The following is a 56,854-nucleotide window of genomic DNA, read 5'->3' as shown; positions in this document are numbered from 1 at the left end:
CGGCATCGAGGGTCTCCTGGACGGGAAGGGCCTCGAGCAGGGTGACCAGGTGGATGAGCGTCTGGTCCGAGTGCAGCAGCCGGGAGACACTTTCGGCCTGTCCGGCGATCGGGCCGCCCTTGGCGAGTTCGGCCATCGCCTTGGTGACATCGAGGAAGCTCGCGATCCGCCCGGTCGGCGGGGCGTCGACCACCACCTCGTCATAGGCCGGCGAACCCTGTTTACCGGCCCGGACCACGCATTCCTTGATCTTGCCGGTCAGGATGACATCCCGCAGACCCGGCGCGATGGTGGTCACGAAATCGATGGCACCCATCCGTCGCATGGCGCGCCCGGCGAACCCGAGGTTGTAGAACATGTCCAGGTATTCGAGGAACGCATGCTCGATATCGAGAGCCAGTGCCACCACCTCGCCGCCGCCGTCCGCGGTGGCGATCTTCGTTTCGGTGGGTGGCAGCGGCGGCAGGTCGAACAACTGCGCGATCGATTGCCGATTCTCGACCTCGACCAGCAGCACACGCCGCCCGCCTGCGGCCAGCGCCAGCGCCAGCGCACCGGCGACCGTGGACTTACCGGTGCCGCCCTTACCGGATACGTAGTGCAGGCGGGCATTCGCCGCACGTTCCGGCCACCCGGTTTTCAGATCCGGCTCGGCCGATTCCGGCATCGTCGTTCGTTCTGCCACGATCGCGAGCCTATAACCCGGACTGGACGGATGCCCGCATACTCCGGTTTGTACCTCTGTGGTGTACCAGACACCGGGATACGAACCCTGTTCCGGCGACACCGGTCCTGCGCCCGGCGTTCGGTCCGGGACCCAGTACGCTCGGTGCGCATGAGCGATATCACCCAGTGGGAATACGCGACCGTACCGCTGCTGACCCATGCGACCAAGCAGATCCTGGACCAGTGGGGCGCCGACGGCTGGGAACTGGTGACCGTGCTGCCCGGGCCCACCGGCGAACAGCACGTCGCATACCTGAAGCGCCCGAAGCAGTAAGCGCCATGGGGGAATCCACTGAGCGCGGGCCCGCCACCGAATGGCGGGCGAACCTCGACCGGCTGGGACTGACGGTGCCCGCGGTGGTGGCGCCGGTCGCCGCCTACCTACCCGCGGTGCGCAGCGGATCGCATGTGTACACCTCCGGGCAGTTGCCGTTCGTCTCGGGTGAACTGACGGCGGTCGGCAAAGTCGGGGCCGAAGTCTCCGTCGACGACGCCGTGCTCGCGGCCCGCTGGTGCGCGCTCAACGCGCTGGCCGCCGTGCACGATCTGGTGGGCCTCGACGAGGTCGTGCGGATCGTGAAAGTGGTCGGCTTCGTCGCCTCCGCACCCGGATTCGCCGATCAGCCGCTGGTGATCAACGGTGCCTCGGAATTCCTGGGTGAGGTGTTCGGGCCGGCCGGTGCGCACGCGCGTTCGGCGGTCGGGGTTTATGAGCTGCCCAAGAACACCCCGGTGGAGGTCGAACTGATCGCCGAGGTGCGATAAGCGAAATCGCGGCGCGGCACGTAGCTTCGACTGTGTCGCTTTCTGATCGGAGGTGTCGTCGATGACACTCACTCATCCCGCCTATGGGCAATTGCGTGCGGTAACGCCGTCGGCGGCGGTGCTGCTCGCGAACAATCCGGGTCCGATGACCCTGGACGGAACCAACACCTGGATTCTGCGCGCTCCCGGGCAGGCCGACTGTGTGGTGGTCGATCCGGGCCCGGATATGCCGGAACATATCGCCGCGATCGCCGAGGCGACCGGGGGTGCTGTCGCGCTCACCCTGATCACTCATCGCCATCCCGACCATACGGGCGGGATCGACGAACTGGTCCGGTTGACCGGGTCACCGGTGCGGGCGATGGACCCGGAGTTCCTGCGAGGAGATGTTTCGCCACTCACCGACGGTGAGGTCGTGGAAGTCGCCGGTCTGCGGATCACCGTGCTGCACACGCCGGGGCACACCGCCGATTCGGTGAGCTTCCTGCTCGCGGACGCGGTTCTGAGCGGCGACACCATCCTCGGCCGCGGTACCACTGTGCTGGACCGCGACGGCACCCTGCGTGATTATCTGCACTCGATGGACCGGCTGCTAGAGGCCGGTGCCGGGCTGGCCCTGCTGCCCGCCCACGGGCCGGACCACCCCGACCTCGAACCGGTGGCGCGGTATTACATCACCCATCGGCACGAGCGGCTCGCGCAAGTGCGTACCGCACTGGACGAACTGGGCGCGGACGCGGACGCGATGGACGTGGTGCGCAAGGTATACGCGGATGTGGACGAGAGTCTGTGGCCGGCGGCGCGCAGTTCGGTCGAATCGCAACTCACGTATCTGCGGTCGGAAACCGGCGCATAGCGTCGGGAATCCGGCACTACACGAGTAAGGCTCGGTCCGCTGTGCCCACCGCCGCCGAGCGGCGCGGGGGCGCAGGTCGGCGGCCCGAGTACCCACCGAATACCCTTCCGCTCCGTGCGGTCGAACGTGGTGTCCGGACGATGCCCGCCGTACCGAACCCGCGAGGCCGCGTGCGCACCCGGCGCCAGGCTGGGCCACCCGGCCCGGCGGACGGGCAGCATCGGCGTCCGGAATCCAGCGGAGAGCGAAGCCACGAGTGAACCCGGCGGGTGACGCCGGGCGTGTCTCAGCGGGCCCGGCGCGCCAGTCGCTCGGAATCGGAGATCAGCACGCTCTTCCCTTCGAGGCGCAACCAGCCGCGATGGGCGAAATCGGCGAGCGCCTTGTTGACCGTTTCCCGGGAGGCGCCCACCAGCTGGGCGATCTCCTCCTGGGTCAGATCATGGGTGACCCGCAGCGCGCCGGCTTCCTGCGTTCCGAAACGCTGGGCGAGCTGCAGCAGCGCCTTGGCGACCCGGCCGGGGACGTCGGTGAAGATCAGGTCCGCGAGGTTGTTGTTGGTGCGTCGCAGCCGGCGGGCCAGCACCCGCAGCAGTTGTTCGGCGATCTCCGGGCGCTGATCGATCCAGGACTTGAGCGCGTCACGGTCCATGGTGACGGCACGGACCTCGGTCACCGTGGTGGCGGTGGAGGTGCGCGGGCCCGGATCGAAGATGGAGAGCTCGCCGAACATATCCGACGGGCCCATGATGGTCAGCAGGTTCTCCCGGCCGTCCGGGGAACGCCGTCCCAGCTTCACTTTGCCGGACGTGATGATGTACAGCCGATCACCCGGTTCACCCTCGTTGAAGATGACGTGGCCGCGGGGGAAATCCACGGGCTGCAACTGTTTGGTGAGCGCAGCCACCGCGGTGGGCTCAACGCCTTGGAAGATGCCTGCTCTGGCGAGGGCCTCGTCCACGAATGTGCTCCTTATCGGGAATGGCTGTAGTCATCGGACCGAAGTGGTTCGGCCGACAGTGCAGTCTACGCGGCCTTATCGGCGCGCAGTGACAGACACCACGTAAGGAAGGTTAACCGGGACCGGGCCGGAGCACCGGAGCGGGCATACGGATCAGCTCGCACGAGCGATATCGAGGGACTCCTCGGCCTCCTCGCTGCGATTGCGGCGCTTGCGCATACGCGCCACCGCCGCCGGTAGGCCGAGCTTTGTCAGCTCGTTGACCTCGGCGTTGCTGGCTTTGTCCAGGTAGGCCTGGACTTCCTCGTCGGGCTCGACAAGTTTGCGAAGACGGTTCTCCACTCGTTCCATGCCGAGGGCGAACAGCATCAACACCACTGGGAAGAGCGCCACAGCGAGTCCTTGCATGCCGGGTAGTAAACACGGTCGAGGTCTCAGATGGAATACGGGACCAGAACTGGCAGGGCAACGTTGTCGGCGGGTTCCGTATGGTGGATGGGTGCGAATCACCCCCTCCGATACCGCCGGAAGCCCCCTTTCCCGTACTGCCGGGGAAAGCGCGGCGCGCTCGGTGTCCGGCGGGGCCGGAAATCGGAAAACCCGTTCCCGACCGGCGGAAACCCGTTTGGGTCTGGTGCGCCGGGCGCGCCGGATGAACCGGCAGTTGGCCCGGGCATTTCCGGACGCGCATTGCGAGCTGGATTTCGGGACGCCGCTGGAACTCGCGGTGGCCACGATCCTTTCCGCGCAGTGCACCGATGTCAGAGTGAATATGACCACTCCCGCGTTGTTCGCCGCTTATCCGGACGCGCGCGCCTACGCCGGGGCGAACCGTACGGAGCTGGAAGAACTCATCCGTCCGACCGGTTTCTACCGCAACAAGACCAATTCGCTGATCGGGCTCGGGCAGGCACTGGTCGAGCAATACGACGGTGAGTTACCTCACACGATGGCGGAGCTGGTGCGGTTACCGGGGATCGGCCGCAAGACTGCCAATGTCATCCTCGGTAACGCCTTCGGAATTCCGGGGATCACGGTCGACACCCATTTCGGGCGCCTGGTGCGTCGCTGGGGCTGGACGATCGAGGAGGATCCGGTCAAGGTCGAACACGCCGTCGGCGCCCTTGTCGAACGTAAGGAGTGGACACTGCTGTCCCATCGGGTGATCTTCCATGGGCGCCGCGTCTGTCATGCCCGCAAACCCGCCTGCGGTGTGTGCGTACTGGCCAAGGACTGTCCTTCGTTCGGCGCCGGTCCGACCGATCCGGATAGTGCCGCCGCATTGGTGAAGGGTCCGGAAGCAGCGCATCTGCTCGAACTGGTGGGCCGTTGATCCGGCTACCGGGCTACTGGAAATGGGCATTGACGGCGGTGATCGTGGCCTTGGCGGCCGCGGTGGCGTTGTGGCCGCGCGGCGGTTCGGATTCCGGTGGAACCGGTGCGAGCCCGGAACCCGCACGTCAGATCGATCCCGCGTTGCGCCAGGCTTCGGGTGTGGCGGATTGTCCCGCGGACTCGGCGTCTCCGCCGGTCGGCGGACCGTTGGCGGATCTCGTCCTCAGCTGTCTGTCCGACGGCGCACCGGCGGCACCCGGCCGGATGACCGGCGAGCCGATGGTGCTGAACCTGTGGGCCTACTGGTGTGAGCCCTGCCGCACGGAGTTGCCACTGTTCCAGGAGTACGCGGCCCGGGCCGGATCGGCTGTGCGGGTGCTGACCGTGCACAGCGATCCGGACGAGGCGAAGGCCCTCTCGATGCTCGCCGCGTTGAACCAGGAGCTCCGTGCACAGCATCGTCCGGAACTCCGGCTGGCAGGTCTGCAGGACCCGGATGCCCGGGTTCGAACCGCGGCGAACGCGCCGCGCGCCCTGCCGATCACCGTCCTGGTGCGGCCGGATGGTTCCATTGCCGAATACGTCGCGCGCCCGTTCCGCGATGTGACCGATATCGCCGACACTGTGGCCGGTGCTCTGGGAGTTGCCGCGTGATGCGATACCTCCGCCTTCGCTACGGCCTCCGCCGACCATATGCAACCGCTTCGAGGGAGTGTTCGTGATCGAGGGGCAGTTGCCGGGGTGGTTGAGTGGGGCGGCGGGGCCCGGGCAGCCCGATTTCTCCGACACTCTGGGCCGGGCGCGGGTACTGCGCCGGAGGATATCGGGGCATGTCCGGCAGGCCGCGGTACTGGTTCTGTTCTCCGGTGACCCGGACGGGAATCCGAGTGCGCCGGGCGGTCTGCCCGCGGACGCCGATGTACTGCTGACCCAGCGCGCGACCACCATGCGCAACCACAGCGGGCAGGTCGCTTTCCCCGGTGGCGCCGTGGATCCCGAGGACGATGGGCCGGTCGGTACCGCGCTGCGGGAAGCCTGGGAGGAGACCGGGCTCGACCGTACGGGGGTCCAGCCGATCACGACTCTGCCGAAGCTGTTCGTACCGCCCTCACGCTTCGAGGTGACACCGGTCGTGGCCTACTGGCGGACACCGAGCGAAGTGCGGGTGATGGACCGCGCGGAAACCGATCGGGTGGTCCGGGTGCCGATGTCGGACCTGCTGGACCCGGCCAACCGATTCCTGGTGCGCAGCGCACTCGGCTACCGGAGTCCGGCGTTTCAGGTGGACGGGATGTTGGTGTGGGGACTGACCGGCGGCATACTGGCCGGACTTGTGACTTCACTGGGCTGGGAATCGGAATGGGACCGAACCGACGTGCGTGATCTGGAGCAGGCGCTGGCCGCTGTGGGGATGGTGTTGTGAGCTCTTCGGCGTGGCTCGATATCGCTGTGGTCGTCTTGGCGCTGCTGGCTGCCTCCTCCGGCTGGCGGCAGGGGGCGGTGGGTTCGGCGCTGGCCTTCCTCGGCGTGGTGCTGGGCGCTGTCGCCGGCATCCTGATCGCCCCGCATATCCTCGTGCATATCGACGAGGGCCGCAGCCGGGTTCTGGCCGGAGTGCTGCTCATCGTGTTGCTGGTGATCGTCGGCGAGATCGCCGGGATGGTGCTCGGCCGGGCGGCGCGCAGCGGGATGCGGCATCCGTTCGCGCGCGGGGCCGACAGCTCGGTCGGCGCGGTGCTCATGGCCGGTGCGGTACTGGTTACCGCCTGGCTGCTGGCGCTACCGCTGGCGACCTCTTCGCAGCCGGCCATCGCCGCGGCGATCAACAGTTCCCGGGTCCTCGCCGACGTCAACCGGGTCGCGCCGGACTGGTTGCGGACTCTGCCCAACGAATTCTCGAAACTGCTGAACACCTCGGGTCTGCCGGATGTGATCGGACCGTTCGGGCGCGCACCCATCGCCGCGGTGGAACCACCGGATCCCGGTGTTCTGGCCAGCCCGGTCGCCGAATCGCTCCAGCAGAGTGTGCTGCGGATCCGTGGCGTCGCGCCGAGTTGCCAACGTGCACTGGAGGGCTCGGGATTCGTGGTGGCACCGGAACGGGTGATGACGAACGCGCACGTGGTAGCCGGAACCACCAGCGTGACGGTGGATTCGGCGGCCGGACCGCTGGACGCGACTGTGGTGGAGTTCGATCCGTCCATGGATATCGCGGTGCTGTCGGTCCCCGGGCTCCCGGCGCCGGTGATCCCACAGGCGCCGGACGCCGCCGTCTCGGGCGAAAGTGCGATCGTGCTGGGTTATCCGGGCGGTGGCCGTTACACCGCGAGCGCGGCCCGCGTCCGGGAAACCCTGGACCTGACCGGGCCCACCATCTACCGGGACGGGACAGTGGAACGCGAGGTCTACACGGTGCGCGGCCAAGTTCGGGCCGGCAATTCGGGTGGGCCGCTGGTCGATGCCGAGGGGAAAGTATTGGGCGTGGTGTTCGGTGCCGCGGTCACCGATGACGACACCGGATATGTGCTGACGCTGAACGAGGTCCGGGACCGGGTCACCGCGGCTCCCGCGTCGACGGCGCCGGTCGCTACGGGGCCCTGCGTCCTGAGCTGACAGCGGCCGTCTGTCCCGGGGGCCTGTCCGGTGTCGCCCCCGGACAGATCGCGCTGTGGGCTTCGCGAGCGCGCAGTGGTGCGTGGAGGGCCGGTCAGGCTGGGCTATCGCGTTTTCGGTGATTCCGCGCCGGCGAGCAGTTTGGCGATCTCCGCGGTGACCGCTTCCGGGTTCTCCTGATGCGCGAAATGCGCGGCGTCGCGTACCGTCACCACCCGGCGGCGCGGGGCCAGCTGTGGGCCGCGGTGCACGGTATGCGGCAGGATGTACCGATCGAATTCGCCCCGCAGCGACACCACCGGTATGTCTACGGGTTTGCGCATAACGGCGATGAAGCGCCGCCCGTCCGCTCGCCACTGGCTGCGGAACGCCCACCGCTTGTACTCCAGCGCGCAATGGGCCACACCGGGGATCTGGATGGCCGAACGCATCCGGTGCGCGGTATCGGCACACTCCGCGCTCCCGGCCCACCCGGGCGAACTGCGGCCGGTCAATAGATCGGCGGCACCGCGCCCGTCCTCGCGGGTCAGCAGGTGTTCGGGGTACCGGGGGAGCTGAGAGCGCAGGAATCCCGGCAGGAATGTGCGGCGCTGCGCGTTATCGCGCAGCACCGAACTCTTCAGCGCCGCCGGATGCGGCGAGGACACCACCGCGACCGCCCGCACCAGCCGCGGATGCAGGACCGCGGTCGCCCAGCAGACCAGGCCGCCGTCGGCGTGACCGACCAGGGTCGCGCTGCTGTAGCCGAGCGCGCGGATCAGTCCGGCGATATCGCCGGCCAGGGTCCAGCCGTCATAGCCGCGCGGGGGTTTATCGCTGTCGCCGTAGCCGCGCAGGTCCACCGCCACCGCGTGGTAGCCGAGTTCGGCCAGGGCGGTGAGCTGATGACGCCACGACCACCAGAAATCCGCGAACCCGTGCAGCAGCACCACCAGGGGTGCTTCGGGATCGCCCGGTCCGGCGGATGCGATATGCAGCCGTATCCCGTTCGCGTGCACGTCACGGTGCGTCCAGCCACCGTCGTAGCGCACGCTGGACGGGTCCGGTGGAAAGTTCGACGCCACGGCGTCCGAGCGTAGTAAACGCCCGGTACCGTCCCGTGTCTGCCCCGCTCAGCGGGTGGTCTTGTCCAGCGCGACCGGCTCGTCGTGGCTGCCGAAACCGGACGGCAGGACCGTGCGGGTCTGCTTGAGCGAGTCGAGCGTCTTCTCCGGTGCCCGCAGTCGCTTCACCTTGCGGTAGCCGAGGAAGGCCAGCACGACCGTGACCAAGATCATGAACGCGAAGACGATCCAGAACGCGGCCCAGCGGGTGAGCCAGATATCCAGGGTTTCGGCGACCGCGAAGAAGAAGAAGAAACTGCTGAACAGCAGCACGGTCAGCGCGCCGACGAAGAAGACGCTGCCCTGCAGGCCCTTCTTGATCTCACCGGTGACCTCGGCCTTGGCCAGGGCCACTTCGGCGCGGACCAGTGTCGAGACCTGCTCGGAGGCGTCGCGGACCAGACTGCCGAAACTGGCCGATGCGTGCGGGTCGAGCTCGGACAGCGGAATCGAGGTGACTGTGCCGCCTCGCGCGCCGTCGCCGTTACCGCCCTGTGTGACACTCACGTGGTCGACCCTCTCCCTGTCCCGATCCTGCTCGGTCTTACTGTTCTGGTTCTAGCGCATCCGCGTCCCGCCGTGCTTCGTGGACACGCCCACGCCGCAACAGTAGCGCCGAACCGGCCAGCGATGCGGCCATGGAGGTCACCAGGACCGCGGCCTTGGCCAATTCGGCGGATTCTGGATAGTCCGCCAGCGCCAGTTCCGCCACGAGCAGGCTAACGGTGAATCCGATCGCGCCCAGCACCGACAGGGCGAACATATCGCGATAGCCCAGGTGCGCGGGGCGTTTGGCGATCCCGGTGCGGATCGCCAGCCAGCTGATACCGAAGATTCCGACGGTCTTTCCCACCAGCAACCCCAGGATGATCGCCAGGGAGAGGCGTTCGGTGAACAGGTCGCCCAGGACTTCGCCGTTGATCGGCACGCCCGAGGCGAACAAGGCGAACAGTGGCACACACAAACCCGCCGAGATCGGCTGGAATTTGTGTTCCCACCGCGTGGCGGGCGCGGCGCGCTCTCCTTCGTCACGGCGGACCCGGGTGAGTAAACCGCACGCCACTCCGGCGAGAGTCGGATGAATATGGGCTTCGTGCAGCGCGTACCAGCACAGCAGCGCCAGCACGATATAGATGAGCGGTGACGACCAGCGCCGGTGCTGGGCGAACCACCAGCCCGCACAGCAGGCCAGCGCGACCAGTAACCAGGTGAACGCCAGACCGGTGGTGAACAGGACCGCGATGAGCACGATCGCCATCAGATCGTCGACGACTGCCAGACTCAGCAGAAAGACCCGGGCGCTGGCGGGAATCCGGGACCCGGTCATCGCCAGGACCGCGAGCGCGAAGGCGATATCGGTGGCGACGGGGATAGCCCAGCCGCGATCCATTCCGTCGACACCGAAACCGACTGTGTAGGCGATGATCGCGGGGGTGACAACTCCGCCCGTGGCCGCGATGATCGGCAGCGCGGCGCGTTTGGGGTCGGCGAGCTCGCCGACCACGAGTTCGCGTTTGAGCTCGAGCCCGGCCACGAAGAAGAATATGGCGAGCAGGCCGTCCTTGACCCAGTCCGCCAGGGTCAGGTCCAGATGGAGTCGCGGGATGGCCAGCTGGGTTTCGGTGAGGGTCAGATAGCTATCGCCCCACGGTGAGTTCACCCAGAGCAATGCCGCCGCCGCCGCGATGAGCAGCAGGGCGCCGCCGACGGTTTCGGTACGGAGATATCTGGCGAGTTCCGACCGGGGGCTGCTCAGCACGGGGAACCTTTCGGTCGTACGGACATCTGCTGTGTCTGTCCGCCCCGAGGAGTTTCCGGAGGGACACGACAACCTCGCCGACCAGACTTCCCGGCACACCGTAAGTAATCTTAACGGTCGGGTAATTCCCGACCGATCGGTATGCGATTTCCGCTGTGCGGTGTCGGTAAGGATCGGGTCCGGGCGGATGCGTCGCGCCCACCCGGACCCGGCCGCGACCTACTCGGAACGACCGGCGCGGATGTTCTCGAAGACCTGCGGATCCACCAGTGTGGAGGTGTCACCCAGTTCGCGTCCCTCGGCCACATCGCGCAGCAAGCGGCGCATGATCTTGCCGCTGCGGGTTTTGGGCAGTTCCGGTACCACGTGGATCTCCCGGGGCCGGGCGATCGGGCTGATCGCGCGGGCCACCTCGGCCTTGAGTTCGTCGACCATCGCCGCTCCGGTATCGGTAGCGTCCGCGGAGAGGATCACGAACGCCACGATGCCCTGACCGGTGGTCTCGTCGCTGGCGCCGACCACCGCCGCCTCCGCCACACCGGCATGGCCGACCAGCGCGGATTCGACTTCCGCGGTCGAGATGCGATGCCCGGAAATATTCATCACATCGTCCACCCGGCCGAGCACCCACAGATCGCCGTTCACATCGAGTTTCGCGCCGTCACCGGCGAAGTACCAGCCCTGTTCGGCGAATCGCTCCCAGTAGGTGGCCCGGTACCGGTCCATATCGCCCCAGATACCGCGCAGCATCGCCGGCCACGGCCGGTCCAGCACCAGATAACCGTTGGCCTCGGTCTCCCCGCGCCGGACCGTATTGCCTTCCTCGTCCACCACCGTGGCCGAGATACCGGGCAGCGGGGTCATCGCCGCGCCCGGTTTGGTGGCGGTGATCCCCGGCAGCGGGGAGATCATGATGGCGCCGGTCTCGGTCTGCCACCAGGTGTCGACGATCGGTGCGCTGCCGCCGCCGATGACATCGCGATACCAGCGCCAGGCTTCCGGGTTGATCGGTTCGCCGACCGAGCCGAGTACCCGGACGGACGACAGATCGTGCGCGTCCGGTATCTGGCGGCCCCACTTCATGAAGGTGCGCACCAGCGTGGGCGCGGTGTAGTAGATCGTGACCCCGTACTTCTCGATGATCTGCCAGTGCCGGTGCTCGTCGGGGAAGTTCGGGGTGCCCTCGTAGAGCACCTGGGTGGCGCCGTTGGCCAGCGGACCGTAGACGATATAGCTGTGCCCGGTCACCCAGCCGACATCGGCGGTGCACCAGTAGATATCGGTCTCCGGTTTGTGGTCGAACACCACGCGGTGGGTGTAGCTGGTCTGGGTCAGGTATCCGCCGCTGGTGTGCAGGATGCCCTTCGGCTTACCGGTGGTACCGGAGGTGTAGAGGATGAACAGCGGATGTTCGGAGTCGAAGGGCTGCGCCTCGTGCGCGGGGTCGGCGTTCGCGACCGTTTCGTGCCACCACAGGTCACGACCCTCGACCCAGGGCACCTCGGTTCCGACCCGGCGGACCACCAGTACATGCTCCACGCTGGAGGGCACATCGCCTTTCGCGAGGAGCGCTTCGTCGACGGCTTCCTTCAGCGGAGCCGGGTTACCGCGCCGCCACTGGCCGTCGGTGGTGATGACCAGACGGGCCTCGGCGTCGTCGATCCGCTGGCGCAGCGCGGTCGGCGAGAACCCGGCGAACACCAGTGAATGTGGCAGACCCAGCCGGGCGCAGGCCAGCATGGCGACGACGGTCTCGGGGATCATCGGCATATAGATGGCGACCCGGTCGCCCGCCGTCAACCCGAGTTCGGTCAGATAGTTGGCGGCCCGGCCGACCTCGGCGAGCAGATCCGAGTAGGTGATGGTCCGGGAATCGCCCGGTTCGCCCTCCCAGTACAGCGCGACCTTGTCACCGCGGCCTTCGAGGACATGGCGGTCCACACAGTTGTACGCGACGTTGAGCCGGCCGCCGACGAACCATTTCGCCACCGGAGCGTCGGTCCAGTCGAGTACCTGGTCCCACCGCTGGTGCCAGTGCAGCTGATCGGCCTGCTCCGCCCAGAACCCTTCGCGGTCCTGCGCGGCACGCTCGTAGATACCCGCATCCACATTCGCCGCGGCAGCGAACTCCGCGCTCGGCGGGTAGGCGTCCGGGTGATCGGCGGTTTCGGTCATCTGAGTCACTTCCTTCGCGTTACCTGCACCATGAGGGGCCACTTGTGACCCTAAACTCTCCTCTGTCCGGCCGAGGGAATCCCCGGTCGAATGGCCGCGGAGACCGGCTGAACGGCTGTCCGGACCGGACGAACGGTTACCCGGGGAGGTGCCGGCCTGACTCGCGCGGTGCGGGCGTGGGGTCCGCGAAGACGCGCGCATCACGCTGCGGGCCGTTATCCTCAGACAACTCTGCGGGGTAAGGGCCGAGGCCCGCGACGCATATGGGTGTCGGCGCCGCGCCGTCGATGAGCACGAGCCGGGGAGAGTGTGTGAGGGGAGCATCGTGGTCGCTCCGGGCCGTGGGCCTGGTGCTGATCTTGACCGCCGTATCGGTACTGCCCGCCTGTACGGTGACACCGGCACTCGGTGACTCCATCGCCGTCAACGGCTCGGAACCACAGAATCCGCTGGTGCCGTCGAATACGAACGAGAACGGCGGCGGGCGGATCGTCGATCGGTTGTTCTCGGGTCTGCGCCGGATCGCGGCCGACGGCAGCCTGCACGACGAGGTGGCCGAATCCATCGAGACCACCGATCAACAGCACTACCGGATCCGGTTGAAAACCGGCTGGACCTTCACCGACGGATCGCCCGTCACCGCACATTCTTTCGTCGACGCCTGGAACTACGGCGCCCTGGTCACCAACGCGCAGTTGCAGAGTTACACCTATGAGCCGATAGTCGGTTTCGACGATGTGCAAGCCGATCCGCCGCGCGCCCGGACGATGTCGGGTCTGCGGGTGGTCGACGATCGCACGTTCACCGTCACGTTGAAGGCGCCCACCATCGACTTCCGGACCCGGCTGGCTTCCGCGCCCTTCTACCCGCTGCCCGAATCGGCCTTCGCGGATATGGAGGAGTTCGGGCAACATCCGATCGGCAACGGCCCGTACCGTTTCGCGGGCCCGGACGCCTGGCAGCACGATGTGAAACTGGATGTGGTGCCGAACGAGTCGTACCGGGGTGGCCGTCCGGCCCGGAACAAGGGCCTGACCTTCGTCTTCTACTCCGATCTCGACGCCGCATACGCCGATCTGCTGTCCGGCAATCTGGACGTGCTCGATTCGGTCCCCACCAGTGCGCTGCCGGTGCTGCACGCCGATCTGGGGGAGCGCGCGGTCGCGGCGGCCACCGCGAAGGATCAATGGATCGGTATGCAGCCGGGGCTTCCGCATTTCGCGGGGGAGGAAGGCCGGCTGCGCCGGCACGCGATATCGATGGCGATCGACCGTCAGGCCATCGGCGACAAGATCTTCCGCGGCACCCGAGCTCCCGCCCGCGACTACACCTCCAGTGTGCTGCCCGGCTTCGACGGCAATCTTCCGGGCGCCGAAGCGCTCGTCTACAACCCGGACGAGGCGCGGCGTCTCTGGGCGAAGGCGGACGAGATCGCGCCGTGGAGCGGTCGTTTCGAGATCGCCTACAACGCCGACGGCGACCACCAGTCCTGGATCGACGCGGTCGCGAACAGTATCAAGAACACGCTCGGTATCGAGGCCGTCGGCGCTGCCTACCCGACCTTCAAGCAGCTACGCGATCAGATCGTCGCGCGGTCCGTCGGCAAAGCCTTCCGCTCGGGCTGGCAGGGTGACTATCCGACGATGCTGCAGTTCCTGGAGCCGAACTACCTGAGCCACTCCGAAACCAATGATTTCGACTACCGCAACCCCGAATTCGACGATCTCATCGCGGCCGCCGAAGCCGCGCCCACCGAAGCCGAGTCGTGGGCGCTGGTCGCGCGGGCCCAGGCGGTTCTGCTGCGCGATATGCCGGCCATTCCGATCTTCGACTATGTGAACTCGTCCGGTTACTCCGAGCGGGTCCGCGGTGTCGATTTCGGCTGGAACGGTATGGCGGACTTCGAGAACCTCGAACTGATATGACGCCCGAGCCCCGCGGCGTGAGGAGAGCGTATGGCCTGGTACGTAGTGCGGCGTCTGCTGCAGATGGTTCCGGTGTTCTTCGGCGCCACCCTGCTCATCTATTTCCTGATCTACAAGGTTTCCGGGGGTTCGGTCGCGGCGCTGGCCGGTGATCGCACCCTGACACCCGCTCTGGAGGAGCAGCTGCGCGCGCGGTATCACCTGGACCGTTCCTTCTTCGTGCAGTACTTCTACTATCTGAAAGGTATTTTCACCTTCGATCTGGGCACCTCGTTTTCCGGTCGTTCGGTGAAAGACGAACTGCTGCGGGCATTTCCGATAACCTTCCGCCTCGCGGTGCTCGCGCTGCTGTTCGAAGCGGTGTTCGGGATCCTGTTCGGCGCGCTGGCCGGGTTGCGCAAGGGCAAACCCTTCGACTCGGCCATGCTGGTGGTGAGCCTGGTGGTGATCGCGGTACCGGTTTTCGTCCTCGGGTTCCTCGCGCAATTCCTACTGGGCGTGAAATGGGGTATCGCACCCGTCACTGTCGGGGCGGACGCCAGCTGGGGTCGCCTGGTGGTGCCGGCGATGGTGCTGGGCGCGCTCTCGTTCGCCTATGTGCTGCGGTTGACCCGCAACGCGGTCGCGGAGAACCGCGATGCCGACTATGTGCGCACCGCGACGGCCAAGGGACTGCCCCGGCATCGGGTCGTCACCGTGCACGTCCTGCGGAATTCGCTCATCCCGGTGGTCACCTTCCTCGGCGCCGACCTCGGCGCGCTGATGGGCGGGGCGATCGTCACGGAGGGCATCTTCAATATCCCCGGTGTGGGCGGCACCCTGTACCAGGCTGTGGTGCGCGGTGAAGCGCCGACGGTGGTCTCCTTCGTCACGGTGCTGATCGTGGTGTTCCTGCTCGCAAACCTCGTGGTGGACCTGCTGTACGCGGTGCTCGATCCCCGGATTCGTTATGCCTGAACAGGAGTACGGCCATGTCCGATGAGTTACCGGTCCGCCGCGACCGGCAGCGCTGGGTCGCCGAACCGGACGCTGTGACGGTGGAGGCCACAGATCAGGTGCGGGTCGCGGGCGCACCGCACGGGTTCTGGGGCCAGGCCTGGCAGAACCTGCGCCGCAATCCGCTGTTCTGGATCGCGGCGGTGCTCATCGCGCTGGTGCTGGTGGTCGCTGCCTTCCCCGGCCTGTTCACCGGCCAGGATCCGCGCTACTGCCTGGTGGACAACAGTCTGCTGCCGCCGAATTCGGCGCACTGGTTCGGGTTCGATCTGCAGGGCTGCGATATCTACGCCCGGACCGTCTACGGGGCGCGCGCCTCGATCCTCACCGGGGTCGGCGCGGCAATCTTGTTCGCCCTGGTCGGGGCCACTCTGGGGGCGCTGGCCGGGTTCTACGGCGGGGTGCTCGATTCGATCATCTCCCGTATCTCGGAAATCGTCTTCGCCATCCCGCTGATGCTCGCCGCGATTGTGCTCATGCAGCTGTCCACCGAGCGCACCGTCGGGCTGGTGATAGTCACGCTGGCGGGGTTCACCTGGCCGCAGGCGGCACGGATCGCCCGTGGGTCGGTGATCGCCGCGAAGAACAGCGAGTATGTGCTGGCCGCCCGGGCTCTGGGAGTATCCCGGCTCGGCATCCTGGTCCGTCATGTCCTGCCGAATTCGGTGGGCCCCGTCATCGTGGTGACTGCCATCTGGCTGGGCGTTTTCATCGTGACCGAGGCGACGCTGTCGTTCCTGGGAGTCGGTCTGCCGCCCACCGAGATTTCCTGGGGCGCCGATATCGCGACCGGCCAGCAGCAGTTGCGCGGCGGATCACTGATCCTGTTCTACCCCGCTACGGCACTGGCGCTGACGGTACTCAGCTTCATCATGCTGGGCGACGCCCTCGGCGATGCCATCGATCCGAAATCGCGGAGTACGCGGTGATCCGCGTGCCGGGAGGGATGCGACCATGACAGCCGAAACCGCAGGTGAGAGCCCACTGCTGGAGATCCGTGACCTGCGCATAGCGTTCGGGTCCGGCGAGAACCGGATCGAAGCGGTGCGCGGCGTCGACCTCACCGTGTACCCGGGCGAGACCGTAGCGATCGTCGGGGAGAGCGGGTCCGGGAAATCGACCACCGCGCACGCGGTCCTCGGTCTACTGCCGCCGGGCGGCCGGGTTACCGGCGGCAGTATCCGATTCGCCGGTACCGAACTGGCCGATGCATCCGAATCGCGGCTGGTCGCTTTGCGCGGCACCGAGATCGGATTCGTCCCGCAGGACCCCATGTCGAACCTGGACCCGGTGTACAAGATCGGCTTCCAGATCCGGGAGACCTTGGCCGCCAACGGTGTGGCCCGCGGTCGGAAGGCCCGCGAACGGACAGCAGAACTGTTGCGGTCCGCCGGGATTCCCGATCCCGGGCAGCGGGCCGGCCAGTATCCGCACGAATTGTCCGGCGGACTTCGCCAGCGCGCACTCATCGCGATGGCTCTGTCCGCCCGGCCGGCGCTGCTGATCGCAGATGAGCCCACCTCCGCACTGGACGTCACAGTGCAGCGTCGGATTCTCGACCATATCGACAGTCTCACGGGTGAATTCGGCACCGCGATGCTGCTCATCACGCACGATCTGGCCCTTGCGGCAGAACGCGCGCAGCATCTGGTCGTGATGTACCGGGGCCGGATCGTGGAGTCGGGACCGGCATCGGAGCTGCTGCACGATCCCCGCCATGCCTACACCCGGAAGTTGGTCGAATCAGCGCCGTCGCTCGCAGCCGGACGGCGCGCCGAACGCCCCCGCGAAAAGGACGGCAAAGACCCGATCTTGGTGGTCGACCGGCTCACCAAGCGATATCGAGTGCGCGCTTCGGTCCCGTGGCGCTCGCTGGAGAGCACGGCCGCCGAGGACGTCTCGTTCAGCCTGAAACGGGGCACGACCACCGCGCTGGTCGGCGAATCGGGTTCCGGAAAGTCCACCGTCGCCCAGCTCGTTCTCGGACTGCTCGAGCCCAGTTCGGGGTCGGTGATGTTCGACGGTACCGATATAGGCCGATTGACACGCCGCGAACAGACCCGCCTGCGGCGCCGGGTGCAGCCGATCTTCCAGAACCCCTACGCCTCACTCGACCCGATGTACTCGATCCACCGATGCATCGCCGAACCCCTGTGGACCCATAACCTCGGTACTCGCACCGAACGCGACGAGCGGGTCCGTGAGCTACTGGACCAGGTGGCCCTGCCCAGCAGCGTCGCCTCCCGCTATCCGAACGAACTGTCCGGTGGGCAGCGCCAGCGGGTGGCCATCGCCCGGGCGCTGGCCCTCGAACCCGAACTGCTGGTCTGCGATGAGGCGGTATCGGCGCTCGATGTCCTCGTCCAGGCGAATATCCTCGATCTGCTCGACCGTTTGCAGGGCGAACTGGGTCTCACCTATCTGTTCATCACCCATGACCTGGCCGTGGTACGGCAGATCGCGGACGAGGTTCTGGTCATGCACGATGGCCGCATCGTCGAGGCGGCACCCACCGAACAGATCTTCGAATCGCCGGCCGAGGACTACACGCGCCGGCTACTGGCGGCCATACCCGGTCGCGATCTGGCCGTCGGATGACCGGACAACCGGCATCGACGGTCCGGGGCCCATATCGACCGCGGCGGCAAGCCGCGTAGCCTGCTACCCCGTGACCGATCCGCTCGCGCCCCTCACCGATCTGCCCGGCGTCCGGGCTGCCGCGGACAAGGCGCGCGACGCGCTGGCCCAGGTGCACCGGCACAAAACCAACCGCCGCGGCTGGCCGACCACCGCGGCGGAAGCTGCGGTCCGGGCCGCACGATCGTCGGCGGCGCTCGACGGCGGTAGTACGGAACTACCCGCCGACGGTGCCGTCGCCGACCCCATCCTGGCCGGTGCGCTCCGCGTCGGGCAGGCGCTTGAAGGTGACGCGCTGCGCAATCTCATCGGTGTCTGGGAACGGGCGCCGCTACAGGCGCTGGCCAGGTTGCATCTGCTGGCCGCCGCGGACCTGGTGGCAGACGAGAACGAGCTGGGCCGGCCACGCGCCGATGCCGGCGTGGCCGAACGCCTGGACGTTATGTCCCAAACCCTGCTCGCTACCTCGGCGCCGGCTCCGGTGACGGCGGCCGTGGTACACGGCGAGCTGATGACTCTGAAACCGTTCGGCTCGGCGGACGCGCTGGTGGCGCGAGCGGCGTCGCGCCTGGTGACTGTGTCGAGTGGACTGGATCCACACGCGCTCGGTGTCCCGGAGGTCTTCCTGCTGCGCCGGCGGCAGGCCTATCTGGACGCGGCAGCCGGATTCGGCGGCGGGACGGCCGCCGGGGTCGGCGGCTGGGTGGTGTTCTGCTGCGGGGCACTCGAAGACGGTGCCCGGGAAGCGATATCGATCGCGGACGCGGCGGCGGGCTGACTGTCGCCGGGGCCGGTGACCAGTTGTGGTGGGTCCGGCCGCACACATTAAAGCGGGCGGCGTGGTCCTTGGACCTCACCGCCCGCGAGCACGGACTACCTGGTTACCATGCGTGCTGAAATGGGTTGTGTTCTCCGGCCTCGGCGTTCCTCCGGCTTCCGCAGCAGCTCATCCCCGCAGCTATGCGAGGCCATCGCCGGCAACGGACCGGATTTCGCAGGCCCACAACACTCCTGCCCTTGTCGCGGCGAGCTCCGCGTGGGTGCCTGGTGTCCGTGCTGGGAAGGGTGGTCGGGAGACTGAACCTTCTCTTCCGGCTCAGCCTTGGCCTTCCGTCCTTCCGTGACTCCATTTCTACACTGTGAGCGCACTCACATCAAGGCTTGGCGGAACTTGGGCCGAACATTCGAGAACCATCGCCGCTGGTCGGAGTCATATGCTATAAGACCAGGTAGTTAGGGTCTTCAGCGGCGCCGAAGGATACGGTAGGTGAGCGCGCCGGCGGCCAGGGCGCTCAGTCCGACGGCGATACCGGTAGCCGCCGTTTTCGAGGGAGTTCCGAACCGGGACCACAGCGAAACCGGGTTCGAGAAAGTCAGAACGGGCCATCCTCGGGTGGTGGCCTCACGCCTCAGGTTGCGGTCGGGGTTCACGGCGGTCGGGTGTCCGACCGCCGTCAGCATCGGCAGATCGGTGACCGAATCGGAATAGGCGTAGCACCGTGACAGATCGTAACCTTCTGTAGCGGCAAGCTTTTCGATGGCGGTGACCTTACCCCGCCCGTAGCAGTAGGAATCGACCTCACCGGTGTACTTCCCGTCGGCGACGGCCAGGCGGGTCGCCGCGGTATGTGTCGCGCCGAGGGCCTCGGCGATGGGTGCCACGACCTCCTCGCCGGAGGCGGAGACGATCACCACATCGTGCCCGCGGATCCGGTGATCGGCGATCAGATCGACTGCCTCCGCGTAGATCAGCGGATCCACCAACTCGTGCAATGTCTCGGCCACGATCGATCGAACCTGGGCGACCTCCCATCCGGCGACCATATTGGTCAGATTGGCGCGCATCCGCTCCATCTGATCGTGGTCGGCGCCCGACAGCAGGAACATGAAATGGGCATAGCTGCCCTCCAGTACCGCCCGCCGGTTGATCAGGCCCTGAGCGAAGAACGGCTTACTGAACACATAGGTGCTCGATCTGGCGATGACCGTCTTATCCAGGTCGAAGAACGCGGCTATACGGCTGTTCGCGCGGTGGTGCTCGCCGGGAACCGGTGTCGTATCAGCGGAGTTCGTCACGGCTTCAGGATAGGCATTTGCGTGTGGCGTGTCGGCGTCATCAGGGGTGTTTATCGGTGCTGACCTGTGGTTTTGTCCATGTCGCGGTGGTGGTCGTGACATGGGGAACTTCTTTGACGCGGGGCTTGCGTTCTCGTCGGGGCTTGGGTGTAGTATTGCTGTCACCTGGACATGTTCCAGGCGCGTTCAGCCCGACCCCCCGGGGCTGAACCCCGACGGCCCCAGCCTCCTCCCCCCCCGGCTGGGGCCGTCCTCTATTCAGGGGCGGCCGCGAATCCGGGAACTTATCCACAGCCTGCGAGTTGTCCACACTCGCCGGCGCGGTTCGTATCGGGGCGGATTTCTCGGCCACGCTGGCTTCCATGGACCACGACGCGACCACGGCGGAAACCACCGAACCCGCTGTGCTGGTGCTCATCCGAGACGATCGGTTACGTGAGGAAGTCCGCCGGATAGCCGCCGCGGCCGGTCGCCGCATCGACGAATCCACCCCGCCCGCAGGCCGCCACCCCTGGGCGGTCGCGCCACTCATAGTGCTCGATACTCCCGCCGCCGTCGAATGTGCCGGGGCCGCGCCCTCGCGGCGCAGCGGTGTGGTCACCGTTACCGACGGTGAACCCGAATTGGCCGATTGGCAGGCGGCGGCGGTGATCGGCGCCGAACGCGTGGTCGCTCTCCCCGGCGCCGCCGTAGCGCTTATCGAGCTGTTCGCCGAATACGCCGAACAGCACGCCGACGGCGGTGTCGTCGTAGCTCTCGCCGGTGCCGGCGGCGGTGCCGGAGCCTCCACCCTGGCAGCGGGTATCGCCCTGCGTTCGGCAACGGCGGGTTTCCGGCCGCATACCGTTCTCGTCGACAGCGCACCACACGGCGGTGGTCTGGACCTCCTGCTCGGAATCGAAGGTGCGCCCGGTCTGCGCTGGCCGGATCTCGTGGTCGACGACGGCCGGGTGGCCGCCGCCGAACTACACGGCGCGTTGCCGGGCGCCGGAGCCGGCCTGTCGGTGCTGTCCTGCGGCCGGGGAATCGGCCGGACCGGTCCGATCGGCGCCGCCGCGGCGCATGCGGTGATCGAAGCCGCCCGCGGGGCGGGTGATCTGGTGGTCTGCGATATCTCCAGCGAACGAGGCCCGCATATCGATCGGATCCTCGACGCCGCTGACTTGGTGGTCCTCGTCGTCCCAGCGCGGCTGCGCGCGGTGGCGGCGGCCCAGGCGGTCACGCACTGGATAAGAGGCCGGAATCCGAATCAGGGACTGGTGGTGCGCGGTCCCGCACCCGCCAACCTGCGGGGTCATGAGATCGCCGCGGTTCTCGACCTGCCGCTACTGGCCGCGGTGCGTGCCCAACCCGGCCTGGCCGCCCGCCTGGAACGTGGCGGTCTGCGGTTACGACGCGGTCCGTTGCGTACCGCCTGCGATGCCGTGCTCGCGGTACTGAGTCCGCCCGACGAGCGGCGGGTCGGATGAGCACCGGCACGGAAGACACCGTCGTCACCGCCGAGTTGCTCGACCGGGTACGCCGGCGACTGGCCGGAGAATCAGCCGAGCCGGAACCGGCGCTGCTCGCGGCCGCCATCCGCGCCGAAGCGGGTGGGGTGCTGGGTGATACCGATCTGCTGCGCGCATTGCGGCTGTTACAGACCGAACTCACCGGAGCAGGGCTTCTCGAACCCCTGCTGCACGATCCGGCGGTCGCCGATGTTCTGGTCACCGCACCGGACGCGGTATGGGTCGACCGCGGTCACGGGGTCGAGAAGGCATCGATAACCTTCCCCGACGAGGCCGCCGTACGCCGCCTGGCCCAGCGGCTCGCACTATCGGCGGGCCGCCGTCTCGACGATGCCCAGCCCTGGGTGGACGGCCGGCTCTCCGGCCGGGAAATGGTGCTGGGGCACAGCTTCGGCGTCCGTTTGCACGCAGTGCTGGCACCGGTCGCGCTCGGCGGAACCTGCCTCTCCTTGCGTGTCCTGCGCCCCGCGACCCAGGGGCTGGACGCACTGTGCCGGGTGGGGACGGTATCCGCGGAAGCGAAAGCCCTACTGCGCAGGATGATCCGGGCGCGACTGGCCTTTCTGGTCGTCGGCGGCACAGGAGCCGGTAAGACCACCTTGCTGGCGGCATTGCTCGCCGAGGTCGATCCGCGGGAGCGCATTGTCTGTGTGGAGGACGCGGCCGAACTCGCGCCGCCGCACCCACATGTCGTCCGACTGGTGGCCCGGCCCGCGAATATCGAAGGAGCCGGCGAGATCACGCTGCGTGATCTGGTGCGCCAGGCCCTCCGTATGCGCCCGGATCGGATCGTCGTGGGGGAGGTGCGCGGAGCCGAGGTCGTCGACCTGCTCACCGCGCTGAACACCGGGCACGATGGAGGCGCGGGGACGGTGCATGCCAATTCGCCGCGTGAAGTCCCGGCCCGGCTCGAGGCCCTCGCCGCGTCGGGCGGGATGGATCGCGCCGCCCTGCACAGTCAGCTGGCCGCGGCCGTCCAGGTGGTGCTCCACGTGCAGCGATATCCCGACGGATCGCGCAGCCTCCGGGAAATCGGTGTGGTGCAGCGGGATGCGGACGGCTGGGTGGAGATCCGCCCCGCCTGGCGAGCGAGCGGCCCCGGCCCCGGGGCGGCTGTCCTGGCCGCACTGTTCGAAGAACGGTCGGCCCGATGACAGTCGCGGGACCGGTCGGGACAACCCTGGCGGCGCTCGGATGGACAACTATGGCACTGCTGGTGTTCCCCGCACCGGCCGGCCGGCGCCGGTTCGGGCAGATCTTCGAACCACGTGCGTCCCGGCGTGTTCCGCTGCGATGGGGTGTCCGTGGCGTCGCGGGTCTCGGCTGTGTGGTGGCGCTGGGCCTCGGCAGCGGAACTCTCATATGCGCGCTCATCGTCGTGTCGACCGTGACGGTCCGGCTGCGCCGATCCCGCCGGGACAGATTGCACCGCACCGAATGTGGCCACTTGCTCGACGGATTGGCAGCGGTGATCGCGGAACTGCGGGTGGGTGCCCATCCCAGTGCCGCCGCGGCTGTGGCCGCTCGCGAGTCGGCCGGTATCGCGGCACAGGCATTCGCGGTCGGTTCGGCGCGCAGCAGGCTGGGTGGGTCCGGGGCCGATGGATTGCTCCGTCCGGATTCGGTGATCGCCGCCGAGCTCGCCCGGGTCTCGGATGCCTGGCAGGTCGCCGAACGTCACGGTCTGGCCCTGGCCGAACTGCTCGCTGCGGCCCGAGCCGATCTGGCCGCACGGATCAAATTCCGGAATCGGACCGAATCAGCTCTGGCCGGTGCTCGTGCCACGGCCGCCATTCTGGCGGTGCTGCCGCTACTCGGCATCGGTCTGGGGCAGTTGATGGGCGCGAACCCCCTGTACGTACTCCTGTTCTCGACAGTCGGTACCTATCTACTTCCGCTGGGCGCCGGCCTGGCCTGTGCCGGTTTGCTCTGGGCTGACGAAATAACCCGCCGGGTGGTACCGCGATGACCGAACCTGGTGTGTCCGCGCCGCTGCCGAGATCTCTGGTGCCGGGCCGCCGCGGGATCCCTTCCGGGAGCGGCTGATGACCTCCGGAACGGTATGGCCGTATCTGCTGCTGTCGGGAGCGTTACTCCTGGTCCCGGTGCGAGCGTCGGCTGTCGGGCGGCTGGGGACCGATCCGGTCGGTCGTGCCGCAGTGCGCGAAGCCCGCGATCAGATCGATCCGGTGGCTGTCGCCACGCTTTTCGACCTGCTGGCGGCCTGCCTACGTGCCGGCCTACCGGCAGACGCAGCGGTACGTGCGGTGGTGCCCACCTGCCCGGCCCCGCTGGCGGCTCTCCTGCAGCGGGCGGCCGATCTGCTCGCCATGGGTGCGGATCCGGCCATCGCCTGGTCGCCGGCCGCTCCGGCCGCGGCCCCCTCGCCGGAGTTCGAAGCGCTCGCGCGGCTTGCGCGCCGATCGGCGCGCTCCGGATCGTCGCTGGCGGCGGCGGTCGGTGAGCTGGCCGACGAGCACCGCGCCCTGGTAGAGGAGGCGGCCACCGCACGAGCAGAACGTGCCGGTGTGCTGATCGGCGGTCCGCTGGGCCTGTGTTTTCTACCGGCATTCGTCTGCCTGGGAATCGTCCCGGTGATCGTGGGGCTGGCAGGCCGGGTATTGGGCGGTGCCCTCTTGTGACGGGCGACAGCGAGGTGGGTACCGAGACGAACCACGCACGGAGCGGCCGTGCGAGTTGATGAGGAAGGGGCGATACATGCCGAAAATGACCGAGTGGCAGACGGTTCGGCAGCTGCGGGCAGTCAACGGGGAGATCGGTGCTCGACTGCTCCGGGCCTGGGCGGCAGACGAAGGGATGAGCACCGTCGAGTACGCGATCGGGACCATCGCCGCCGCGGCGTTCGGAGCCGTTCTGTACACCGTGGTGACAGGGGAGAGCATCCCCGACGCACTGACCGGAATTATCGAAAAGGCACTGAACACAAGTGTGTAGCGGTCGAGCGAGAACGCGCCCCGAGGGTGCCCGGCCCGCTCGGGGGACAAGCCCGGAAGCTCCGTCTGCTACCCGGCGCCCGGCGCTGAGTGGCGATACGGGTTCGGTAACGGTCGAGGCGGCGATCGCCCTCGGGGCGGTCGCCGCGGCGGTCGCGTTGTGCGTGGGAGCGGTATTGGCCGCGGTAACCCAGGTGCGCTGTGTCGATGCCGCCCGGGAGGCTGCTCGGCTGGCCGCCCGGGGAGATCGTGATTCAGCGGTTTCCGCCGCACGACGGGTGGCCCCAGGCGGGGCGGATATTTCGCTGAGGTACGAGGGGGATCGAGTGGTCGCGCTCGTCACTGCCGGCACCCCGCTGCTGCCCGCGCTCGACCTCCGCGCCGAGGCGATCGCCGTGCGAGAACCCGGTGAGGACATATGAACGGCCGGAGCGCACATGAGTCGACGGTCGTCCGTCCGGGCGCGGAGGAAGTCCGGGCGGGCCGCGTCACAGTGGGTAGACGCCGGGCCGGATACCGGCCATCCACGGATACGTGCCGCGAGCGAGGTTCGGCCAGCGTCACCGCGTGCCTGGCATTGGTGGCGTTGCTCACGCTCACGGTGCTCGTCACCCAACTCGGCGCGGTGGTCGTTACCCGGCATCGGGCGCAGGCGGCAGCGGATCTCGCGGCGCTGGCCGCCGCGGGCGAACTGCGCAACGGTGCCGGAGCGGGATGCGCAGTCGCCGAATCCCTGGGCCGACGAATGGCGATGGGGGTCGCGCGGTGCGAAGTCGACGGATGGGATGTCGTTGTCGAGGTAGAAGAAAAAGTACCGGTGGGTCCGTTCGGGGCCCGGAGTATACGAGCGATTGCGCGGGCAGGCCCGGTCGAAGAACAGTAGAGATCGGACTTCACGGAAACTTGTTAACGACGAATACGGTAATCGCTTAGCAATGGCAATTAATCGCCCGTTGCGGGAATTGATGGTTTGTTATTGAAATGATCAGGATGCATTGCCGATGGGTACCGATTCGTTATATGGCTACAATCCAGTTAACAGAATCGTGCTCCTCTTAAATGTCCCGGAGTCGAGGATCGGGCCGCGCCGGCGGATCCGTGGACCGCCTCCGAACTGGTTGTTCACCCCGAAATACAGTCCGGTCGGCCGGCCTCGGTGAGCTCGGTCAGAATCGCTGTCAACAACCTGACTGCCCCTGGCTTGTCGAGTGGGTCGTTGCCGTTTCCGCACTTGGGTGATTGGACGCAGGAGGGGCAGCCGCTGGGGCAGGAACACGACTCGACGGCGGCGAGTGTGGCGGCCAGCCAGCGCCGGAGCAGTGCGTAGCCCCGCTCGGCGAACCCCGCGCCACCGGCCTGCCCGTCGTAGACGAACACCGTCGGCAGGCCGGTATCCGGGTGCTGAGCGGTGGAAACGCCGCCGATATCCCACCGGTCACAGGTCGCTACCAGCGGCAACAGCCCGATCGCGGCATGTTCGGCGGCATGCAGCGCTCCGGGCACTTCGGCCGGAGCGATACCGGCCCCGGCCAGCAGTTCGGAGGTCAGGGTGTACAGCACGGCGGTGGTGGGCAGCCGCTGCGGTGGCAGATCGAGTTCGACCAGGTCCAGTACCTCCCCGGTGATCGAGGTGCGGAGATAACCCACGACCTGGCTGTGCACCGTGACCGTCGCCAATGCGGTAGTGACCTGCCCGAATGTCTTGCTTTCCCGGACCGAATCGATGGTGATCGAGGTGGTCTGCCGGGCGCTGGTGGTCCAGCCGGGACTCTCCTCGCGCACCAGGGCGATGCCGTCCTCGAGATCGAGTTCCTCCACCACGTAGGTCTCGCCTTGGTGCAGGTGCACCGCACCCCGGTGCAGAGTCGCCAGGGCCCGGCCCGGGTCCGATGTGCCCAGGAAGCGCCCGGTCTCGCCGACCACGATCGCCACCTGGGTGCCGATGCCGCCGCGGATATCGACCGAATCGTGCGGCGGTTCGGCCGCCGTATAGAACCAGCGGTAGCCGCCATTGGATCGGCGGCGTCGGATCAGGCCTCTACCTGCGAGTTCGATCAGGGTGCGGTGGGTGCCCAGCCGCTCGGCCGCTTCGTCGTCGATCGGCAGTTCCATGGCCGCGCACAACAGCTGCGGGCCGAGAACGTAGGGGTTGAGCGGATCGATGATCGTGGCCTCCACCGGCCGGTCCAGGAGCGCTTCCGGGTGATGGACGAGGTAAGTGTCGAGGGGGTCGTCACGTGCCACCAACAGGGCCAATGCGCCCTGCGTCCGCCGCCCGGCCCGGCCGATCTGCTGGCGGAACGAAGCGACCGTGCCGGGGAAACCGGCGAGGACCACCGCGTCCAGCCCGGCGATATCCACACCGAGTTCCAGGGCGTTCGTAGTCGCCGCGGCCAGCAGTGACCCGTCGGTCAGCCCCGCCTCCAGGGCCCGGCGGTCTTCGGGCAGATAACCGCCCCGGTACGCCGCGACACGTTCTGCCAGTTCAGGGTCGATTTCCGCGAGCCGCTGCCGAGTGTGCAGGGCGATCAATTCCGCGGCCCGCCGCGACCGTGCGAACGTCAGCGTGCGGGCTCCTTCGAGCACCAGGTCGGCGGTGATCCGGGCGGCCTCGGTGGTCGCGCCCAAGCGCACGGGAGCACCGTTCTCGCGGCGTACGGAGGTGAGCAGCGGTGGTTCCCAGAAGGCGACGGTCCGAGGGCCGCGCGGAGACCCGTCCTCGGTCACCGCGACGCAGTCGGCGCCGATCAAACGCGTCGCTGCGGCCGCCGGTTCGGCCGCGGTTGCGGAGCACACCACGAACACCGGGTCGGCACCGTAATGCGCGGCCAACCGGCGCAACCGGCGCAACACCAGCGCGACATGTGAGCCGAAGATCCCCCGGTAGGCATGGCATTCGTCGACGACGACATAACGCAGCCGGCGGAACAGCCGGGCCCAGCGCTGATGTGACCGCAACAGGCCGAGGTGCAGCATATCGGGGTTGGTGAACACCCAGCGGGCCTCCGCCCGCACCCACTGCCGGATCTCCGTGGGCGTATCACCGTCGTAGGCGGCTACCGCGATATTCCGCAGCGGCCGGTGCCGCACGAGTTCCCCGGCCATCCGTAGCTGGTCGGCGCCCAGTGCTTTGGTCGGCGCGAGATAGAGCGCTGTGGCACGCGGGTCGTCGTGCAATGCCGTGAGTACCGGCAGTTGGTAGCCCAGTGACTTCCCGGACGCGGTCCCTGTCGATACGACCACGTTCCGCCCGTTGTAGGCGAGTTCCGCGGTTTCGGCCTGGTGGGTCCACGGTTTCTCGATTCCCTGCGCGCCGAGTGCGTCTACGACCGCCGGCGCTGCCCATTGCGGCCATTCCGCTGTCCGGGCTCGGCGCCCCGGAATCTCGGCGATATGCGTCAGTCGCGCGTCGGTGTCCTCGGTGCCCTGCAGGACACGATTCAGCAACGATCGCCCGTAGCTCGTCTCGGGTTGGATCTCGCGAGTCACTCCGCCGTGCCTTCCGTATCGCGGATCGGTCTGAAGCACCGCCATCGACCCCCTTTTGCCTGCGGTTTCGATACCCAATAGCGATGTGGGTCACAGGCGGGTACGCGGTCCGAGGGCTGGTTATCGGTAGGCAAACATACCGGAGGTTCAGATTCCGGCGGGCAATCCCTTATCTCCGCATTCGCGAGATCATTTTTTTTGCAAATTGTCGGTAACTCCGCTGTTGAATTTCCCAAAGACATGGTTCACTGGGTCTCGGTCGCAAGCTTCTGTGTTCGAGGGAACGGATGCAAAGTCCAAACCCTGGGCAGGATCGATGTTGCGAACCGCTTACGAAAGACCCCCACGGGAGTCCAGAGTACAGCGGTCCGGAACGGGCCCGGTGGACGAAACCCAGTTGTCCGCCGTTCCGAGTAAGAAAAGAGAAGGAACAGAATGGCACAGGGAACTGTGAAGTGGTTCAACGCGGAGAAGGGCTTCGGCTTCATCGCGCCCGAAGACGGCTCTGCGGACGTCTTCGTCCACTACTCCGAAATCCAGGGTTCGGGGTTCCGTACCCTCGAAGAAAATCAGAAGGTCGAGTTCGAGGTTGGCCAGGGCACCAAGGGCCCGCAGGCCACCGGAGTTCGCGCGCTCAGCTGAGCGGGCACACCTCCCAGTTCGTCCCTCGATCCCGTAACGGGACCGAGGGACGAACTATATGTGGAGTATGCGTACCTCCGCACCCGGACCGGCCACACGTTTCCCGCCCACCCGGTCCGGCCATTCATCGGCTGCGGTCATTCGATCCGGCAGCGTGCCTTCCGGTGCCCCGGCATCCGCTCCGGCCGGCCGTTCATCGCGTGCGTCCGCCCTTGCCGGGACACCGTTCTCGTGGTCCGCCGACGCATCTCGTTCGCCTTCCGCCACGCGCGGGCGCTCGAACGATTGCCGCCCGCCGGTACCGCTCACATCGACAACGCACAGGTGCTTGGCCTACCGTGCGTGCCGTAGCGGCCTCGCGCCCTGCATACTGAACGGCATCGACGCGCCATCGCCCGATGGTCGCAACCGCTCGACCACGCGCAGCGTCAAGGTATAAACGTGTCTGGTGGTGAAGTTCGCCGTCACCATCTGTTCATCCAGCCGCGGCCTGCGCTCGAGCAGCGTTGCGCGGGTCGAGAAGGAAAGGGATTCGCCGGTGGCAACACGAGACCGTAGCGCAGCCGAGGCGGGTCGTCCCGTGCGTCGTCTCGTAATCGTCGAGTCCCCGACCAAAGCGCGGAAAATCGCGCCCTACCTGGGTCGGGACTATACGGTCGAGGCGTCGGTCGGGCATATCCGCGATCTCCCCCGCGGGGCCGCCGATGTGCCGGCCAAGTACAAGGGCCAGGACTGGGCGCGGCTCGGCGTGGACGTCAACAACGACTTCGAACCCATCTATGTGGTCAGCCCGGATAAGAAGGGGAAGGTCACCGAACTCAAGGGTCTGCTGGCGGACGCCGACGAGTTGTATCTGGCCACCGACCCCGACCGTGAGGGCGAGGCGATCGCCTGGCATCTGCTGGAGACGCTGAAGCCGAAGGTTCCGGTTCGCCGGATGGTGTTCCACGAGATCACCGAGCCCGCGATCCGGGCGGCCGCCGCGGATACCCGCGACCTGGACAACGATCTGGTCGACGCGCAGGAAACCCGGCGCATCCTGGACCGGCTGTACGGTTACGAGGTCAGTCCGGTGCTCTGGAAGAAGGTCATGCCGAGGCTTTCGGCGGGCCGGGTGCAGTCCGTCGCGACCAGGGTGATCGTGCGGCGCGAGCGCGAGCGGATGGCGTTCCGTTCGGCCGAGTACTGGGATATCGCGGCGAAGCTGGACGCGGGCGGGGAGTCCGATACCGCCAATCCGCGCGTCTTCTCCGCTCGCCTGGTCGATGTCGACGGCGCCCGGGTGGCCACCGGTCGCGATTTCGGATCCGACGGGCAACTCAAGGCCGACTCCCGGGCACTGGTCCTGGACGAGGCGCGGGCGCGCCGGCTGGCCGAGGCATTGCACGGCACCGACCTCGTGGTGACCTCGGCGGAGTCCAAGCCGTACACCCGGAAGCCCTATGCGCCGTTCATGACCTCGACCTTGCAGCAGGAGGCGGGCCGCAAACTGCGTTTCACCTCCGAACGCACCATGCGCACTGCGCAGCGGCTGTACGAGAACGGCTATATCACCTATATGCGTACCGACTCGACGACGCTGTCGGAGTCGGCGATCAACGCCGCACGCGCCCAGGCCACCCAGTTGTACGGTGCGGAATACGTGCATCCGACGGCCCGGCAGTACACCCGCAAGGTCAAGAACGCCCAGGAAGCACACGAGGCGATCCGCCCGGCCGGCGATACCTTCGCCACACCCGGTCAGTTGCACGCCCGCCTGGACAACGACGAGTTCCGGCTCTACGAGCTGATCTGGCAGCGGACCGTCGCCTCGCAGATGGCCGATGCCAAGGGAACTACCCTCACGCTGCGGATCACCGGTACCGCCGGCACAGGTGAGGAATGTGTGTTCTCCGCCTCCGGCCGCACCATTACCTTCCCAGGCTTCCTGAAGGCGTACGTCGAAAGCGTCGACGAGGAGGCCGGCGGTCAATCGGACGACGCGGAAACCCGGTTGCCCCAGCTCGACGAGGGTGAGGGTGTTACCGCTGTCGAACTGAACCCCGACGGCCACAGCACCAATCCGCCCGCGCGATTCACCGAAGCCTCGCTGATCAAAACCCTCGAAGAACTCGGGATCGGGCGGCCGTCCACCTACTCCTCGATCATCAAGACGATTCTCGACCGCGGCTATATCTACAAACGCGGTAGCGCGCTGGTGCCGTCCTGGGTCGCGTTCTCGGTGACGGGTCTGCTGGAGGTGCATTTCGGCCGGTTGGTCGATTTCGACTTCACCGCCGCGATGGAAGACGATCTGGACGCGATCGCCGGCGGCCGCGCCCGGCGCGGAAACTGGTTGTCCAGCTTCTACTTCGGTGGCGACGACGGGGCCGAGGGATCGGTCGCGCGATCCGGTGGGCTCAAGAAGATGGTCGGGGAACGGCTCGACGATATCGATGCCCGCGAGATCAATTCGATCAAACTGTTCACCGATGACGCGGGCCGCGATGTAGTGGTGCGCGTCGGCCGGTACGGGCCGTATCTGGAGCGGATGGTCACCGACCCCGATAATCCGGACGCGGAACCGACCTCGCAGCGCGCCAATCTGCCCGACGACCTGCCGCCGGACGAACTGACCCAAGAGGTCGCGGAGAAACTGTTCGCCACTCCTCAAGAGGGGCGCGCGCTCGGCGTGGATCCCGCGAACGGGCACGAGATTTTCGTCAAGGAGGGCCGTTTCGGGCCCTACGTCACCGAGATCCTGCCGGAGACCGAACAGGATCAGGCGGCGAAGAAGACCGCGAAGAAGAACGGTCCGAAACCTCGCACCGGGTCGCTGTTGAAGTCGATGGATCCCTCGACGGTCACGCTCGAAGACGCTTTGAAACTGCTCTCGCTGCCCCGGGTGGTCGGCACGGACCCGGCGTCCGGGGAGGAGATCACGGCGCAGAACGGGCGGTACGGGCCCTATTTGAAGAAGGGCACCGATTCGCGTTCGCTGGCGACCGAGGATCAGATCTTCACAGTGACCCTCGACGAGGCCCTCAAGCTCTATGCCGAGCCGAAACGCCGAGGTAGACAGGCCGCGGCCGCTGCGCCGCTGCGGGAACTCGGCAATGATTCGGCCACCGATAAGCCGATGGTGATCAAGGACGGCCGGTTCGGGCCCTACGTCACCGACGGTGAGACCAATGCCAGCCTGCGCAAGGGCGACGAGGTGGAGTCGATCACCGACGAACGCGCCTCGGAGCTGCTGGCCGATCGGCGGGCACGGGGTCCGGTGAAGAAGGCGGCCAAGAAGACCGCCAAGAAGGCACCAGCCAAGAAGGCCGCGGCGAAGAAGACCACGACCGTGGCGAAGAAAACGACCGCGAAGAAGACCGCCGCCAAGAAGGCGCCGGCCAAGAAAACGGCCGCCAAGAAAGCTCCGGCGAAGCAGTCCGCGAGCCGGGCAACCGCGGAGGACAGCGAATAATCCGGGTTGTCGTACCCACGCCGTAGCCTGACGCGCGCATACCGTCCAGTGAGAAGGAGCGCCGATGGCCGGCCGCCAGGAACGTGAGGACCTCGTCCAACTGCTCGATGAGCAGCGGGAGATGTTCCGGATAACCCTGCGAGGGATCGGCGAGGAGCAGGCGCGGCAGCGCACAACGGCGAGCGAACTCACTCTGGGCGGTCTGTTGCACCATCTGATCAGCTGCGAACAGGAGTGGACCGAGGTACTCGTCGAACGCGACGAGACCGCGGAACAGAAGCTGGAAGACTACGAGGGTGCGTACATCATCGGCGATGATGAAACCGTCGACGATCTGCTCGCGGAATGGGAACGGGTCGCCGCGAACACCGCGGAACTCATTCGCACAGTGGAGGATCTGGATGCTTCCATCCCCACGCCCACCAACCCATGGGTTCCCGGCCGGGTGTGGTGGTCTGCGCGATTCATGATCCTGCACATCCTTCGCGAGATCGCTCACCACAGCGGGCATGCCGATATCATTCGCGAGCAGTTGGACGGGGCGAACACGACGGCTCAGCGCGCGGGCTAGGCTCGGTCATCGCCCCGGCCGTGTGCGGGCTATGTACGAGGGGGCGATGCCGATCAGGCGAACCTCCGCGTCTGCTCTGCGTATCTCCGCCGGCGCCGGTCATGTGCTGGGGGAGCTCGTGCCCGGTGTCGATTAGGGTGTGGGCGTGACGAGTGTCTTCGATCGGCTGGTGGGGCAGGAGACCGTGGCGGCCGAACTGACCGATGCCGCCGTGGCCGGGCGCTCCGGCGCGGCCGAGGGCGCGATGACACATTCGTGGCTGTTCACCGGTCCACCGGGGTCCGGGCGGTCCGTGGCCGCGCTGTGTTTCGCGGCCGCCCTGCAATGCACCGATCCGGAGGAAGTGGGTTGCGGTCGCTGTCACGCGTGCACCACCACGCTGGCCGGAACACACGGTGATGTGCGGCGGGTGATCCCCGAGGGTTTGAGCATCTCCACCAAGGAGATGCGCGGGATCGTGCAGATCGCCGCGCGCCGGCCCAGCACCGGCCGCTGGCAGGTGGTGGTGATCGAGGACGCCGACCGGCTCACCGAAGCCGCGGGAAATGTGCTGCTCAAGGTGGTCGAGGAACCACCCGCGCGGACCGTTTTCCTGTTGTGTGCGCCATCGGTGGACCCGGAAGACATCTCGGTGACCCTGCGCTCGCGCTGCCGGCACGTCCATCTGGTCACCCCGTCGGCACCCGCGATCGCCCGGGTGCTGCGCGATCACGACGGTCTCGACCCGGAAACCGCCGAGTGGGCGGCCGCCGTGAGTGGTGGCCATATCGGACGGGCACGGCGCCTCGCCACCGACGAGGAAGCTCGCGAACGCCGCCGCCGCGCCCTCGACCTCGTCGCCGCGGTATCCCGCGGAACCGCCTACGTGGCCGCCGACGAACTCGTCAAAGCTGCCGACGATGAGGCGAAGGAACTCAGCGCGGAACGCGACGACCGCGAACGCGACGAACTCGCTACCGCCCTCGGCGCCGGTGGTACCGGTAAAGGCGCGGCCGGCGCCACCCGGGGCTCGGCCGGGGTACTCAAAGATCTGGAACGCCGCCAGAAATCCCGGGCCACCCGCACCGGCCGCGACGCCCTGGACCGCGCTCTCCTCGATATCGCCGGCCTCTACCGCGATGCCCTGGCCGTGAGCTTCGGTGACCCCGGCGGTATCACCATGACCCACCCCGATATGGCCGACCGGACCCGCGACCTGGCCACCCGGATCCGCCCCGAGGGCCTGCTCCGCTCGATCGATGCTATCCTCGCCTGCCGCGAAGCCCTCGAACTGAACGTCAAACCCCGATTCGCACTCGCCGCGATGGCCGCCGCCCTGCTGGCGCAGGCATCCTGACCACCCGTTTTCGCGTTCCCCACGGGGAGACGATAGACTCGCGTCGCCGAACGGCACGCCGCCTTAGCTCAGTCGGTAGAGCGCTTCACTCGTAATGAAAAGGTCAGGAGTTCGATTCTCCTAGGCGGCTCCACTCGGAAGCCGACTCCAACCAGTCGGCTTCCGCCCCGTGCGATGTTTACGCCGAGACATCGCAGCAGCCGGATTGTCACGGTTTGTCACAAAGGCATCCGAAGTGCCCACTGCGGAGCCGGTGCATCGTCCCGAGAATACAGGTAGGTGCGCATCGTGAACGCACTGTCGGCGTGCGACCCTCGAGCGGCGCGCTCTGCCCGGTCGACCGGCTGTGGTTCCGTCAGGAATGACCGGTAGCCCCGCCGTCGAGGATGTGCGCGTACGGGTCTTGGTCGGCACCGACACGCTCGGGCATCGGGTAGTAGGTCTTGATCAGCAGGTCGCCGTTCGTATCCCAGGCGAACGTCTCGATGCTGTGCACCATTACGACGTCATCATCACTGCCGAACCGGTTCTCGCACACCCATGCCATTTCGTCGCCGTTGACCTGCACGGTCAGCATCGTGATCCGCAGCAGTTGCTGGAAGAGATCCCATGCGTGCGTAGTTGCGGCCTCGAACCCTGTCTTTTCCTCGGTACCGACCGGGTCGAACATGCGCACACCAGCCGGGATGATCGTGCGCCAGGACGCGACCCATTCATCTTTGCGGCCCGCATTCCACAGTTCGGCGTGCTTGGAAGCGTGCGCCAAACGGGCGTCACGGGTAGGAACCTTCGTCACTTTTCGGGTCCTTTCAGGCAGCGGCGAACCGGAGCGCCGAGCACGACAATTCCAGACAGGAGAATAGACAGGTGTCCATAATGGGTCAACGGATCTGGCATCACAGCCCCAGCTACACCTGCGTGACCTCCGGTCGCGTCGCCCTGCTGACCGGTGGCCCGCATTGCGTTCCCGCTTCCCTCCGGCCTCGAGGGTGCTGACGTGGACGCGTAGGGCGTGGGGCGGTGTACCAGGTCGTTTCACATCTGAACACGAAACCCGTGCGACTCAGGAATGCGATCCTGTCGATCGCAACCGGTTCACTCGCCGCGGTGACCCACTTGCGCGTCTGGAGCCGCAGATAGCAGTGGTCTGGTAAAACGCGAAATCCTTTCCACGACTGGGGGTATCGTGCATTCGCATTGTTACCATCTCCGCCGTGGTTCAACGATATATACGTAAGACTTTGATGTATCTGATCCCGGCTGCCGGTGTGATCGGTATGGCGATTCCCGGGACGGCGGGTGCCGATTCCGGTCAATTGCTGCCACCGATCGTCGAGTTCTCCGCACAGAACGGGGGATATGTGGGCGCGAAGATCGTCAACCAGAACGACCGGGGAGTGTGCTGGGCCGAGAACGCCGACACCGGCGCCGTCTTCACTATCGGTGCGCAGTTCCACGATTTCGGCGTCGAAGAATCGGTGGCAGGTCCCGGCGCGACACAACACAAGTCACTGGACGTCGACAAGAACGGCCCCGTGCGTGTGGTCGGCCGCTGCGCCGAGCATCTTCCGCCGGCCGGAGACGATCCTTCGGCATCGGCCAGTGAAGTGGTCACCGTCGAAGTGACAGGTGCCAGCGTTCCGTTGTTCGGCAGCAGCGGTTAATCTTTCCCTCCACACAGAGCGGTCCGCTGCTCCCGGCCGGAGTCAGCGGACCGCTCTCGTAACAGGGGGAGGGCTCGTGGTATCGCTGAGTATCTGGCACTGGCTCATCATGTTGATCGGGCTGGCGTTCTTCGGCGGGATCATCACTGTGATCGTTGTGGTCGCGAAATCGTCCTCGAGCCGCCCGGCCCAGCACCGGCCGCCGGTCGGACCGGCCCCCGGCTGGTATCCGGACAATGGTGATCCCGGTAGGCTGCGCTGGTTCGATGGGCAGATGTGGACCGATCAGGTGCGGAATCGCTGACGGCTGGGTTCCAGAATCCAGCCCTGCGCGGTATCGGCCAGATTCCACCACGAGACGAACCGTTCATCGACGCTCTCCAGCGACCAAGCTGCCGACAGTCGATCGAAGAACGCATCGTCACCGGTCTTGCCGCCTTTGGGTTCACCCACGAACACCAGTCGCCGCCCGCCTCTCGACTCGAACAGTTCCAGCGCCCGGGAAGCCATCGGGTTACCCCAGCCCGGCGGCCAGCACAGGAACAACACGGAGTCCTCATCCAGTTCGGCCGCGAACTCGCCCGGGCCGCCGACCGGGAACCACACGGCGGGCTGCCCGGCCGTAACGGGGAAGGACGGGTTGGCCGAGCTGCCGGGCGGTTCGGAGTCGAACGCCCGCACCGTCATGCCCAGGTCGGTGAGCAGCCTCGCCCAATAGCCGCGTCCAGCGCCCAGCTCGACTACCTTCCGCCCGTCGCTGAAGGCTTTTATCCAGTCCAGTGACTCGGGGGAGGGGATCGCATAGGCGTAAGCAGCTTGCAGGATCGTCTGCGCGAACCCCAGCCGGACGCTTCCGTTCGCGCTTCCCCCGTCGGCCACCCGGCGCTTGCGGTCGCTTTCGACTGCCGGCCCGACGATCTCCCAGTACGGATTGCCGACTCCGGTGGCGGTCATGAAGTGCACGAGCCGTAGATCGAATGCGGCGTCGGCTTCGGGATCGCCGGTTCCGGACAGCATCGGCGCGGTATCCAGATACTCGGCGACCTTCGGGTACTCCGCCGCCAGCCGCGGCCCGTCATCGAGCAGGGCGGCCAGTTCGGTTCGGCGCTCAGGTGTCAGTGCGAGACCGGTCATACTCTCGATTCTCCAGGCGCACAGCACCTCCCGTGTGCTGTTGACCGGGTTCCTGTCTATCGGCGGATTGGTCCGGCTCCGGCCAGAACACAGCCCAGACCAGCACTGCCGTCGGAATACCGACCACCGCCACCCACCCGAGCACGATCACCGCCCCGGCCCCGATATCGACCACCGGGCGAACGACAGCCGGGGTAGCACTGTCTCCACGTCGGCAATATCCATGACGCGGTTCAGCTCGAGCGGGCCGAGGTGGTCCGGGGCGGGCAGGACGACCACATCCGCCGCCGCGTTCCGCGCTTGGTCGGCGACCGGTAGCACCGAACATTCGTCGGGCCATACGATCTCGTAGCCGAGCCGCTCGGCCAGCCGACGCACCTGCGCCCGGTCCCGATCGGGCGCTGTGCTCACATCGTCATCCACCCATCCGAATGCGGTCGGCCGCATCGTGTCCCCTGCCGTCGCTGGTGCTGGCTCGCACCCGCCGCCGGGGACTCGATCACCCGGCGGCGGGGCTGAAAAGAACGGTAGGCGTGGATATTTACCCTGGTCACAAGGTTGCGGTCTACAGCCGTCTACAGCGCTAGCCACGTAAAGTGTGTGTTGTGGACACCGATCCCCGCGCAACCGGCGCACGGCTGCGCGCCGCCCGCGAAGCCGCAGGGCTGAGTTTGGCTGCCCTGGCTGCGCGCATCCCGTATTGCAAGGCGGCGCTGGGTCATTACGAAACCGGCACCCGTACACCGACCGCTGAGGTGATCGCCTGGTATGACCAGGTCTGCGGACCCGCCGCTGACCCGGTGACGTCGGCCGCTGTGCTCGGTCGCAACGATGTGGACCGCCGATCGTTCCTGCGTCGCGCCGCCTACAGCGCTGCCCTGTCGGCAACGGCTCTGGCATCTCTTCCGGAAGCTGCGCGACTCGCGACAGTCGGAGAATCACGCCACGTCGGAATGGCCGAAGTCCAGGCGGTCCACGGAGTTACCGACGCATTTCACCGGCTCGATGAGGTTCGGGGAGGTGGAGCGGGTCGCACGGCGGTCGCCGAGTTCCTGAGCACCGACGTGGCGGCGCTGCTGCGATCCGAGTTCGCCACCGCCGAAGTGCGTTCTCAGGCATTCGGCGCTGCGGCGGAATTGGCGTACCTGGCGGGATTCAAAGCGCACGATGCGGGGGCCGATGGTCTTGCGCAGCGTTACTACATGTCTGCGTTGCGATTGGCCGAGGAGTCCGGGATTCCTGGACACGATGCCTGGGCGCTGCGGATTCTCGGACTGCAGGGGGCCGATCTCGAACAGCGCCGCCACTCGGTCAACCTTGCCGAGAACGCGTTGCTGCGGGCAGATGGGCAGGTCAGCGGGGTCGCTTCGGCCCTGTTCGTGGTGGCGCTGGCCCGGTGCCATGCCGAAAGCGGAGACGCTGCTCAGGCGCGGGTGGTGCTGCGCCGGGCCGAGCCCTATATGGACACCGGGACTGTCCTGGAGTTCCCCCGGTGGATGGCTGGGTGGACCCCTACCGGAGCTATCGTTCCGCACCAGGCAGCCAAGGCGTTCGAAGCCGTTGGAGATCTGGTGGCGGCAGAGCAGCATTACGCATTGGCGGCATCGATGTGGAATCCATCCACCCACGCCAGGGTTCATGCGATCACCTGTGCGGAAACCGCGCTCATCCGGTGGCGGATGGGCGATGAGGCCGGGGCGACGGAAATTGTGCGGCCGGTGCTCGCAACGCTGGCGGCTGTGGACTCGGACCGTACCCGCGCGGTCTTGGAGGAAGTCGGCGAGGGTTTCGGCCACTCTGTCATCTGACGTAATGGCCGAGCGCTGCGTACTGTCTCCAGTTCAGCGTTCTGTCGTACCGTGGCTCGGGGGAGTCTTCCCGGAAGCCCTGACGATTATCGGTAGGCGCGATACAGGGATTCGGCTACGCATACGGGGCGTTCGAGCTCCTCGCCCTCGAAGGTGAGGTCGGTGCGTACCTGGATGCCGTCGGGTATCTGCTCGATCGCGATTATCTTCAGCCGCAACCGGAACCGGGTGCCGGTGGGAAGGGCAGAGGGGAAGCGGATCCGGTCGACGCCGTAGGCGACGGCGAAGGAGAATCCGGTTAGCCGCCATAGGGTTTCGAGAAGGCTCGGGGCGGTGGCCATGAAGTAGTAGCCGTGCGCGATCGTTGAACCGTAGGGAGTCGTCCGGGCGAAGCCGGGGTCTACGTGGAGGGGGTTGCGGTCGTCGCTGGCGTCGGCGAAATCGGTGACTCGCTGCTGGCTCAGCGGCTGCCACGCGCTGACTGCTTCGGCGCCGGTATGTCTGCTCAGGTCGTCGTTCGCATCGATAACGATCATTTCGTCGAGGCTAGGTGCCGGCTCGCCGGGCTGCTCGGGGCCGCGCTTATTTCCCTTCCAGCCAGGTTTGCAGGATGGCGAGGCGCTGTTCGCGGTGACCCGGGCGTAGGCGGTTGTTGCGTTCCAGGGTGACCAGGCCGTGGAGGGTGCTCCAGATGGTTTCGGTGAGGGTTTCCACGTCGGTTGTCGTGGCGAAGGGGGCGAAGGTGGTGGCCAGTTCGGCGAAGGCATTGCGGAGCGGTTCGGGGGCGCCGTCGCCGAAGGTGAGGTCGGTGGGGAGGACGAACATGGCGTCGTAGAGGGCGGGGTTTTCCGCGGCGAAGTCGGTGTAGGCGCGGGCCACGGCGGCGAGGGCGGTGGATTCGTCCGGGGCGGCGGTGCGGGCGCGGTGGAGGGATTCGGCGAGTTCGGTGATGCCGTCGAGGGCGACCGCGGTGACGATGGCTCGTTTGCCGGCGAAGTGGCTGTAGAGGACGGGCTGGCTGTATTCGATCCGGTCGGCGAGTTTGCGGACGGTGACGGCGTCCCAGCCGTCCGTCTCCGCCAGGTTCCGGGCCGTGTCGATGATGAGCCGGTGGCGTTCGGCGCGGTCCCGGTCCCGTCTGCTCTGGATACCCATACCTCGAATCTAGCATCGCTAGACAAAGTAGCGCCAGCAGGATAGTGTCGCTATCAGATATAGCGCTGCTAGATATGGAGTCGGACATGCTCACCACTCACCGCGTCACCACCGTGTTGTCCCTGATCGGGGTGATATTCATCCTCTATATCGGGATCGGCTACCTGGTTGCCCCCGAATCGGCCGCTACGGGATTCGGGTTGCCGGTGTGGCCCACCGGAGAGGCGGCGGCGTTCTCGAATCTCAAGGGGGTCCGGGACACGGTCGCCGGGATCGTCCTGCTGGCGCTGCTGGCATTGGGACAGCGGTTCGCACTGGGAGTCGTGACGCTCGGGTTCGCGCTGATCCCGGTGGGGGACATGCTCACCGTTCTGCTCCACAGCGGTTCGGCCGCCGCCGCTTTCGGGATCCACGGACTGACCGCCGCGCTCGTCGCACTCACCGGGGTGCTGCTGATCCGCGAGCGTGCCGGCGCCGGGGCGCTCGCGCAGGCCGGATAGCGGACCCGAATCGGTCGTTCACCCAAACACCCAGGAGCCTCCCATGATCACGTTCATCCAAGTTCTCGCTGTGCTCGCCCTCGTCACCAATGCCGTCGTCTACGGCACCGATGCTTCCGTCGCCCTCGTCACGCGTTCGGTCAACGCCAGGCTCGACGACGCCACAATGACCCTCACCTCGGGGTTGGGTCACTACTACGCCGACCGGCGGATGCCGCCCGTCGGTATCACCGGATTGGTGAGCGCGCTCGCCGCTGCCGTGGTGGCCGGGCTCAGCGGTCACCTGGTCTCGGCGGTAGCGGCGGCGGTAGCCGTGGTGGCGCTGGTCGTCTGGCTCGTCCTGTACGCGCGGATCGCCAAGCCGGTCAATGAGGCTCAGAAGGCAGCGGCGCTTTCCGGGACCGTGCCCGAGAATGCTCGTGCGCTGCAACAGCGCTGGGACAGCATTATCTTCGCGCGGGTGGGGCTGCAGGCGACCGCGCTGATCGCCTTGGCGGTGGTGATCGCAGCTGTGTGAACGGACCTGCGCCGCCCGACCTCACCTTCGAGGCACGCTTCCTCGAAGGTGAGGTTTGTGCGTACCCGAATGCGGTCGGGCGAACCTCCGCCTCGTTCCGGCGGGCCGCTCCGAAGGCGACATCGGCCGGTCACCCGGTCGAGATGGGTGCGAGGGAATTGCCCGGGCCGATGGATGCGCAATCGGTTGTGGGCGGGGCGTTGTGGAAACGCTCGGTGAGGAACTGTGCGGCCTGGGCTTGGAAGCGGGCGAAGGCGGCCATGTGGTCGTGGTGGTCGTACCGGGCGTAGGTCACCGGGACGCCGCGGGCGCAGTATCCGTGGGCGAGGGCTTCGACATCACGAGTGACCATTACCGAGTCACCGATCGGATCGCTCTGGCCCACGGCGAGCAGGAGTGGAACGGCGGGCGTGCCGGCGGTGCCCATGATGTTGTCGTTGATGGCGGCCGCGGCCTCGGGGACGTCGAGCAGGGAATTGTAGGGTGCGCGGACCATTTCGGCGTCGGTGAGCCCGGGATAGCGCCCGGCGAACTGCCCGAGGCAGAGCGTCTCCACGGCGTCGGCGGCCTGGGCTCCGCGTTCGGAGAGGAAGGCGTCGGTGTCGAGTTCGTAGGTGCGGCGGTAAGCGACGACCGCGGCCGGGATGGCGCCCGCCCAGCCGGCGCTGCCACTGACGTAGGAGAGGTTGTGTGCGAGGTGCACGGGCACCCCGCCGGCGGCGGCGCCGATCAGGGCGAGTTCGGGGGCGTAGTGCGAGGCGAGTTCGGCGGCCCATTCGGTGGGCACCGCACCCCCCGAGTATCCGGACATCGCGACCGGTGTCGACGCGGGCAACCCCAGGATCTGTTCGGCGGCCCGGATTCCGTCGAGGGCGGCGTATCCGGATTGCCGGCCGATGGTCCACTCCAGGTCCGGGCCTTCGTAGTCGGGCACCACGACGGTGTATCCGGCGGCGAGGTAGCCGGCGATGACGGCCTGTTCGATGACGGCGCCCGCGTTGTCGGCGTGACCGGTGAGCGTGTAGGAGGGGTTGCAGCGGGATGCGAGCGCGTCGTACGCCGCGTGATACGACAGCAGCCGGGTGGGGCCGGGGACGAGCGGGCGGAGCACGGTGGTGACTGTCGCGGTGGGCGTGTTCTGCTGGTCGGTGGTCCGGTAGAGCACCTGGGTGCTGGTGATGGGTGTGGACAACTTCGGGATGGCGAACGGCGCGGGCCGGGAACGCAGGACCGTGCCGGGAGCGATGCCGGTCAGCGGCCGGTCATACGTGTAGAAGGGGTCCTCGGACGGGGGTGGCCACTCGGGTTGCGCGGCTGCCGGGATCGCCGCTGTGCAGCCCCCGAGTAGCAGTGCCGCGGTGACCAGAGCCCGGGTTATCCGTGATCGTGCTCCGGACCCGAATGGGATCGTCCTCATCATCGACTCCGTTCCCCGGCATGCGCCGGGCGCTACCGCCGACCGCTTCCGGACGGCCGGAACCGGCGGGATCCGACGGGTTGTGAAGAAGCGCTGAGTAGCGAAAACGCCCACAGGGGCTGCTCTGTCGGGATCAGAGCACGATGACGTTCTTACCGCGGGTGTGGCCCGACTGCCCGGCGGCGAAGGCGTCGGGCACTTCCTCCAGCGAGAACGTGGCCGCGACCGGAACCGTGAGGTCGCCCGCGGTGGCGAGATCGGCCAGCCGCTGCGTCTGGGTGCCGTCCGGCCGGACCCAGACCACGTGGCCGCCGTGGTCGGCCACGGAACCGTCGGCGATCGAGGCATGCCGGCCTTCCCCGGCCAGGACCGCCAGGGTGGTGTCGAGCTGACCGCCGACGAAATCGGCGACCGCCGCGACGCCGTCCGGGGCCAGCGCGCGGATGCGGTCGATCACGCCTTCTCCGTAGGTCACCGGTTCCGCGCCCAGGTCGCGTAGGAAGTCGTGGTTGCGTTCGGATGCCGTGCCCAGGACGCGGGCGCCGCGGGCCCGGGCGATCTGCACTGCCAGGCTGCCCACGCCGCCCGCCGCCGCGTGGATGAGTACGGTGTCCGCACCGGTCACCGCGAGGAGATCGAGGGTACGCAGGGCGGTACCGCCGGCCAGCGGCAACGCGCCCGCCTGTTCCCAGGGGAGATCGGCCGGTTTCCGTGCCACGTGCGCGGCCGGGACGGCGACGAGTTCGGCGAATGTGCCGGCGTGGAGGACGTCTTTGCGGGCGTAGGCCAAGACTTCGTCGCCCACCGCGAATTCCGGAGTGTCCGGCCCGGTGCCGACCACGGTCCCGGCGACATCCCAACCGGGAATCACCGGGAACACCGCGTCGATCAGGCTGTCGAGCGCACCCGACATCAGCTTCCAATCGACCGGGTTGACGCCGGCCGCGCGGACCTCGATCAATACCGATCCGGGGAACAGTTTGGGCGTGGGCAGGTCGCGGACTCGCACATCGTCGTTATCGGTGGTGTATCGGTCGTAGGTCGCTGCGCGCATAGTCCATTCCTATCGGTTGGAGTAGTCGCTGCGTGTACGACGCGCCACGGCCGATAATCCGGTCTGCGTGATCGCCGGAACGTAGAGTCCGCCGAGCCGGGCATCGTCGACCGGACTCGGGACTCCCGCTCAGCCCGCGGCCGCCGACCGCGGGCTGGTGCGGTCCAGGATGGCGGTGAGTTCGGTGTCGAAGCGTTCGGCATTCTCGATATTGCCCAGGTGGCCGGTGGGCCAGATCTGGTAATCGGGTCGTTGACCGGCCGCGCGCATGGTGTCGGCGATGATGCGCGACATGCGTTCGGGCAGGAGCCGGTCGTAGCGGCCGGCGATGATGGTGGTGGGGACCGTGAGGTGCGCGGCGGCGGCGCCCAGTTCCAGGTCGGCCAGGAGGGCGGCGTGCCGGCCCCGGGCCAGGGGACGGCAGGAACGTACGATGCTCAGCGCGAAATCGGCCTGCTCGCTGGTGGCGCCGCGGGCCATGATGCGTTCCTTGAGCACCTCCCGGGCCGCCCAGCCGCCGGGCAGTGGCAGCGGGCTGGTGAGGAGGGATTCGGCGACGATCATCGGCAGCCGGACCGGCGAGCCGAGGAGGGTCAGCGGCTGGTTGCCCAGGGTGAGTGGCTTGTTCAGCAGAGGCAGCAGGTCGGTGTCGTAGCGGATATTGCCCGAGGTGGTGTTGGCGAGGACTACCGCGCGGGCGCGCTGGGCGACCTGCTCGGGGTGGCGGGCCGCCCATGCCTGCAGGGTGATGCCGCCCATGCTGTGGCCGACCAGGAGCGCCTTGCAGCCGGGGCGCAGGGTGGCGTCGAGGACGGCGGCCAGATCGTCGGCGAGGGTGCGGTCACCGAGTGGGGCGCGACCCAGCGTGCTCTCGCCGTGGCCGCGCTGATCGTAGGCGATCACGCGGTAGCGGCCGGCGAAGGAGTTGATCTGCGGATGCCAGTATTCGATACAGCAGCTCCAGCCGTGGACGAGCACGATCGGCTCGGCATCGGCAGGGCCGTACGAGTGGACGCGCAGGCGGGCACCGTCGACGGTCGTAACCGTCGTGACCTCGGGTGCATCGGCGGGGGCGTTGTAGGCGGCATTCCGGAATCGGCGGGCGCGCAACGCCGCTCGGTACGGGGCGGTCAGGGCGCCGTGGTGCGCCCGGGACAGCGCGCTTATCGATTTCACCAGCATCAGAACACTCCTTTGTGCCTGCTGACACGGTAACCTGCAAGCTGGGTGCTTACAAGAGCAAGCGCCGCTCCGAAGTACTTGTCCAGAATGTGGTTCTCTACCCGGATGTCGGTTCAGCGGGCGGTGCTGTTAACCCAGAATTCCCATTCGGCGGCGGTTTTATGCCCGAACGGCCGAAACGGAGCTAGCACCTCCGATGGTTGTGGCATCAACCCCGCCGCCGCGGCTACGGTGAGAACTGTGAAGGACTCGGACGCGGCGCAACCACCACCGGCGTCATCCAGTATTCCGGCGGCCGGTGAACCCGGATGGGTAGCCGTGGCGAGGAGTCACGGAGGGCCGGGGCGCCGGGCGGCCGGAGTCGCATTGCCGGTCGCGGTGGCGGGTGCGGGGGCGGCGGCAGTGTTGCTGCTGCATCTGCGCGATCCACATATCGAGGGTTCGTACGGGGTGTGCCCCACGTGGGGACTGTTCGGTGTGTACTGCCCCGGATGCGGGGGTATGCGGGCAGTGCACAACCTGACCGACGGACACATAATCGACTCTCTGCACAGCAACCTGCTGGCGTTGCCGGTGCTGGTGCTTTTCGTGTTGTGGGTGGGTGATTGGGCTATCCGCGCCTGGCGTGGCGAAGGTCCGCGGCTGCCCGGAATCAGCACGACCACGGCCTGGGTGCTGATCGGCTCACTCGCCGTGTACGCCGTACTGCGAAATACACCCTGGGGCACCTGGCTGACGCCGGTTTGACATGATCGGGTCGAGCGCGGAGGCGGCAGCGCAGCGTAACCACGCAGCGCTCCCGATCATGTCCAAGAGACACTGACCGACGAGGCGGGATATGCGCGATTCACTCAAGAACCGGGTACGGGACAAATTGGAGCGGCAACTCGCCGAGGACGGGCCGCAAGGCCCGGGTTCGGAAGACCCCCGTCTCATCTCGGTGGTAGCCGACCTGGACGCGTTGAACAGCGTCGGCGAGGACGATCCGCTGATCGAACAGCTGGCCGGCCGCTACCTGGTGTTCTGACCGGGACGCGGCGCGCCCCCACCGGCCGGCGGTAGCGGTGGCAGTGGCTCGGAATACAGCCAGTCCTGCCACAGCGGGTGCAGCGGCGCAACACTGTAATGACCCACGAGGTCGGTGAATTCCTCGGTGGATACCGAGGCATGGCGGTGGCGGGCGGTCCAATCACGGATCAACCGGAAGAACGCGGTATCGCCGAGTTCCAGCCGCAGGGCGTGCAGGGTGAGGGCGCCCCGTTTGTATACGCGATCGTCGAACATCGAGGTCGCGCCCGGATCACCGACCACGATGTTCTGCGGCTGACGATGCAGGGTGTGCCAGGCCGCCCGGGCCAGCTGGTCCGCGGTCGCACCGCCGGCCGCTTCCGACCAGATCCATTCCGCGTAACAGGCGAACCCCTCGTGCAGCCAGATATCGCACCAATGCTGGATGGTGAGGCTGTTGCCGAACCACTGATGTGCGAGTTCGTGCGCGACCAGGCGTTCCGCGCCGCGGCGGCCGTCGCAGTGGTTCGCGCCGAAGATCGAGATGCCCTGCGCTTCGATGGGGATCTCCAGCTCGTCCTCGGTGACCACCACCGAATAGCTCTGGAACGGATACGGACCGAACAGGTCGCTGAATACCGACATCATCTCGGGCTGGCGGGCGAAATCGTGCTCGAAGGCGGTGCGCAGCGGGGACGGGATCGCCGCGTACATCGGCACCGGGGCGTTGTGGTCGCTGAGCTGATGTTTGCGATAACGGCCTATCTGTACCGTGGCCAGATAACTGGCCATCGGTTCGGTCTGTTCATAGATCCAGGTGGTCTGGCCCGCCTTGGTCTGCTTGCCGACGAGGGTGCCGTTGGCGAGGGTGTAGTACGGCGTGTCGGTGGTGATCGAGATCCGGTAGCTCGCCTTGGAACTGGGGTGGTCGTCGCAGGGGAACCAGGATGCGGCGCCGTTGGGTTGGCTGGCGACCAGTGCTCCTTCGGTGAGTTCCTCCCAGCCCACCTCGCCCCAGGGGCCGCGCACCGGTTTGGGTGCACCGGCATACTGCACTACCACCTGCAGAATCCCACCCGCCGGTATGCGCTCCCGGGGCGTGACGGTGAGTTTGCCGCGCTGATGGTTGTATTTACCGGCTTTGTCGCCGTTGACCAGTACTTTCGATACGGCCAGGGCCTGCGATAGGTCGAGTGAGTAGCGGGGGCGCTCGGCCGTGGTCACCGCAGTGATCACGGCACGGCCCGCGAGCCGGTTACTGGAGACCTTGTAGTTCAGTTCCAGCTCGTACCTCGATACGCGATAGCCCCGGTTTCCGTTTTGCGGTAGATAGTCGTCGATGGGGGCGTCATAGAACCTGCTCCCCATCAGCTGTCTGTCTCCTCGTCGGCCGAGTCCGGTGTGCTCGCCGGTCCGGACCACGGGGTGATGGGGTTGCCCCACCATCTCGTGGACGCCGGCACGGTATCGCCGCGCATCACCAGGGATGCCGGTCCGACGGTCGCGCCCGCGCCCACTGTGGCAGCGGGTAGTGCGACGCAATGCGGTCCGAGGGTGGCGCCGGGTTCCAGGACCACGGTGTCCATGGCCATGATGCGGTCGTGGAACAGGTGGGTTTGCACCACGCAGCCGCGTTCCACGGTCGCACCGTCACCGAGTGTCACCAGGTCTGCCTCCGGAAGCCAGTAGGACTCGCACCATACCCCGCGGCCGATCTTCGCGCCGAGCGCGCGTAACCAGAGGTTCAGTACGGGCGTACCGGTCGCCGCCCGGGCGAACCAGGGCGCCGCAACGGTTTCGACGAAGGCATCCGACACCTCGTTACGCCAGACGAACGAACTCCACAGCGGATGTTCCTCGGCCCGGATACGGCCCACCAGAACCCATTTCGCCGTCACCGCGCTCGCGCAGGCCACAGCGCCCGCGACCATCAGCACGACACCGGACAGCAGCCCGGCAACCAGGTAACCGAAGCTGTCGGCGAGCCGCGCGAGGGCGAACAGCACCCCGAGACCGATGGCGAAGGTCACCACGACCGCGGCCAGCCGGCATGTTTCGAAGGCGCCGCGGAAAACTCGCAGACGCAACGGCGGGTCGAAGGTGCGGTCGATATCGGCGGTACCGGCGGCCCGGCGCAACCGGACCGGTGGGCTGCCCAGCCACGACGAACCGGCCTTGGCCTTGGTCGGTGCCGCGGACAACACGGCGACCAGACCGTTCTTCGGTACCCGCCGGCCCGGAGCCGTCATACCGGAATTCCCCAGGAAAGCGCGTTTACCGACTTTCGCTTCCCCGATATGCAACCAGCCGCCACCGAGTTCATAGCTGGCGATCATGGTGTCGTCGGCCAGAAATGCCCCGTCGGCGACCGTGGTGAACTTGGGCAGCAGCAGCACGGTGGACGCCTCGACCCGTTTGCCGACCTTCGCGCCGAGCAGCCGCAACCAGATCGGGGTCAGCAGGGAAGCGTAGAGCGGGAACAGGAATGTGCGAGCCGAGTCCAGCAGGCGTTCGGTGGCCCATACCTGCCAGCCGACCCGGCTGCGAACCGGGTGATAGCCCTCGGTCAGGCCGATACTGAGGAGCCGGACCGCCACGATAGTCGCCACCGCGTAAACCACCAGGCTGAACAGTGTCGCCACCGGCAACCAGAGAAGGGCCGGCAGCACGGCATCGGTGAAACCGGTGCTGTCCCGGATACCCCAGGCGATCACCGCGAGGCCCGCGGCCAGTCCGGCCAGCGGCATCGCCCCCAGCACCAGCGATCCGATCCCGAAGGCCAATACCCAGTGCACGGCTCGTTCGGGTGTCTCCGCGGGCCAGCGGTGCCGGGCCCGGCCGACCTTCACCGCCGGTGAGCCCGCCCATTCCTGACCGGCCTTCACCTTCCCCGATACCGCCGAACCGGCGGCGATCTCGGCGTCGCGGCCGATCTTCGTACCCGGTAGCAGCACGGACCGGGCCCCGATCACCGCGCCCTTGCCCACCATGATCGAACCGATATGCACGGTATCGCCGTCGATCCAGTAGCCGGACAGGTCGACCTCGGGCTCCACACTGCATCCGTCGCGCAGTTCCAGCATCCCGGTGACCGGGGGCAGGGTGTGCAGGTCCACGCCCTCGCCGATTTTCGCCCCCAACGCCCGGGCGAACGGCACCATCCACGGTGCGCCCGAAAGGTTTTCCGCGCCACTGGCCTCGGCCAGCCGGACCGCGGCCCACAGCCGCACATGCACCGATCCGCCGCGCGGATAACTGCCGGGCCGGACGCCGGCGAGCAGAACCCGGGCCCCGCCGACGCAGATCGCCATCCGGCCCAGGGGGGTGATGAACACAAGGAACAGCAGCGCCGTCCACCACCAGGAAAGTCGTGGGAGCCACGGCAGCAGGTCGAACCAGGCCGCGAAACCGGCGGCCACCGCGAGCCAGGTCACCCATTGCAAACCGGTGAGGGTGGTCAGGGCGACAGTCGCGAGAACCTGGATCAACTGCGCCGAACCAGGAGTCGGCTCGACCCGGCGATCTTCGGCGGCCTCGCCCGGGCCGCTGTCGTCGAGAAGTTCGGCCAGCGCGCCGAGCCGGGGATGGTCGTAGATATCGGCGACCGTGATCCGCGGATACCGCGTACGCAACGCCGTCACCAGCTGCGCGGCCGACAGCGACCCGCCACCGAGTTCGAAGAAATCGGCTTCGGCACCCGATATCTCGGCACCGAGTACATCGATCCAGATCTGTGCCACCCAGGCCGCGGTGCCGGTGAGGCCGTGCTCGATACCGGAATCGGCGCCCGCCAACGGCCACGGCAGGGCGTTGCGGTCGACCTTGCCCGAGGTGCGTGTGGGCAGTTCGGGGACTACCACGAGGCGTGGAATCAATGGTGCCGGGAGCTGTCCGGACAGGTGCGTCCGCGCGGCGGCCAGGTCGTAATCGTCCGCGACACCGGTGAGATAGCCGAGAAGGACCGGCGTGCCCGTGGCCGTGGTGCGTACCGCGGCTGCCGCGCCGCTCACTCCCGGCAGATGCTGCAGGGCATTGTCGATCTCACCCAGCTCGATCCGGCGGCCGCCGATTTTCACCTGATCGTCCGCACGGCCCAGGAAGATCAACCCGGCGCTGTCGTTGCGGACGAGGTCGCCGCTGCGGTAGGCGCGGTCCCAGCCGAGGGTCGCGAGTGGAGCGTATTTCTCGGCGTCCTTCACGGGATCGAGATACCGCGCCAGGCCCACACCGCCGATCACCAGCTCACCCGATTCGCCCTCGCCCACCGGCACGCCGTCGGCGTCGACCACCGCCAGATCCCAGCCCTCCAGCGGCAGCCCGATCCGAACCGGGCCCGTACCGTCCAGCAGGGCCGCACAGGCGACCACGGTGGCCTCGGTGGGGCCGTAGGTGTTCCACACCTCGCGGTCCTCGTCGGCGAGGCGTTCGGCCAATTCCGGCGGTACCGCTTCACCGCCGAAGATCAACAGCCGCACCGATTCCAGGGCTTCGGCGGGCCAGGTCGCGGCCAGGGTAGGAACGGTGGAAACCACGGTGATGCCCTGCCGGACCAGCCACGGACCGAGATCGGCGCCGGTCCGGACCAGGGCGCGTGGGGCCGGCACCAGGCACGCTCCGTGCCGCCAGGCCAGCCACATCTCCTCACAGGACGCGTCGAAGGCGACCGACAGCCCGGCCAGGACACGATCGCCCGGGCCGATCGGATCGGAACGCAGGAACAGGCGGGCCTCGGCGTCGACGAATGCGGCGGCATTCCGATGGGTCACCGCGACGCCCTTCGGCGTACCGGTGGAGCCGGAGGTGAAGATGATCCAGGCGTCGTCGTCGACGGTGGGCGAACGGCCGGATTGCCCGTCGGTTGCCGGGTCGGGCTCGGGTGCCACCGGGCGTTCGCCGGTGGCACGAATACCGGACGCGGTCGCTATCGCGGTGACCCGGGCCTCGCCGAAGACCAACTGGGCCCGCTCCTCGGGATCGTCGGCGTCGACCGGAACGTAGGCCGCGCCGGCGTGCAGCACCGCCAAAATGGTCAGATACAGCTCCCAGGTACCCGACGGCATGCGCACACCGACCCGGTCGCCCCGGCGGACTCCGGCGGCTGACAGCTCCTCGACCGCCTTATCGATTTCGGCCAGTAATTCGGAATAGGTGAGGGTGCGGTCGGCGGTTGCCACAGCGGGTGCGTCGGGGTTGCGGCCGGCTGTCTCGGCGAGAATATCGACCAGGGTGCGGGCACGCGGTGCGGCCGCGGCGCGCCGGATCCCGCTTTCCGCTTGCAGCTGCGACTGCATCTACCCGGCCCACCTTCCATCGCCCAGCCAGCGGACTCGTTCTCTCATATCAGGGTTACCGCTCGGCAAACGGCGGTCGAATGAGTTTATTGGCGGGGCGGTGGGGGGAGGGTGCGCGGGGCTGTGTTTTTGGCGCACCTGCGGCGGTGCGGGTTTTGGCCCGGCCCGGGGTTCAGTGCCCGCTTTCGGGTCAGTCCACGTCTTCGGCGAGTGGGGTGGGGCGGTAGTAGCGGCCCTTGTAATAGAGCAGGGGGACGGTGGGGGGTTCTTCTTCGGTGTCGTCGTGGACCTTTACCACCCGGCCGACCACAAGGGTGTGATCGCCGATCGGGATGAGCTGCTCGACGGTGGTGCGCAACCAGAGCGGGGTGCCGTGCAGTACCGGTTCGCCGGTGTCCAGCGCCGACCACAGGGCGCGGTCGCTGAATCGGTGCGCCGCTGTCCGGGCGAACCGCTGGGCGATATGGCGCTGGTGTTCGCCGAGGAAATGGATCACCACCGAATCGGCGGCGGTCAGTGCGGTGAGGCTGGAGGAGGTATCGCTGATATTGAACGAGATGAGCGGCGGATCGAGGGACAGAGAGGCGAACGAGGTCGCGGTGAAACCGACCGGGCCGGTGGCCGAGTTCAGCGTGACGACGGTAACGCCGGAGGGGTAGTGCCGCATCGATGCGCGGTATTGCTCGGCGGTGATACCGCTGAGGTCGTCTGGAATCCGGATTCCGGTCTCGGGCCGTGGTGCTTCGGTCACCCGGCCGACGCTACGCCCGGACCGCCGGCGATGGTGCGGTACGGTCCGCTGTCCGGGAACCCGGGATCAGTCCACATCGATGGACAAACCGGCGGTGATCCGCAGCAGTTCCGTGTATGAGGTACGGAAAACCGTCCCCGGTGAGCCACCGGCCGCCAGTAGCTCGCCGAACTGGGACAGGGTGCTGTCCACCCAGGTGGGCAGGTTCGCCGGATGGCCGACCGGAGCGATACTGCCGGGCGGTTGCCCGGTGTACTTCACCGCCAGATGTGGTGGCGCGGGAACCAGGACACCGTCGAGGCGGGCACCGGTACGCGCCGTGTCCACGGTGCCGGCGGCGGAAACGAGCAGCAGGATCGGTTCATCGCCGAGCAGGAAAACCTGTGCGTGAACCAGTGCGCCCAGTTCCACCTCCATCGCATGCGCGGTTTCCGCGGGACCGACCGCCGATTCCGGCGCGGTGACGATCAGGCCGTGATGTCCGCGAGCTATCAAAGTATCCGAGACCCGGCAGGTTATCGGTGGAAGCGACCTGCGCATGGCCACAGGGTAGAGCGATCGGTGCTATCTCGTCGCCGAACTCCCGCTGTGTATCCGCTGAGCGGACAGGCCCGCCCGGCTCGGTGATCCGCGCGACGCCGGACGTGCGCGGACAGTCGGTGTGACCCGCCCGCCGCCGGCCCGGCCACTAGTCTGGGGCGATGACAGATTGGCAGGCTTTCACCGTCGAAACCGACGATCGCGTCGCCCGCGTGACGCTCACCGGCCCCGGCAAAGGTAACGCCATGGGCCCGGATTTCTGGCGGGAACTCCCGGAGATCTTCCACGGTCTCGACGCCGACCCGGAGGTCCGGGCCGTTGTACTGACAGGGTCGGGCGCCCACTTCTCCTACGGACTGGACCTGCCGGCGATGAGCGGTACCTTCGGCCCGCTGATGGCCGATCGTGCCCTGGCCGCGCCGCGCACCGATTTCCTCGGCGATATCCGGCGCCTGCAGGCCGCGATCACCGCGGTCGCCGAATGCCGGAAACCGGTGATCGCCGCAGTCTCGGGCTGGTGCATCGGTGGTGGACTGGACCTCATCTCCGCCGCGGATATCCGCTACGCCAGCGCGGAAGCGAAGTTCAGCCTGCGCGAGGCGAAGGTCGCCATCGTCGCCGATGTGGGTTCGCTGCAACGGTTGCCGGGGATCATCGGCGAGGGCCACCTGCGCGAACTGGCGTACACGGCCAAGGATATCGACGCCGCGCGGGCGGAGAAGATCGGCCTGGTCAACGATGTCTACCCGGATCAAGCGGCCGCCCTGGAAGCAGCTCACGCGACGGCGCGGGAGATCGCGGCCAATCCGCCGCTCGTGGTGCAGGGTGTGAAAGATGTGCTGGGGCAGCGTAATTCCGCCGCGGTGACCGAGGGGTTACGTTACGTCTCGGCGTGGAATGCGGCGTTCCTGCCCTCCGAGGATCTGACGGAGGCCATCCAGGCTGTGTTCGAGAAGCGGACGCCGGAGTACAAGGGACGGTAGCGGAGTGCGGGCAGATAGGGACGGCAGCGGTGGGCCTACGGATTTCGGCCCGCCCATGCCGCCGTCGGCGCAAATATGCACGGCACAACCGCACCATTGCTGACCCCTTGTCGCCCTGGGCGCGTTTGGTCCAGCTACCGCCGGTCCGTCCGCATCCGACCTCTACCCCGTTTCCCCGCATGCGGCCGGTCGGCCCCGAACCCGCGACGCCGCAGGCGGCGCCAAAAACACAGCAACCTTCACTGACTGCCCCCGCTTGTCACCCCGTCCGGCCCGCCTGCCGATGCAAATCCCCCCGACCGGATCCGCATCGGCAGGCGCTCCCCGCACTCAGTGCCCGCCCTTGTCCTTCAGACGCTGGAACGACGCCTCGATCTCGGCCTCCGCCTCGGCCCGCCCGACCCATTCCGAACCCTTGACGTATTTGCCGGGCTCCAGGTCCTTGTACCGCTCGAAGAAGTGCTTGATCGCGGCCAGTTCGAATTCCGGGACGTCGCCGACGTCCTGGATGTGATCCCAGCGCGGGTCGCCCGCCGGTACGCACAGGACCTTGTCGTCGCCGCCGGCTTCGTCCGTCATCTTGTACATCGCCACCGGACGGGCCTCGACGATGACGCCGGGGAACACCGAATCCGGCAGCAGGACGAGGGCGTCCAGTGGGTCGCCGTCTTCGCCCAGGGTGTTCTCGATGAAACCGTAATCGGCCGGGTAGGCCATCGACGTGTACAGGAACCGGTCGAGCCGGACCCGTCCCGTTTCGTGGTCGACCTCGTATTTGTTGCGCGAACCCTTGGGGATCTCGATGGTGACGTCGAACTCCACGCCAGCTCCTTCCGCTGCTCTCACGATGCACCGTGGTGGCCGGCCGTGGCCCGCGCACCCGGTTGTTCGCCGAGAACGGTAGCCGAACACCGATAGTGTTGTCGGCGGGCACTTGGGTTCGGCGGGGGACCGGTGCCGCGGACGGGCACGAGGGAGATAGCGGCGACGTGGTTTGGCAGGGTGGCAACGATATGAACGGTTCGGCCGGGCGCCGGCGCCGTGGGATGCGGGCATGGCTGGTGGCCGTGCTGGTGGCGCTGGTGGGGGCGGCAGCGGTAGCGGCGGCCGTACTGCGGCCGTGGACCCCGGAATTCCGGCACGGTGGGCTCACCATCGCCGCCGCGCCCGGTCCCGTCCCGGTGGCCCCCGAGGTGCGGCCGGCGCCGGACGCCGCTCCGGTGCCCAGTGCTGCCGGTGTCGCGGCGGCGCTGGGGCAGGTGACCGCCAGCCCCGATCTGGGTGGTTTCGCGGGGTCGGTCACCGACGCCGAGTCCGGCACGGTGCTGTGGAATTCCCACGCCGATGAACCGCGGGTGCCGTCGTCGACGGCCAAGATCATGACCACCGCCGCCGCGTTGCTGACCCTGCCCGGCGATCAGCGTGTGCACACTCGTGTCGTCGCGGGAGCGGCACCCAACGAGATCGTGCTGGTGCCCGGCGGTGATCCCACCTTGACCGCGCAGCCCGGCGGGGAGGGTTACTACCCGGGCGGTGCCAGTTTGACCGATCTGGTCGAGCAGGTGCGTTCCGCCGATGTACGGGCCGATACGATCGTGGTCGATACCTCCCACTACTCCGGTCCGACGATGGCCCCCGGCTGGGATCCGGTCGATATTCCCGATGGTTCCATCGCGCCGATCGAACCGGTCATGCTCGACGGCGGCCGGTTGGATCCGCTGGTCGAGTATTCGCCGCGTTCGACCACACCCGCGCTGGACGTGGGCCGGCGGATGGCGACCGAACTCGGGCTCGACCCGGCGCGGGTGCGGATCGGCGACGCACCCAAGGGCACCAAACGGTTGGCGGATGTGGCTTCCGCGCCGCTGCGGGACCGGTTGCGCGACATGATGGTGCATTCGGACAATGTGCTGGCCGAGACCGTCGGCCGGGAGGTCGCGCTGGCCACCGGACGGCCCGCGTCCTTCGAGGGTGCCGCCGCGGCGGTTGCCGCGGTGCTCACCGAGCACGGCTTCGATCTGAGCGGGACGACCATGCACGACGCCAGCGGGCTTTCGGTCGACGATCGGATTCCGGCCCGGGTGCTCGACCGGATCCTGGCCACCGCGGCCGGACCCGGAGGGGAGAAGCAGACAACTACCACCACCCCGCCGCCGCTGAAGCCGCCGCTCGGCGCGGGAGCCGGATCGCGGTCCGATCCCGCCGATACCGGAGACACCCTGACCGATACCCTGGTCCCCCTGCTGGATTATCTGCCGGTCGCGGGCGGTACGGGCTCTCTGACCAGCCGTTATGTCATGCAGAATCAGGCCGGGGCGGGCTGGGTGCGCGCAAAGACCGGAACTCTGTCGGTGGCCAGTACGTTGGCTGGGTACGTGCTGGATCGTGACGGCCGGGTCCTGACCTTCACACTGATGTCGAGCGATCGGCCGCCGGAGGTCAGCAGGCCCGCCCTGGACGCCGTCGCGGCCGCGCTGCGCAACTGTGGATGTACCTGACGGCTGGAGGGCGCATGACGATTCGACAAGGTCCCGGCGGGCCCGGCGCCCCGGAGTCGGCCGATGCCGGCACATCCGACGATGAGCGGCGTACCTTCGCGGGCTCCGTGGATTGGCGCTGGGCCGCCCGGACCGGTTCGGCGCTCGTACCCGCCGGGCCGCGTACCTCCCGTCTCTTCGCCGAACAGGCCGTGGCCGAGCTCGGCGAGGCATCGGTGCGGGCCGAGGCCCCGGTACGCGCGGTGACCGGCCTACTCGACGACCAGCCCGTACCTACCGCCCGGATCGTCGACCGTCCCGGCTGGATCGGTGCCGCCGCCGATTCCATGTCCCTGCTCACCGGTACCGGCACAGCGGATCGGGGTGGTGTTCTCGCCGGTAAACCCGCCGGTGTCCAGGTAGGTGCCATGCTCGCCTTCCTGTCCACCGCGATTCTCGGGCAATACGATCCGTTCACCGGACCGGACGGCACTTTGTTGCTGGTGGCGCCGAATATCGTGGGCGTCGAGCGCGCGCTCGGCGTAGCGCCGTCGGATTTCCGGTTGTGGGTCTGCCTGCACGAAGTGTGTCACCGGGTGCAGTTCTCGGCGTCACCTTGGTTGTCCGGCTATATGCGGGAGAATGTCGAGGTCCTCGGCGATATCGAGGACGAGGCGACCTCCGAGATGCTCGGGCGTCTGATCACCGAGCTCAAACTCCGGCGCAGCGGCGAGGCCTCCGATGACCCCAACTCCCGCGGCGTCGTCGGATTGCTACGGGCCACCCAGCCGCCCGCCCAACGGGAAGCGCTCGACCGTCTACTGATGCTGGGCACCCTGCTCGAGGGCCATGCCGACCACGTGATGGACGCCGTCGGCCCCAGTGTCGTGCCGACAGTCGAGCAGATCCGCGGAGCCTTCGACCAGCGCCGCACCCGCCCCGCCAATCCTGTCCAGCGCCTGCTGCGCGCCCTACTGGGTATCGACGCGAAGGTGGCCCAGTACGTACGCGGCAAGGCCTTCGTCGACGAGGTGGTCAGCACAGTGGGAATGCACCAGTTCAACGCCATTTGGACCGACGCCGAAACCCTCCCACGCGCCGACGAGATAGACACCCCCCAGCGCTGGATCACCCGAGTCCTGGACTGACCTCGACACCGGTTCGAGCTCGAGCCCCGACCCGAACCCGCGGCGCCGCAGGCGACGCCAAAAACCAAAGCCCAACCACGGAGAGCGACCCTTGTCCCGCAAGCCCCGCGCTCACCCCGTCCGAGCCTCACCCCTGCGAACCTCCCCGCCCTCACTCGCCGCCGCCCTCGGGCGCGTTTGTTCCCCTACCGCCAGTCGGTCTGCATCCGACCCCCACCCCCGTTTCCCGCATGCGGCCGGTCCGCCTTGGTGGTTCGGGGCCCGTCTCGTTCTGGAGCGACAGAGCGGGGGAGCGAAGCGGAGGAGCGCCGGAGTGAAGAACGAGACCAAGGGGGCCCCGA

55 protein-coding genes and 1 tRNA gene (1 of these 56 cut by a window edge) are annotated in these 56,854 nt (G+C 67.4%); 34 read left to right on the top strand and 22 right to left on the bottom strand.

Annotated features, from left to right (window positions below):
- Positions 1 to 667, bottom strand: partial view of an ArsA-related P-loop ATPase gene (locus ABZ827_RS28500; RefSeq protein WP_357243173.1) — the 5' portion only. It extends 353 nt beyond the left edge of the window; 667 of the gene's 1,020 nt are visible here — the first part of the coding sequence; its start codon is at positions 665 to 667; its stop codon lies beyond the left edge, outside the window.
- Positions 668 to 835: 168 nt separating this feature from the next.
- Here ABZ827_RS28500 and ABZ827_RS28495 point away from each other — a divergent pair, with 168 nt between their 5' ends.
- The 3 genes from ABZ827_RS28495 to ABZ827_RS28485 all read left to right on the top strand — a co-directional run bounded on the left by ABZ827_RS28495 (position 836) and on the right by ABZ827_RS28485 (position 2,347).
- A complete protein-coding gene (locus ABZ827_RS28495) occupies positions 836 to 1,000 on the top strand; it encodes a DUF4177 domain-containing protein (protein ID WP_280402308.1) in 165 nt (54 codons plus the stop codon).
- A gap of 5 nt (positions 1,001 to 1,005) precedes the next feature.
- Positions 1,006 to 1,491, top strand: coding sequence for a RidA family protein (locus ABZ827_RS28490; RefSeq protein WP_357243114.1), 486 nt, complete (start codon positions 1,006 to 1,008; stop codon positions 1,489 to 1,491).
- Positions 1,492 to 1,552: 61 nt separating this feature from the next.
- Positions 1,553 to 2,347 carry an MBL fold metallo-hydrolase gene (locus ABZ827_RS28485; RefSeq protein ID WP_357243111.1) on the top strand — a complete coding sequence of 265 codons (795 nt, stop codon included), beginning with the start codon at positions 1,553 to 1,555 and terminating at the stop codon, positions 2,345 to 2,347.
- A 286-nt stretch (positions 2,348 to 2,633) separates the two neighbouring features.
- Here ABZ827_RS28485 and ABZ827_RS28480 read toward each other — a convergent pair whose 3' ends face one another.
- Positions 2,634 to 3,308, bottom strand: a complete 675-nt coding sequence (locus ABZ827_RS28480; RefSeq protein WP_357243108.1) for a Crp/Fnr family transcriptional regulator — start codon at positions 3,306 to 3,308, stop codon at positions 2,634 to 2,636.
- A 153-nt stretch (positions 3,309 to 3,461) separates the two neighbouring features.
- Positions 3,462 to 3,701 (bottom strand): hypothetical protein, encoded by a 240-nt coding sequence (locus ABZ827_RS28475; RefSeq protein ID WP_357243105.1) that lies wholly within the window; start codon positions 3,699 to 3,701, stop codon positions 3,462 to 3,464.
- A gap of 178 nt (positions 3,702 to 3,879) precedes the next feature.
- On the opposite strand from ABZ827_RS28475, the gene nth reads away from it, so the two are divergent.
- The 4 genes from nth (at position 3,880) to ABZ827_RS28455 (ending at position 7,256) form a co-directional block, all read left to right on the top strand.
- Positions 3,880 to 4,641: an endonuclease III gene (nth, locus tag ABZ827_RS28470; protein WP_357243170.1), complete on the top strand. Its 762-nt coding sequence runs from the start codon at positions 3,880 to 3,882 to the stop codon at positions 4,639 to 4,641.
- Positions 4,638 to 5,297, top strand: coding sequence for a TlpA disulfide reductase family protein (locus ABZ827_RS28465; RefSeq protein ID WP_357243102.1), 660 nt, complete (start codon positions 4,638 to 4,640; stop codon positions 5,295 to 5,297). The genes nth and ABZ827_RS28465 overlap by 4 nt, the downstream gene beginning before the upstream one ends.
- Positions 5,298 to 5,433: 136 nt before the next feature.
- Positions 5,434 to 6,066 carry a CoA pyrophosphatase gene (locus tag ABZ827_RS28460; RefSeq protein WP_357243166.1) on the top strand — a complete coding sequence of 211 codons (633 nt, stop codon included), beginning with the start codon at positions 5,434 to 5,436 and terminating at the stop codon, positions 6,064 to 6,066.
- Positions 6,063 to 7,256: a MarP family serine protease gene (locus ABZ827_RS28455; RefSeq protein ID WP_357243099.1), complete on the top strand. Its 1,194-nt coding sequence runs from the start codon at positions 6,063 to 6,065 to the stop codon at positions 7,254 to 7,256. Before ABZ827_RS28460 ends, ABZ827_RS28455 begins: the two co-directional genes overlap by 4 nt.
- Positions 7,257 to 7,360: 104 nt before the next feature.
- Here the strand turns inward: ABZ827_RS28455 and ABZ827_RS28450 are convergent, their stop codons facing one another.
- From ABZ827_RS28450 to acs, 4 genes are all read right to left on the bottom strand, one after another.
- Entirely contained in the window at positions 7,361 to 8,320 is a 960-nt protein-coding gene (locus tag ABZ827_RS28450) for an alpha/beta hydrolase (RefSeq protein ID WP_357243096.1), read from the bottom strand.
- Between the two features lie 48 nt (positions 8,321 to 8,368).
- Positions 8,369 to 8,866 carry a phage holin family protein gene (locus ABZ827_RS28445; protein ID WP_357243093.1) on the bottom strand — a complete coding sequence of 166 codons (498 nt, stop codon included), beginning with the start codon at positions 8,864 to 8,866 and terminating at the stop codon, positions 8,369 to 8,371.
- Positions 8,867 to 8,903: 37 nt separating this feature from the next.
- A complete protein-coding gene (nhaA, locus tag ABZ827_RS28440; RefSeq protein ID WP_357243163.1) occupies positions 8,904 to 10,115 on the bottom strand; it encodes a Na+/H+ antiporter NhaA in 1,212 nt (403 codons plus the stop codon).
- A gap of 222 nt (positions 10,116 to 10,337) precedes the next feature.
- A complete protein-coding gene (acs, locus tag ABZ827_RS28435) occupies positions 10,338 to 12,293 on the bottom strand; it encodes an acetate--CoA ligase (RefSeq protein WP_357243090.1) in 1,956 nt (651 codons plus the stop codon).
- A gap of 311 nt (positions 12,294 to 12,604) precedes the next feature.
- Between acs and ABZ827_RS28430 the strand changes: the two genes are divergently transcribed.
- From ABZ827_RS28430 to ABZ827_RS28410, 5 genes are all read left to right on the top strand, one after another.
- Positions 12,605 to 14,218 (top strand): ABC transporter substrate-binding protein, encoded by a 1,614-nt coding sequence (locus ABZ827_RS28430; protein WP_357243087.1) that lies wholly within the window; start codon positions 12,605 to 12,607, stop codon positions 14,216 to 14,218.
- 30 nt (positions 14,219 to 14,248) lie between these two features.
- Positions 14,249 to 15,175 carry an ABC transporter permease gene (locus tag ABZ827_RS28425; protein ID WP_357243084.1) on the top strand — a complete coding sequence of 309 codons (927 nt, stop codon included), beginning with the start codon at positions 14,249 to 14,251 and terminating at the stop codon, positions 15,173 to 15,175.
- 14 nt (positions 15,176 to 15,189) lie between these two features.
- Positions 15,190 to 16,143 carry an ABC transporter permease gene (locus ABZ827_RS28420; protein ID WP_357243081.1) on the top strand — a complete coding sequence of 318 codons (954 nt, stop codon included), beginning with the start codon at positions 15,190 to 15,192 and terminating at the stop codon, positions 16,141 to 16,143.
- 25 nt (positions 16,144 to 16,168) lie between these two features.
- Positions 16,169 to 17,812: an ABC transporter ATP-binding protein gene (locus tag ABZ827_RS28415; protein WP_357243078.1), complete on the top strand. Its 1,644-nt coding sequence runs from the start codon at positions 16,169 to 16,171 to the stop codon at positions 17,810 to 17,812.
- Between the two features lie 70 nt (positions 17,813 to 17,882).
- Positions 17,883 to 18,629, top strand: coding sequence for an oxidoreductase (locus tag ABZ827_RS28410; protein WP_357243075.1), 747 nt, complete (start codon positions 17,883 to 17,885; stop codon positions 18,627 to 18,629).
- Positions 18,630 to 19,093: 464 nt separating this feature from the next.
- Here ABZ827_RS28410 and ABZ827_RS28405 read toward each other — a convergent pair whose 3' ends face one another.
- Positions 19,094 to 19,927 carry an HAD-IB family hydrolase gene (locus ABZ827_RS28405; protein WP_357243072.1) on the bottom strand — a complete coding sequence of 278 codons (834 nt, stop codon included), beginning with the start codon at positions 19,925 to 19,927 and terminating at the stop codon, positions 19,094 to 19,096.
- 362 nt (positions 19,928 to 20,289) lie between these two features.
- Here ABZ827_RS28405 and ssd point away from each other — a divergent pair, with 362 nt between their 5' ends.
- From ssd to ABZ827_RS28370, 7 genes are all read left to right on the top strand, one after another.
- A complete protein-coding gene (ssd, locus tag ABZ827_RS28400; protein WP_357243160.1) occupies positions 20,290 to 21,396 on the top strand; it encodes a septum site-determining protein Ssd in 1,107 nt (368 codons plus the stop codon).
- On the top strand, positions 21,393 to 22,592 hold the full coding sequence (locus tag ABZ827_RS28395; RefSeq protein ID WP_357243069.1) for a TadA family conjugal transfer-associated ATPase: 1,200 nt from the start codon (positions 21,393 to 21,395) through the stop codon (positions 22,590 to 22,592). Before ssd ends, ABZ827_RS28395 begins: the two co-directional genes overlap by 4 nt.
- Positions 22,589 to 23,407: a hypothetical protein gene (locus ABZ827_RS28390; protein ID WP_357243066.1), complete on the top strand. Its 819-nt coding sequence runs from the start codon at positions 22,589 to 22,591 to the stop codon at positions 23,405 to 23,407. The genes ABZ827_RS28395 and ABZ827_RS28390 overlap by 4 nt, the downstream gene beginning before the upstream one ends.
- A gap of 76 nt (positions 23,408 to 23,483) precedes the next feature.
- On the top strand, positions 23,484 to 24,080 hold the full coding sequence (locus ABZ827_RS28385; RefSeq protein WP_357243063.1) for a type II secretion system F family protein: 597 nt from the start codon (positions 23,484 to 23,486) through the stop codon (positions 24,078 to 24,080).
- A gap of 85 nt (positions 24,081 to 24,165) precedes the next feature.
- Complete coding sequence (locus tag ABZ827_RS28380; RefSeq protein WP_357243157.1) at positions 24,166 to 24,393, top strand: DUF4244 domain-containing protein; 228 nt, start codon at positions 24,166 to 24,168, stop codon at positions 24,391 to 24,393.
- Positions 24,394 to 24,478: 85 nt separating this feature from the next.
- Positions 24,479 to 24,814, top strand: coding sequence for a TadE family type IV pilus minor pilin (locus tag ABZ827_RS28375; protein ID WP_357243154.1), 336 nt, complete (start codon positions 24,479 to 24,481; stop codon positions 24,812 to 24,814).
- A complete protein-coding gene (locus ABZ827_RS28370; protein ID WP_357243060.1) occupies positions 24,811 to 25,275 on the top strand; it encodes an Rv3654c family TadE-like protein in 465 nt (154 codons plus the stop codon). Before ABZ827_RS28375 ends, ABZ827_RS28370 begins: the two co-directional genes overlap by 4 nt.
- 239 nt (positions 25,276 to 25,514) lie before the next feature.
- Here ABZ827_RS28370 and ABZ827_RS28365 read toward each other — a convergent pair whose 3' ends face one another.
- The gene (locus ABZ827_RS28365) at positions 25,515 to 27,881 is read right to left on the bottom strand and encodes a DEAD/DEAH box helicase (RefSeq protein ID WP_357243057.1); all 2,367 of its coding nucleotides are present in this window, start codon (positions 27,879 to 27,881) and stop codon (positions 25,515 to 25,517) included.
- Positions 27,882 to 28,316: 435 nt separating this feature from the next.
- Here ABZ827_RS28365 and ABZ827_RS28360 point away from each other — a divergent pair, with 435 nt between their 5' ends.
- From ABZ827_RS28360 to ABZ827_RS28340, 5 genes are all read left to right on the top strand, one after another.
- A complete protein-coding gene (locus ABZ827_RS28360; protein ID WP_011206895.1) occupies positions 28,317 to 28,523 on the top strand; it encodes a cold-shock protein in 207 nt (68 codons plus the stop codon).
- A gap of 538 nt (positions 28,524 to 29,061) precedes the next feature.
- Positions 29,062 to 31,977: a type I DNA topoisomerase gene (gene topA, locus ABZ827_RS28355; protein WP_357243054.1), complete on the top strand. Its 2,916-nt coding sequence runs from the start codon at positions 29,062 to 29,064 to the stop codon at positions 31,975 to 31,977.
- Between the two features lie 64 nt (positions 31,978 to 32,041).
- Positions 32,042 to 32,548 carry a DUF664 domain-containing protein gene (locus ABZ827_RS28350; protein WP_357243051.1) on the top strand — a complete coding sequence of 169 codons (507 nt, stop codon included), beginning with the start codon at positions 32,042 to 32,044 and terminating at the stop codon, positions 32,546 to 32,548.
- Between the two features lie 145 nt (positions 32,549 to 32,693).
- Entirely contained in the window at positions 32,694 to 33,884 is a 1,191-nt protein-coding gene (locus ABZ827_RS28345) for a DNA polymerase III subunit delta' (protein ID WP_357243049.1), read from the top strand.
- A gap of 57 nt (positions 33,885 to 33,941) precedes the next feature.
- A tRNA-Thr gene (locus ABZ827_RS28340) sits at positions 33,942 to 34,017 on the top strand.
- Between the two features lie 222 nt (positions 34,018 to 34,239).
- On the opposite strand, the gene ABZ827_RS28335 is transcribed toward ABZ827_RS28340, so the two are convergent.
- On the bottom strand, positions 34,240 to 34,680 hold the full coding sequence (locus tag ABZ827_RS28335) for a hypothetical protein (RefSeq protein ID WP_357243046.1): 441 nt from the start codon (positions 34,678 to 34,680) through the stop codon (positions 34,240 to 34,242).
- 418 nt (positions 34,681 to 35,098) lie between these two features.
- Here ABZ827_RS28335 and ABZ827_RS28330 point away from each other — a divergent pair, with 418 nt between their 5' ends.
- Positions 35,099 to 35,548 (top strand): hypothetical protein, encoded by a 450-nt coding sequence (locus ABZ827_RS28330; RefSeq protein ID WP_357243043.1) that lies wholly within the window; start codon positions 35,099 to 35,101, stop codon positions 35,546 to 35,548.
- Between the two features lie 76 nt (positions 35,549 to 35,624).
- Positions 35,625 to 35,852 carry a DUF2510 domain-containing protein gene (locus tag ABZ827_RS28325; protein WP_357243040.1) on the top strand — a complete coding sequence of 76 codons (228 nt, stop codon included), beginning with the start codon at positions 35,625 to 35,627 and terminating at the stop codon, positions 35,850 to 35,852.
- Here the strand turns inward: ABZ827_RS28325 and ABZ827_RS28320 are convergent.
- Positions 35,834 to 36,682 carry a hypothetical protein gene (locus tag ABZ827_RS28320; protein WP_357243037.1) on the bottom strand — a complete coding sequence of 283 codons (849 nt, stop codon included), beginning with the start codon at positions 36,680 to 36,682 and terminating at the stop codon, positions 35,834 to 35,836. The two genes, ABZ827_RS28325 and ABZ827_RS28320, sit on opposite strands and share 19 nt — an antisense overlap.
- A 147-nt stretch (positions 36,683 to 36,829) precedes the next feature.
- The gene (locus tag ABZ827_RS28315; protein WP_357243034.1) at positions 36,830 to 37,093 is read right to left on the bottom strand and encodes a hypothetical protein; all 264 of its coding nucleotides are present in this window, start codon (positions 37,091 to 37,093) and stop codon (positions 36,830 to 36,832) included.
- A 194-nt stretch (positions 37,094 to 37,287) separates the two neighbouring features.
- On the opposite strand from ABZ827_RS28315, the gene ABZ827_RS28310 reads away from it, so the two are divergent.
- Entirely contained in the window at positions 37,288 to 38,490 is a 1,203-nt protein-coding gene (locus ABZ827_RS28310; protein ID WP_357243031.1) for a helix-turn-helix domain-containing protein, read from the top strand.
- 86 nt (positions 38,491 to 38,576) lie between these two features.
- On the opposite strand, the gene ABZ827_RS28305 is transcribed toward ABZ827_RS28310, so the two are convergent.
- Together ABZ827_RS28305 and ABZ827_RS28300 are read right to left on the bottom strand one after the other, a co-directional pair.
- Positions 38,577 to 39,026 (bottom strand): MaoC/PaaZ C-terminal domain-containing protein, encoded by a 450-nt coding sequence (locus tag ABZ827_RS28305; protein WP_357243028.1) that lies wholly within the window; start codon positions 39,024 to 39,026, stop codon positions 38,577 to 38,579.
- Positions 39,027 to 39,072: 46 nt separating this feature from the next.
- Positions 39,073 to 39,645, bottom strand: coding sequence for a TetR/AcrR family transcriptional regulator (locus ABZ827_RS28300; protein WP_357243025.1), 573 nt, complete (start codon positions 39,643 to 39,645; stop codon positions 39,073 to 39,075).
- A gap of 86 nt (positions 39,646 to 39,731) precedes the next feature.
- Here ABZ827_RS28300 and ABZ827_RS28295 point away from each other — a divergent pair, with 86 nt between their 5' ends.
- Positions 39,732 to 40,145, top strand: a complete 414-nt coding sequence (locus tag ABZ827_RS28295) for a DUF4267 domain-containing protein (protein WP_357243022.1) — start codon at positions 39,732 to 39,734, stop codon at positions 40,143 to 40,145.
- Between the two features lie 43 nt (positions 40,146 to 40,188).
- Positions 40,189 to 40,662 carry a DUF1772 domain-containing protein gene (locus ABZ827_RS28290; RefSeq protein ID WP_357243019.1) on the top strand — a complete coding sequence of 158 codons (474 nt, stop codon included), beginning with the start codon at positions 40,189 to 40,191 and terminating at the stop codon, positions 40,660 to 40,662.
- 130 nt (positions 40,663 to 40,792) lie between these two features.
- On the opposite strand, the gene ABZ827_RS28285 is transcribed toward ABZ827_RS28290, so the two are convergent.
- The 3 genes from ABZ827_RS28285 to ABZ827_RS28275 form a co-directional block, all read right to left on the bottom strand.
- Positions 40,793 to 42,079 (bottom strand): lipase family protein, encoded by a 1,287-nt coding sequence (locus ABZ827_RS28285; protein ID WP_357243017.1) that lies wholly within the window; start codon positions 42,077 to 42,079, stop codon positions 40,793 to 40,795.
- A gap of 133 nt (positions 42,080 to 42,212) precedes the next feature.
- A complete protein-coding gene (locus ABZ827_RS28280) occupies positions 42,213 to 43,133 on the bottom strand; it encodes an NADP-dependent oxidoreductase (protein ID WP_357243014.1) in 921 nt (306 codons plus the stop codon).
- Positions 43,134 to 43,262: 129 nt separating this feature from the next.
- The gene (locus ABZ827_RS28275; protein WP_357243011.1) at positions 43,263 to 44,315 is read right to left on the bottom strand and encodes an alpha/beta hydrolase; all 1,053 of its coding nucleotides are present in this window, start codon (positions 44,313 to 44,315) and stop codon (positions 43,263 to 43,265) included.
- 240 nt (positions 44,316 to 44,555) lie between these two features.
- On the opposite strand from ABZ827_RS28275, the gene ABZ827_RS28270 reads away from it, so the two are divergent.
- Together ABZ827_RS28270 and ABZ827_RS28265 are read left to right on the top strand one after the other, a co-directional pair.
- Positions 44,556 to 45,062: a DUF2752 domain-containing protein gene (locus ABZ827_RS28270; RefSeq protein WP_357243009.1), complete on the top strand. Its 507-nt coding sequence runs from the start codon at positions 44,556 to 44,558 to the stop codon at positions 45,060 to 45,062.
- A 91-nt stretch (positions 45,063 to 45,153) separates the two neighbouring features.
- Positions 45,154 to 45,342 (top strand): hypothetical protein, encoded by a 189-nt coding sequence (locus ABZ827_RS28265; RefSeq protein WP_357243006.1) that lies wholly within the window; start codon positions 45,154 to 45,156, stop codon positions 45,340 to 45,342.
- Here the strand turns inward: ABZ827_RS28265 and ABZ827_RS28260 are convergent.
- The 4 genes from ABZ827_RS28260 to ABZ827_RS28245 form a co-directional block, all read right to left on the bottom strand.
- Positions 45,327 to 46,691: a M1 family metallopeptidase gene (locus ABZ827_RS28260; RefSeq protein ID WP_357243004.1), complete on the bottom strand. Its 1,365-nt coding sequence runs from the start codon at positions 46,689 to 46,691 to the stop codon at positions 45,327 to 45,329. The genes ABZ827_RS28265 and ABZ827_RS28260 overlap by 16 nt on opposite strands.
- Positions 46,691 to 50,614: a Pls/PosA family non-ribosomal peptide synthetase gene (locus tag ABZ827_RS28255; protein WP_357243001.1), complete on the bottom strand. Its 3,924-nt coding sequence runs from the start codon at positions 50,612 to 50,614 to the stop codon at positions 46,691 to 46,693. Before ABZ827_RS28255 ends, ABZ827_RS28260 begins: the two co-directional genes overlap by 1 nt.
- Before the next feature lie 190 nt (positions 50,615 to 50,804).
- Complete coding sequence (locus ABZ827_RS28250; RefSeq protein WP_357242997.1) at positions 50,805 to 51,365, bottom strand: flavin reductase family protein; 561 nt, start codon at positions 51,363 to 51,365, stop codon at positions 50,805 to 50,807.
- Between the two features lie 66 nt (positions 51,366 to 51,431).
- The gene (locus ABZ827_RS28245) at positions 51,432 to 51,905 is read right to left on the bottom strand and encodes a YbaK/EbsC family protein (protein WP_357242994.1); all 474 of its coding nucleotides are present in this window, start codon (positions 51,903 to 51,905) and stop codon (positions 51,432 to 51,434) included.
- 161 nt (positions 51,906 to 52,066) lie between these two features.
- On the opposite strand from ABZ827_RS28245, the gene ABZ827_RS28240 reads away from it, so the two are divergent.
- Positions 52,067 to 52,888 (top strand): crotonase/enoyl-CoA hydratase family protein, encoded by an 822-nt coding sequence (locus ABZ827_RS28240; protein ID WP_357242991.1) that lies wholly within the window; start codon positions 52,067 to 52,069, stop codon positions 52,886 to 52,888.
- 330 nt (positions 52,889 to 53,218) lie between these two features.
- Here the strand turns inward: ABZ827_RS28240 and ABZ827_RS28235 are convergent, their stop codons facing one another.
- Positions 53,219 to 53,710, bottom strand: a complete 492-nt coding sequence (locus tag ABZ827_RS28235) for an inorganic diphosphatase (RefSeq protein ID WP_357242988.1) — start codon at positions 53,708 to 53,710, stop codon at positions 53,219 to 53,221.
- A gap of 191 nt (positions 53,711 to 53,901) precedes the next feature.
- Between ABZ827_RS28235 and ABZ827_RS28230 the strand changes: the two genes are divergently transcribed.
- Positions 53,902 to 55,386, top strand: a complete 1,485-nt coding sequence (locus tag ABZ827_RS28230; protein ID WP_357243151.1) for a D-alanyl-D-alanine carboxypeptidase — start codon at positions 53,902 to 53,904, stop codon at positions 55,384 to 55,386.
- Between the two features lie 14 nt (positions 55,387 to 55,400).
- Positions 55,401 to 56,513 (top strand): zinc-dependent metalloprotease, encoded by a 1,113-nt coding sequence (locus ABZ827_RS28225; protein ID WP_357242985.1) that lies wholly within the window; start codon positions 55,401 to 55,403, stop codon positions 56,511 to 56,513.
- Positions 56,514 to 56,854 lie beyond the last annotated feature (341 nt).

Source organism: Nocardia sp. NPDC019395, assembly GCF_040632335.1.
Taxonomy (GTDB): Bacteria; Actinomycetota; Actinomycetes; order Mycobacteriales; family Mycobacteriaceae; genus Nocardia.
This window is presented reverse-complemented; position numbering and strand designations above follow the sequence as displayed.

Excerpts from the sequence above, each read along its gene's own strand:
- ABZ827_RS28255 (WP_357243001.1), bottom strand. The coding sequence starts at position 50,614 with ATGCAGTCGCAGCTGCAAGCGGAAAGCGGGATCCGGCGCGCCGCGGCC.
- ABZ827_RS28370 (WP_357243060.1), top strand. The coding sequence starts at position 24,811 with ATGAACGGCCGGAGCGCACATGAGTCGACGGTCGTCCGTCCGGGCGCG.
- ABZ827_RS28320 (WP_357243037.1), bottom strand. The coding sequence starts at position 36,682 with ATGACCGGTCTCGCACTGACACCTGAGCGCCGAACCGAACTGGCCGCC.
- ABZ827_RS28495 (WP_280402308.1), top strand. The coding sequence starts at position 836 with ATGAGCGATATCACCCAGTGGGAATACGCGACCGTACCGCTGCTGACC.
- ABZ827_RS28350 (WP_357243051.1), top strand. The coding sequence starts at position 32,042 with ATGGCCGGCCGCCAGGAACGTGAGGACCTCGTCCAACTGCTCGATGAG.
- ABZ827_RS28415 (WP_357243078.1), top strand. The coding sequence starts at position 16,169 with ATGACAGCCGAAACCGCAGGTGAGAGCCCACTGCTGGAGATCCGTGAC.
- ABZ827_RS28490 (WP_357243114.1), top strand. The coding sequence starts at position 1,006 with ATGGGGGAATCCACTGAGCGCGGGCCCGCCACCGAATGGCGGGCGAAC.
- ABZ827_RS28260 (WP_357243004.1), bottom strand. The coding sequence starts at position 46,691 with ATGGGGAGCAGGTTCTATGACGCCCCCATCGACGACTATCTACCGCAA.
- ABZ827_RS28230 (WP_357243151.1), top strand. The coding sequence starts at position 53,902 with ATGAACGGTTCGGCCGGGCGCCGGCGCCGTGGGATGCGGGCATGGCTG.
- ABZ827_RS28360 (WP_011206895.1), top strand. The coding sequence starts at position 28,317 with ATGGCACAGGGAACTGTGAAGTGGTTCAACGCGGAGAAGGGCTTCGGC.
- ABZ827_RS28275 (WP_357243011.1), bottom strand. The coding sequence starts at position 44,315 with ATGCTGGTGAAATCGATAAGCGCGCTGTCCCGGGCGCACCACGGCGCC.
- ABZ827_RS28265 (WP_357243006.1), top strand. The coding sequence starts at position 45,154 with ATGCGCGATTCACTCAAGAACCGGGTACGGGACAAATTGGAGCGGCAA.
- ssd (WP_357243160.1), top strand. The coding sequence starts at position 20,290 with ATGGACCACGACGCGACCACGGCGGAAACCACCGAACCCGCTGTGCTG.
- ABZ827_RS28305 (WP_357243028.1), bottom strand. The coding sequence starts at position 39,026 with ATGATCGTTATCGATGCGAACGACGACCTGAGCAGACATACCGGCGCC.
- ABZ827_RS28395 (WP_357243069.1), top strand. The coding sequence starts at position 21,393 with ATGAGCACCGGCACGGAAGACACCGTCGTCACCGCCGAGTTGCTCGAC.
- ABZ827_RS28420 (WP_357243081.1), top strand. The coding sequence starts at position 15,190 with ATGTCCGATGAGTTACCGGTCCGCCGCGACCGGCAGCGCTGGGTCGCC.
- ABZ827_RS28290 (WP_357243019.1), top strand. The coding sequence starts at position 40,189 with ATGATCACGTTCATCCAAGTTCTCGCTGTGCTCGCCCTCGTCACCAAT.
- ABZ827_RS28300 (WP_357243025.1), bottom strand. The coding sequence starts at position 39,645 with ATGGGTATCCAGAGCAGACGGGACCGGGACCGCGCCGAACGCCACCGG.
- ABZ827_RS28240 (WP_357242991.1), top strand. The coding sequence starts at position 52,067 with ATGACAGATTGGCAGGCTTTCACCGTCGAAACCGACGATCGCGTCGCC.
- ABZ827_RS28485 (WP_357243111.1), top strand. The coding sequence starts at position 1,553 with ATGACACTCACTCATCCCGCCTATGGGCAATTGCGTGCGGTAACGCCG.
- ABZ827_RS28285 (WP_357243017.1), bottom strand. The coding sequence starts at position 42,079 with ATGAGGACGATCCCATTCGGGTCCGGAGCACGATCACGGATAACCCGG.
- ABZ827_RS28385 (WP_357243063.1), top strand. The coding sequence starts at position 23,484 with ATGACCTCCGGAACGGTATGGCCGTATCTGCTGCTGTCGGGAGCGTTA.
- ABZ827_RS28245 (WP_357242994.1), bottom strand. The coding sequence starts at position 51,905 with ATGCGCAGGTCGCTTCCACCGATAACCTGCCGGGTCTCGGATACTTTG.
- ABZ827_RS28280 (WP_357243014.1), bottom strand. The coding sequence starts at position 43,133 with ATGCGCGCAGCGACCTACGACCGATACACCACCGATAACGACGATGTG.
- ABZ827_RS28380 (WP_357243157.1), top strand. The coding sequence starts at position 24,166 with ATGACCGAGTGGCAGACGGTTCGGCAGCTGCGGGCAGTCAACGGGGAG.
- ABZ827_RS28425 (WP_357243084.1), top strand. The coding sequence starts at position 14,249 with ATGGCCTGGTACGTAGTGCGGCGTCTGCTGCAGATGGTTCCGGTGTTC.
- ABZ827_RS28225 (WP_357242985.1), top strand. The coding sequence starts at position 55,401 with ATGACGATTCGACAAGGTCCCGGCGGGCCCGGCGCCCCGGAGTCGGCC.
- acs (WP_357243090.1), bottom strand. The coding sequence starts at position 12,293 with ATGACCGAAACCGCCGATCACCCGGACGCCTACCCGCCGAGCGCGGAG.
- ABZ827_RS28295 (WP_357243022.1), top strand. The coding sequence starts at position 39,732 with ATGCTCACCACTCACCGCGTCACCACCGTGTTGTCCCTGATCGGGGTG.
- ABZ827_RS28390 (WP_357243066.1), top strand. The coding sequence starts at position 22,589 with ATGACAGTCGCGGGACCGGTCGGGACAACCCTGGCGGCGCTCGGATGG.